The following is a 56,709-nucleotide window of genomic DNA, read 5'->3' as shown; positions in this document are numbered from 1 at the left end:
TTGATCAAATGAGTTTCCGCGCCGGGCAGGGTATGTTCATTTCAGCCGAACGCGGTTCGCGCTAAAGTCCACGCAAGAAGTAATAAAACGGTAGCGGCAAGTATCAATTAATAATTGACGACGTTGTAACGAATTTATAGTTGTCGAAATTGATTGGCTGGTTGAAGAAAAAAGTAACGATTGAGCGTAGGTTTGGCAAGTAAAAAATAAAATTTCGTAGATTTGTTTTTGTTGTTGTTTTGACGTCTTACATGCGCGGGCTCGTGGTCTGTTAGTGCTGTAGTATTTTTCTGCTTTGCAGGAAGTTTGCTGGATTTATAGGGCGTGATGGTATTACGTGAAAGTCGGAAGAGCCTTGGTTTACTGGATTAACAAGAAGATCATATTTATTTTGTCTTCTGATAATTATATTTTCATCAATTGCGGGTCCCCTTGAGCCAGCCCACCGACTGCGCAAGCCCTGAAGACGGGCGAATCCAGCCGCTTCAGAATGGTCTGAGTATGGTGTAGGACGATTCGTGAAATATATATATATGGAAAAAATATTTTTTGAATGTGTATTTTTTCAACAACATCATTGGCTTTCCGAGGCCGGGTTGTGTTTTGCAATATTTTATGATTGATGCTGCATGGCATGTCTGTCAGATCGGCTTATTCTGAGGGCAATAACTTCATGTAGGACAATGCCTCATCACTGGCCCGATGCAGAGATACCTTGATGTGCGAGAAGAGTCTTGGGTGAACTCAAGCACTGTCATTATTCAGATGGGATAAATCAGGCAGGTCGGCGGACAGTAATCGCCCACAGGACGCCTGACGCATTGTGTCAGAGCGGTTAGATTCAAAGTCGTGCCAGGAAAGGACGTAATGATTGGTTTCAGCACTTTCAAGGATTGTGGATTGATGTTTTCGACAGGCGCACCGGACCTTCATCGCGCCGAGAAAATGGATGGCAGGCCTGGAAGTGAAGGCGGATAAGGCAGGTTTTGTAGGATCTTTCTGTTGCTTGAGTGGGAAAGGTCTCTGCCTGCTATTCCGCGGGGAGGAGCGCCATGCAAAGCACTAAACGACTAAGCTATTGTGCGGGCTCTGAAAAATTCGAACAGCTAAAGAATGGACTGCACATGAATAAAGTGTTGATCGTGGATGATCACCCTGTCATTCGGCTCGCCGTACGCATGCTGATGGAGCGGCACGGTTACGAGGTCATTGCGGAAACGGATAACGGGGTCGATGCGCTCCAGCTGGCCCGTGAGCATTTGCCCGATATCGTCATCCTGGACATCGGTATTCCCAAGCTGGACGGTCTGGAGGTCATTGCACGGCTCACGGCGATGACCCTGCCTTTCAAGGTGTTGATCCTGACATCCCAGGCACCGGGCCATTTTTCGATGCGCTGCATGCAGGCTGGCGCAGCGGGCTATGTCTGCAAGCAGCAGGACCTGACCGAGCTGTTGAGTGCTATCAAGGCAGTGTTATCGGGGTACAGCTACTTTCCCAATCAGGCGCTGCATACCGTACGTTCGAGCCTTGGCAACGCCAGTGAGGCGGAGATGGTTGATCGGCTCTCGGGTCGGGAAATGATGGTGTTGCAGCAATTGGCTCGAGGGAAGACCAATAAGGAAATTGCCGATGGCATGTTTCTCAGCAATAAAACCGTCAGCACCTACAAGACACGCCTGTTGCTGAAGCTTAATGCTCATTCGCTGGTTGATCTGATCGAACTCGCACAACGCAACGGGCTGGTGTAAAGGCCGCTGCAAGTGCCTCTGGCGCTCACTTTGATCCAAACATTGCAGGTTGCTTCAATTGAATTCATGCCGACAGGCTAAAGCCTCTCAAGCAATGGAGAGGCTTTGAAAGGGAGGCTTGTTACAGGTCGAAGTCGTAGTCTGCCAGCTGCTTCTGTAGGCGACGTTCTTCCAGCAGATTGTCGATGGTGCGGCGCTTGCTGAGATTGGTCTTCGCGGTTTCTACGGGTACTTGCGCGGCTTCGTCGGAGTCTCCGGAAACGAAGTCGTCATCTACGTCCAACTGCTCTTTGTCAGTGCTCATTAACGTTGACTCCAGCTTGGGCTGTCTTTGGCGCACCTTATAGCGACAAACCTCGACTGGGTAAAAAAGATTTTTTCAATCGATCAAGCCCGCAAAACCCTATCGCTCAATCGTCTGAGGTTTTTGCCTTGTATTCGCACAAGTCCTCGATCCTGCAACTGCCACATCTCGGCTTGCGTGCCACGCAAACATAGCGGCCGTGAAGGATGAGCCAGTGATGCGCATCTAGCAGGTAATCCTTCGGAACGAACTTCATCAACTTGTTTTCAACTTCGACGACGTTCTTGCCGGGGGCGATACCCGTGCGGTTGCTGACCCGGAAAATGTGCGTATCCACGGCCATGGCCAGCTGCCGAAACGCGGTATTGAGCACGACATTCGCCGTTTTACGACCCACGCCGGGCAGGGCTTCCAGGGCTTCGCGGGTCTGCGGGACTTCTCCGCCATGAAGCTCGACCAGCATGCGACAGGTTTCGATCACGTTCCTGGCCTTGCTGTTGTACAGGCCGATGGTCTTGATGTATTCCGAAAGCCCCTCGACACCCAGCGCGTAAATGGCCTGCGGTGTATTGGCTATCGGGTACAGGCGCGCGGTGGCCTTGTTGACGCTGACGTCGGTGGCCTGTGCCGAGAGGATGACCGCGATCAGCAGCTCGAAAGGGGTGCTATAGGCCAATTCGGTTTTAGGATCGGGATTGTCTTCGTGAAGACGGCGAAAGATTTCCAAACGTTTGGCTGCATTCATGAAGTGCGCTTTCCCTGGGAAACGGTCAAATCGAGTGTGGCGTCGGGCCTGATGGCCGGGGTGGGGAGTTCAATTGGCTTCAAGGGCGTTCAGAGCCTGTTCGGCTTGGCTGACCTGGTCGCCCAGCGCTGCAACCTGATCTTTCGGCAGTTGCGCCGCCTGCGCCTTTTTCAGCGCAGCTCTGCGCATGGCCAGTTCTATCCTTGCCCGGTTCAGTACCGCTTTGTCTGGCTTTGCTCGGCTCTGGGTCGTGGCCGATGTTTGCTGAACGGGTGGAGGGCTCGCAGCTGCAGCGTCCTGAAGCGCTGACAAGGCGTGTTCCGCCTCGTCGAGTTCGCGCTGCAACTCCGCCAGCCGCGCTGCCTGCGCTGCGATGGGCGGATGGCCAAAGGCCTTGAGGGACTTGATCAACTGCGCGCGGCTCATTGTGGCCTTGATACGCGCCTGTTTGAGCGCAGCATCGCTGTCGGCCGATGTCTGCGCGCGAACCCTGTCCAGTGCCGCCTGCAGTGCATCAAAGCGGGTTGGCAGCGGGCTTGCCGGTTTGCACTGACGGGCATGGCGTTCAGCCTGGCGTTGCAGGTCTTCAGCCCGCAGGCGTGCATTGCGGGCCTCGAAACGTTGACGTGCGCGATTGCGCTTGGCGCCGCGGGCCACCCGTTGCGTCTCATCGAATGCCAGCCCCCCCACAATCGGCACCACGGCGGGCGACGACAGGGGCAGCATATCGATACAGTCGACCGGGCAGGGCGCAACGCAAAGGTCGCAACCGGTGCACTCGTCAACAATCACGGTATGCATCAGTTTTGCGGCACCGACGATGGCATCGACGGGGCAGGCCTGAATGCATTTGGTGCAGCCGATGCATTCCGCTTCGCGAATGAATGCGACCTGAGCCAGGGCGCTGCCGCGTTCGGTGTCCAGGGCAATGACAGGCACATTCAGGAGGTGCGACAGCGCGGCAATGGTTTCAGCGCCGCCAGGAGGGCATTTGTTGATTGCTTCGCCGCTGGCGATCCCCTCGGCGTAAGGTTCGCAGCCGGGGTGGCCGCATTTGCCGCATTGGGTTTGCGGCAACAGGGAATCAATACGCTGAATCAGGTTCATGCTTTGACCAGGGGCCGAGGACCCCGGGGATCGTCGGCCACGCTCATGGTTACTTGATACGCTGGCCCGGCTTGGCGCCGCTGTCAGGGCTGAGCAGGTAGATTTCTTCGCCACCAGGGCCTGCGGCCATCACCATGCCCTCGGAAATGCCGAAGCGCATTTTCCGCGGTTTCAGGTTGGCGATCATCATGGTCAGACGGCCTTCCAGTTCAGCAGGGTTCGGGTACGCGCTCTTGATGCCGGAGAACACGTTGCGCTTCTCGTCGCCGATATCCAGGGTCAGGCGCAATAGCTTGTCAGCGCCTTCAACGTGTTCGGCCTTCTCGATCAAGGCGACGCGCAGGTCGATGGCGGCAAAGGCGTCGAAGTCGATCTCCGGCGACAACGGATCGTTGATCAGCTCGCCATTACCCTGAGCTGCGCCGGTATCGGTGGCGCTGGCTGCCAGGTCTTCCTTCGAAGCATTGGTCATGGCTTCCACCTTGGCCGGATCGATGCGGGTCATCAGCGCCTGGAAGGGGTTCAGCTGATGATTGCCGAGCAGGGTCAGGTGATCGTCCCAGGTCAGAGGAGCGACATTGAGGAACTGCTCGGCATCGGCCGCCAGATTCGGCAATACCGGCTTGAGGAAAATCACCAACTGGCGGAACAGGTTGATGCCCAGCGCGCAGATCGCCTGAACTTCGTCCTGCTTGCCTTCCTGCTTGGCCAGCGACCACGGAGCCTTGTCGGCGATCCAGGCGTTGGCGCGGTCGGCCAGCGCCATGATTTCGCGCATGGCACGAGCGAAGTCGCGGGCCTCGTAGGCTTCGGCAATGCTCGGCGCCGCAGCGAGGAAAGCTTCGGTCAGCTCTGGCGCGGCATTGCCAGCGATCAGCACACCTGCATTGCCTTTATGAATGAAGCCAGCGCAACGGCTGGCGATATTGACCACCTTGCCGATCAGGTCGGAGTTGACCTTCTGCACGAAGTCTTCGAGGTTCAGGTCCAGGTCGTCCACGCCTCGGCCCAGCTTGGCCGCATAGTAATAGCGCAGGTATTCCGGCGACAGATGCTCAAGATAGGTACGCGCCTTGATGAAGGTGCCGCGAGACTTGGACATCTTCTGGCCGTTGACGGTCAGGTAGCCGTGAACATTGATGCCACTTGGCTTGCGGAAACCCGAGCCCTCGAGCATCGCTGGCCAGAACAGCGCGTGGAAATTGACGATGTCCTTGCCAATGAAGTGATACAGCTCGGCGGTCGAATCCTTGTTCCAGAACGCTTCGAATTCCAGGCCCGGCGTGCGATCGCACAGGTTCTTGAAGCTGGCCATGTAGCCGATTGGTGCATCCAGCCAGACGTAAAAGTATTTGCCAGGCTCACCCGGAATCTCGAAACCGAAATACGGTGCGTCACGGGAGATATCCCACTGCTGCAGGCCGGAGTCCAGCCATTCGGAGAGCTTGTTCGCCACGGCATCCTGCAGGGTGCCGCTGCGGGTCCAGCTTTTCAGCATGGCGTCGAAGGCCGGCAGGTCGAAGAAGAAATGCTTGGAGTCCTTGAGCACCGGTGTAGCGCCGGAAATCGCCGATTTCGGATCTTTCAGATCGGTCGGTGCGTAGGTGGCGCCGCATTTCTCGCAATTGTCGCCGTACTGGTCCTCGGTGCCGCATTTCGGGCAGGTGCCCTTGATGAAGCGGTCGGCCAGGAACATTTTCTTTTCCGGGTCGAAATACTGGGTCACCGAACGCGTGGCGATGTGCCCCGCGTCGCGCAGACGGGTATAGATCAGGCTCGACAGCTCGCGGTTTTCTTCGGAGTGGGTCGAGTGGAAGTTGTCGAAGTTCACCAGGAAGTCGGCGAAGTCCCCGCTGTGTTCGGCCTGAACGTTGGCGATCAGTTGCTCAGGGGAAATGCCTTCCTTTTCCGCGCGCAGCATGATTGCCGAGCCGTGGGCGTCGTCTGCGCACACATAGATGCACTGATTGCCGCGGTGCTTCTGGAAGCGCACCCACATGTCGGTCTGGATGTACTCGAGCATGTGGCCAAGGTGAATGGAACCATTGGCATAGGGCAGGGCGCTGGTGACGAGAATCTTGCGTGGCTCGGACATGGGGCTCGGCTACTTGAAGTGAAACGGAGATCGGCCACTATAAAGGTCTGAGCGTTTTTTTTCATCCCGCAGATTGTGGCGCAAGATTCCCGTAGCAGTCCGCCGCCTCATGCTGAAAGCGCTCACCGCTGCAAAACCGGCCCCCTCTGATCGACAGACGCGGTAGGATAGCCGCCTGTTTTACTCAGTCTTTTTCGGGAGTGACCCATGAGCGCTGTGAATCGCGCAACGGTGGAAGCCGTCCTTCGCCAGTACACCGATCCTTATTTGAACCACGACCCCGTCAGCGCCGGTTGTGTGCGTGCGATCGATATCGAGGGCGATCGCGTCCAAGTGCAGTTGGCGCTGGGTTACGCCGCCGACCTGTTCAAGAACGGTTGGGCGCAGATGCTGCAAATGGCTATCGAAGGCCTGGACGGCGTTTCCTCGGCCAAGGTCCAGATCACTACGCTGATCACTGCACACAAGGCTCAGGGGCAGATTCCGGGGCTGGCCAACGTCAAAAATATCGTCGCCGTGGCGTCGGGCAAGGGCGGCGTGGGCAAATCCACCACGGCTGCCAACCTTGCGTTGGCGCTTTCTCGCGAGGGCGCGCGCGTCGGTATCCTCGACGCCGACATTTATGGCCCAAGCCAGGGTGTGATGTTCGGCATCCCTGAGGGCACGCGGCCCAAAGTCAAGGATCAGAAATGGTTCGTGCCCATCGAGGCTCACGGCATCGAAGTGATGTCGATGGCATTTCTGACCGACGACAACACGCCGATGGTCTGGCGTGGCCCGATGGTCTCTGGCGCTTTGTTGCAACTGATTACCCAGACCGCCTGGAATGACCTCGATTATCTGGTCATCGACATGCCCCCGGGCACAGGTGATATTCAACTGACCCTGGCGCAGAAGGTCCCGGTCGCAGGCGCCGTCATCGTCACCACTCCGCAGGATCTGGCGTTGCTGGATGCGAAAAAGGGCGTTGAAATGTTCCGCAAGGTCAACATTCCGGTGCTGGGCGTGGTGGAAAACATGGCCGTGCACATTTGCTCGAATTGTGGCCATGCCGAGCATCTGTTCGGGGAAGGTGGGGGCGAAAAGCTGGCGTCGCAGTACGACGTGGAACTGCTGGCTTCGCTGCCATTGTCGATGTTGATTCGTGAGCAGGCCGATGGTGGCAAACCTACCGCGATCGCCGAGCCCGAGAGTCAGATTGCGATGGTCTATCAGGAACTTGCCCGACACGTGGGCGCGCGGATCGTGTTGCAGGAAGCGGCTTCGCCTGCGATGCCGAACATTTCCATTAGCGACGATTGATCGATGACGGCCGGGCCAGTAGCAACTGGCCGGCTGATCTGCCGTAGGGTTCATGAAGTCCCAACAATCTGCAGGCATAAAAAAACCCCGCTTTTGAGGGCGGGGTCTTTCAAGCGATTCAGTACAAGTTAGATAACTTGAACTTCTTCAGCTTGCATGCCTTTCTGACCGCGGGTAGCGATGAAAGAAACCTGTTGGCCTTCTTTCAGGCTTTTGAAGCCGTCGGATTGGATAGCTTTGAAGTGTACGAACAGGTCGTCACCGGATTGTGGAGTGATGAAGCCGAAGCCTTTTTCATCGTTGAACCACTTAACGGTACCGGTTTGGCGATTAGACATGGTGTATCTCCTTGGACAAAGTTAACTGCGACTCAGGAAGAACCCTGGCCGAGACTGAGTGCAAAGAGCAGGAAAAATTCTTGGAGATGGTTGGATCGAAATTCAACATCGTGTAGAGATTCTCAGTGACACAAGCAACACAGTGGACCCACCTTAACCGTTTTTTTGGGATGTGCCAATGGGCTTGTCCTGTTTATTTCGACAGACGGGGAAAAGCGTGTGATGCAGACTGCGCGCAGTCTTTGAACCCGGAGCGTTGGCCCGGTAAGATGCCGGACATCTTTTTCACCTCGCTATTCAGGACACCGCCATGAGCATCAAATCGGACAAGTGGATTCGCCGCATGGCGCAAGAGCACGGCATGATCGAGCCCTTCGTGGAGCGCCAGATGCGGGGCGAGGGCGCCGACCGTTTGATCTCTTTCGGCGTCTCCAGCTATGGCTACGACGTACGCTGCGCCGATGAATTCAAGGTGTTCACCAACATCAATTCGGCGACCGTCGATCCGAAGAATTTCGATGAAAAAAGCTTCGTCGACGTGAAAAGCGACGTTTGTATCATCCCGCCGAACTCCTTCGCCCTGGCCCGCACCGTCGAGTATTTCCGCATTCCACGTAACGTCCTGACCATCTGCCTGGGCAAGAGCACCTACGCGCGCTGCGGGATTATCGTCAACGTGACCCCGCTGGAGCCGGAATGGGAAGGCCACGTGACGCTGGAATTCTCCAACACCACCACGCTGCCGGCGAAGATCTATGCCAACGAAGGTGTCGCACAGATGCTGTTCCTCGAATCCGACGAAGAATGCGAGGTGTCGTACAAGGACCGTGGTGGCAAGTACCAGGGTCAGCGCGGCGTCACCCTGCCACGTACCTGATTGCACCGTTGGTCATTTCGAAACTGAATTACTCTCGAAAACCGCACTCTATTGACTGAACTGTTCCCGTCCGCACCATGCGGATGGGGCCAACGCTCAGGAGTGCCCTATGAAGAGACAAATGAATACCAGCATCAAGGAAGCCGACCCCGGACAGAATCAGGTCGGGTTGCTGGCGTGGTCGCTGTTAGCGCATCCCCATTTGAACAACATGGTTGCGGGTGGCATTCCTGGCCAGCCCAACCCTGATACTCCCAACGAATTCCCTCAGCCTGAAGAGCCCGGCTCGCCCACAGAGCCCGATCAGCCGCCTCCCGCGCCTGTCGCCTGACCTCAATCACCTGCCGGTGCTTCGGCGCCGGCAGGTTTGTCCTTCACCCCGTATCGAGCCTGTCGCTACCCGGCTTCCCATACCGCACCCTCGCCAACTACAAACACTCTGCTGTCCTCTTGTCTGTCGATATTCATCCCGCCGGTAAACGCGCCGAACGCGGGTAACAAGCTGACGTTCGATTGCACGTAAAAACACGGTAGGCGCAGGCGTTGTCGTCCTCTTCCGAAAAGCCTGTAGGCAGGGTGCACATGTCCCGCCAGAACATAATGAGTCGAGTGCGGATCCGGCTCATGTTGCAGTGAAAAAGGACCGAGCAGCAGCGGCTCCGGCACGACCTCGATGCGCAACTCAGCAGGCGGGTCTCCGGCGCGTCTGTCATGGTTGCCACGGATCAGGGTGATAGCCAGCGAAGCGTGCCGCTCACGCCAAGCCTGTATCGCCGACAGGGTGCCCGCAGCATGGGATTCCGGGGCATGCAGAAAGTCGCCAAGAAAAATCAGGTGTTTGCAGTCGTAACCTGCCAGCAGGTTGTCCAGCCGCTGAATATTGTCATCGGTCGTGCCGTGGGGCACGGGCTGGCCCAGCCGACGATAGGCTGCCGCCTTGCCGAAGTGCGCGTCGGCAATCAGCAAGGCGCGTTCGGCGGGGTAATACACGGCTTTTTCGGCCAGCAGCCACAGTTCGGCGCCTGCCAGTTGAATCGATAAATACGGTCTCACACGGTTACCTCAGGGCCAGCGGCTTTCTCCAGGTCGCGCACCATGCGGGCGATGCGATCAGAGAGCTTTTCGGTGCTCAGGCTTTCGCGCATGCGCTCGACCAACAGGGGAAACGCCATAGGCGTTGGCCGTTTGATCATATGCATATCCAGCGTGCGTCCGTTGATGCGTCGCAGTGTCTGCTCCAGTCGGCCGACATCCAGTTCCTGACGCATGACTTCTTCCTGAGCCTGACTAAGCAACAGATTGCCAGCGTCGTACTGTTTGAACACCTCGAAAAACAACCCACTGGAAGCTTGCAGCTGGCGATTGCTCTTGGGGGCGCCGGGGTAGCCGGAAAACACCAGCCCGGCGATGCGCGCGATCTCCCTGAAGCGGCGCAGGGCCAGTTCGCCAGCATTGAGGCTGGCGATGATGTCGGCCAAAAGATGCTCCTCGCTGAACAGACTTGCATTCAGGCGTTGCGACCAATCCACCTCGGTCGCACTGAGCAATTCGAAGCCGTAGTCGTTGACCGCGATGGAGAAAGTCAGCGGCGTGTCCCGGCTCAGGCGCCAGGCCAGCAGACTCGCCAGCCCCAGATGAACGTGGCGCCCAGCGAACGGGTAAAGAAACAGATGCCAGCCTTCGCGGGACTTCAGCACCTCGGCCAGCAGGGTGTCCTTGCGTGGCAGTGCCGACCATTTCCGCTGCACCTCAAGCAATGGGCTGACGGTGTGCATCTCCGGGCTGTCGTAAATGTTGTGCGCGGCGGCATCGAATTTTTCGACCACCGCGTCAGCCAGTTCATTGGAGAGCGGCATACGCCCGCCATTCCAGCGCGGGACCGCGGCTTTCTTGGTTGTAGCCCTTTTCACGTAGGCGGTCATGTTCTCCACGCGCACCAGCTCCAGCAGCCGACCGCTGAACAAGAAACCGTCTCCCGGTTTCAACCGGGCGATGAAGCCTTCCTCAACGCTACCCAGCGAGCCGCCGCCACCGCCCTTGCTCCAATACTTCACATTGATACTGGCATCGCTGACGATGGTGCCGACGCTCATGCGATGCCTGCGCGCCAGGCGCGCATCCGGTACACGCCAGATGCCGTGCTCATCGGGTTCGACGCGGCGGTAGTCGGGGTATGCAGTGAGCGACAGGCCGCCATGCCGAACGAAGGCCAGCGCCCATTGCCATTCCTCATCGGTCAGATCGCGATAGGCCCACGCGGTACGAACCTCGGCGAGCAACTCGTCAGGCAAAAAGCCTCCGCCGAGCGCCATGCTCACCAGATGCTGTACGAGAACGTCCAGCGGCTTGTGCGGCGATTCTCTGGGTTCGATGAGCCGCGCGTTGACCGCGTCGCGGGCAGCCGCAGCTTCCACAAGCTCCAGGCTGTGAGTCGGCACCAGCGTCACGCGGGAGGGGCGGCCGGGAGCGTGGCCTGAACGCCCGGCTCTTTGCATCAGCCGCGCCACGCCTTTGGCCGAGCCAATCTGCAGCACACGTTCTACGGGCAGAAAATCCACACCCAAATCGAGACTGGATGTGCAGACCACGGCCTTGAGATGTCCTTCCTTTAGCGCGCGCTCGACCCAATCCCGCACTTCGCGAGACAACGAGCCGTGATGCAGCGCGATCAATCCCGCCCAGTCGGGACGGGCGTCCAGCAGGGCCTGATACCAGATTTCCGACTGCGCGCGGGTGTTGGTGAATAGCAGGCAACTGGTGCTGCTATCCACCTCAGCCAGCACCTGCGGCAACATGCGCAGACCCATGTGCCCAGCCCACGGAAAACGCTCGATGCCTTGTGGGATCAAGGTGTCGACGATCAGCTCTTTGACGACCTTGCCTTGCACAGCCGTGCCGCCGTCGCCCAGCAGCACCTGTTGGGCGTGCTCTTGATTGCCGAGCGTTGCCGACAGGCCCCAGACGATCAGCTGCGGATTCCACTGCCGCAGACGCGCCAGCGCCAGTTGCAGTTGCACGCCACGCTTGTTGCCGATCAGCTCGTGCCATTCATCGACCACGATCATCTTCAATGTCGAGAAGGTCGCCTGAGCATCGGCGCGGGTCAGCAGCAGCGTCAGGCTTTCCGGCGTGGTGATCAGCGCCGTAGGCAGGCGACGGCCCTGCCTGGCGCGCTCGCTGCCGCTGGTGTCGCCGGTTCGCAAACCGACGCTCCACGGAATCTGCAGGTCCGAAAGTGGTGCTTGCAGGGCACGTGCGGTGTCGGCGGCCAGCGCACGCATGGGAGTGATCCACAGCACGCTCAATGGTGGCGGTGGGGTCTTGCGTTTGCGCGGTTTATCGTCGGTCGGCGCAGGGCTGGGCCTGGCGAAGCGATTGAGGGCTGCAAACCACACCGAATAGGTCTTGCCCGCGCCGGTGCTGGCGTGCAGGAGTCCGGATTCGCCACGTGCCACTGCCGCCCAAACGTTTTTTTGAAATGGAAACGGCTTCCAGCCACGGGCGGTGAACCAGCGCTGGGCAAAATTGACGGTTTTAGGCATGCGCTGGCTCTGATGGGGGTTAAGTCAGAGACCGTTGCAGGAGGGGATTAGTTTGGTGGCTTTTGCCGTCAGTAGAACGTGTAGGAGCGAGCTTGCGCGCGATTGCGGTATTTTCTTATCTGATCCACCGCAATCGCGGGCAAGCGCGCTCCTACGGTTGAAGCATTACTTCAAATTCCCGCTAAGGAACTGCTTCAACCGCTCGCTCTTTGGGCTGCCCAGGACATCGTCCGGATGGCCGATTTCTTCGATCTGGCCCTGATGCAGGAACACCACTTGATTGGCGACCTTACGGGCGAAGCCCATCTCGTGGGTCACCAAAATCATGGTGCGGCCTTCTTCAGCAAGGCCCTGAATCACCTTCAACACCTCGCCCACCAGCTCGGGGTCGAGTGCCGAAGTCGGTTCGTCGAACAGCATGATTTCCGGTTCCATCGCCAGCGCCCGGGCGATCGCCACGCGCTGTTGCTGGCCGCCGGACAGAAACGCCGGGTATTGATCGGCAACCCGCGCCGGCAGGCCGACCTTTTCCAGGTATTTGCGCGCACGGTCCTCGGCTTCGGCCTTCGATACGCCCAGCACTCGCCGCGGCGCCATGGTGATGTTTTCCAGCACCGTCATGTGGCTCCACAGGTTGAAATGCTGGAACACCATGGCCAGACGGGTGCGGATACGCTGCAGTTCGGCGGGGTCGGCGACCTTCATGCCGGTGGCGTCGCTGACCATACGGATCTGCTGGCCGTCCAGGCTCATGGCGCCGTCGTTGGGTTGTTCGAGAAAGTTGATGCAGCGCAGGAAGGTACTCTTGCCCGAGCCGCTGGCGCCGATCAGGCAGATCACGTCACCGACGTTGGCCTTGAGCGACACGCCTTTGAGCACCTCGTGGTCACCGTAGCTTTTGTGCAGGCCATCGATGGTCAGTTTGTACATGACTGGCAGTCCTTAAGGAGAAAGTAAGTAGCCGCTGCGAAAGGCTTCGGTGCCGGCGACATGGGCGATGACCATGCCGGCGGTCGCCATGCGTCGCAAGGAGCGGGCGTACATAAGGCCGGCGCTGACCGTGTGGACCGGGGTCACCGTGTCGCTGATCGGGTCGATGACCTCAGCGATCAGTTGCCCCGCCTCGACGTATTCGCCCGGCAGTGTGCAGAACACCAGCAGGCCGCCGACAGGCGTGGCAACCGGTTCGACCGCCGCCAGTGGCGTCGCCGGATAAATCAATTCAGGTGGCGCGGCCGGTTCTCCGGCAATCGCCCCGTACTGCATCAGGTAGCTGATGATCGCCTGACAGTCGCGACTGCCGAGGGCGTGACACACATCACCCTGACCGCGCAATTCCACGGTTACGGAAAAGCTGCCCAGGGGAATCGGGAAGCGCTTTTCGAAGCGCTGCTGCAACTGCCACCAGACCAGCGTGAAGCATTCGTCGAACGACTGACCACCGGAGTCGGTGGCCAGCAGACTGGCTTGCGTACCCAGATAACGAGACAGCGGCTCGACCTGCGACCAGGCTTCGGGCGTGGTGTACAGATGCTCCACCGCTTCGAAATCGCAATGCAGGTCCAGCACCATGTCGGCGTCGCAGGCCAGGCGTTGCAAGGCCAGACGTTGTGATTCCAGTTGGGTGGCGCCGGTACGTGCCAGTAAGGCCGCGCGCAGATGTCTGCGGATCAGGCCAACGTTGTGTTTCGGGTCGTCGCTCAGCAGCGGCTCGACTTCGTCGCCCACCTGCACGCTGAGATCGACGAACCAACGGTTGAAGTTCTGGCCGCTTTCCAGCTCGTAGCGGCCCAGCGGGATGTCCATCAGCACCTGTTCCAGGCCAATCGGGTTGGCCACGGGCACCACGACGACTTCGCCCAGCAGCTGACCGGCTTTCTCAAGTTCGGCCAGGCGCTGTTTCAGGTACCAGCAGACCAGCATCCCCGGCAGTTCATCTGCGTGCAGGGACGACTGAATGTAGATTTTGCAGGCGCCGTTTTCCGGGCCGTAGTGAAAGCTGTGAATCTGCCGCGCGGTGCCTGGCACTGGCGACAGCAGGTTATGGGTCTGGTGGCGCATGTTCAGGTCCTAGTGAGACGGGCCGAGAAAGGCCAGCCAGCGGCGTTCGGCCAGTCGGAACAGACCGACCAGGATGAAGGTGACCGTGAGGTAGATCAGCGCCGCAATGCCGAACGACTGAAACGTCAGGAAGGTCGCCGAGTTCGCATCGCGGGCGACCTTGAGGATGTCCGGCACGGTGGCGGTGAAGGCCACGGTGGTCGAGTGCAGCATCAGGATCACCTCGTTGCTGTAGTACGGCAGTGAACGACGCAGCGCCGACGGCATGATCACGTAGGTATACAGACGCCAGCCGGTCAGACCGTAGGCCTTGGCCGCTTCGACTTCGCCATGGTTCATGCTGCGAATCGCACCGGCGAAAATCTCGGTGGTATAGGCGCAGGTATTGAGGGCGAACGCCAGGATGGTGCAGTTCATCGCGTCTCGGAAGAACGCGCCGAGCATCGGCTGTTCGCGCACCGCGGCAATGCTATAGATGCCGGTGTAGCAGATCAGCAACTGGATATAGAGCGGCGTACCCCGGAACAGGTAGGTGTAGAACTGCACGGGCCAGCGCACCAGCGGGTTACGCGACACCCGGGCGATGGACAGCGGGATTGAAACAATGAAACCGATGGCGATGGAGGCGCTGAGCAGCCACAGCGTCATGGCCAGTCCAGTGATGTTCTGGCCGTCCGTATAAAGGAACGCGCGCCAGTACTCTTGAAGCAATTCGATCATCGTTGAGCCTCCCGGCTGCCTGCGGCGTAACGCCGTTCAGCCCAGCGCAGGGCAATGTTGGAGACGCTGGTGATGACCAGATAGATCAACGCCGCGAGCACCAGGAAATAGAACAGCTGATACGTGCTTTTGCCGGCATCCTGAGAGGCCTTGACCAGATCGGCCAGGCCAATGATCGACACCAGCGCAGTGGCCTTGAGCACCACTTGCCAGTTGTTGCCGATGCCGGGAAGGGCAAAGCGCATCATCTGTGGAAACACCACGTAGCGGAAACGCTGGGAGCGACTCAAACCGTAAGCGGTGGCGGCTTCGACCTGCCCACGAGGCACCGAAAGGATCGCGCCACGGAAGGTTTCGGTGAAGTACGCGCCATAGATGAAGCCCAGCGTGATGACACCGGCGGCGAAAGGATCGATTTCGATGTAATCCCAATCCATCGCTTCGGTAAGGCTCGTGAGCCAGGTCTGCAGGCTATAGAAAATGAGCAGCATCAGCACCAGGTCCGGGATGCCACGGATCAGCGTGGTGTAGACCTGCGCCGGAACGCGAAGGATCGCGGTCTTGGAAAGTTTGGCACTGGCGCCCAGCAGGCCCAGCACGATGGCCAGCAGCAGCGACATTACCGATAATTTGACGGTCATCCAGGTGCCTTGCATCAGCAACGGGCCGAAGCCCTTGAGGCTGAACGCGGACAGTCCCAGGTTTTGCAGAAGAGTTTCGAACATGTGGAACCTATACAGTCAATAAAAACGCCCATCGACTTCAGCGAGGGGATTGGATGATCGCTGAGATCGACGGGCGTTTGTTTTCTTACTTACCGCTGTACAGATTCAGATCACCGAAGTGCTTTTTCTGGATCTCGGCATACTTGCCGTCATCGTGTAACGCTTTGATACCTTTATCCAAAAGCGCTTTCAGGTCTTTGTTACCTTTCGAGATGCCGACAGCGGTCTTGGCTGGCAGCAGTGGGTCGTCGATTGGCTTGCTGACTTCGTAATCAGCACCTTGTGGCGATTTCAGGAAGCCCAGTTCGGCTTGCAGCATATCTTGTACGGAAGCGTCCAGACGACCCGATACCAGGTCAGCGTAAACCTGGTCCTGGTTGGCGTAGGCCTGGGTTTTCACGCCAGCCTTGTCCAGGATGGCCTTGGCGTAGGCTTCCTGGATGGTGCCTTGCTCGTAACCGACGGTCTTGCCTTTCAAGCTGGCCGGGTCAGCAGTGAAGCCGGCGCCTTTCTTGAAGACCAGCGCGGTTGGGCCGGAGAACAGTTCGTTGGAGAAGTCGATGACTTTCTCGCGAGCCGGAGTCACGGTCATCGAGGAGATCACGCCGTCGAACTTATTGGCTTTCAGGCCGGGAATCATGCCGTCGAAATCGCTCTCGACCCATTTGCACTTGACCTTCAATTCAGCACAGATCGCGTTGCCCAGATCGATGTCGAAGCCAACCAGGCTGCCGTCAGCGGCTTTCGATTCGAAGGGAGCGTACGAAGGATCGACGCCGAAACGCAGCTCCTTGTACTCCTTGGCCATTGCGTTGCCAGCGGCCAGACAGATGGCGAGTGCGGAAAGGGTCAGCCATGCTTTTTTCATCGTTCAGTCCTTAAAACCAAATTGAGCGTTGGGAACACGCGAAGGCTTGCTACCGGCAGGTGCCAGACCGCAAAAAGATAGCAATTTCCGAACCAAAGAGACGAACGTGCGTTTTAAATGTACGGAGTTGTCGCAATGATGACTTTGAGCCATCTGTTGTCTTTTTTTCAGGTGCCGGAGGCAGGGGCAGAGTAGCTGGAACGAGTTAAAAGTGCGCGGAAAAATTGCAGGAGCGCGCTTGTCGGCGATCGATCTTCCACGGCATAGGAACATTCGAAACACTTTTGCAGACGCTCAGCGGGAGAATCGCGGGCAAGCGCGCTCCTGCACAGGGCATTCGGCGCGAATCAATGTTTCGTGCTTGCACTGAAATGGTGCCTAAGACAACAGGTCCTGCAGCGTCGCCAGGCTATCGGCCTCGGCTACGGGCTTGTCCTGCCGCCATCTGAGCATTCTCGGAAACCTGACCGCGATCCCACTCTTGTGGCGTTTGGACAGGGCAATGCCCTCGAACCCCAACTCGAAAACCAGCGTGGGGGTGACGCTTCTGACCGGGCCGAATTTCTCGACCGTGGTCTTGCGAATGATTGCATCGACTTTGCGCATTTCTTCATCGGTCAGCCCCGAATAGGCCTTGGCGAACGGCACCAACGTGCGTTCGCTGGACTGCGGTGGGCCGTCCCACACGGCAAAGGTGTAATCGCTGTACAGGCTGGCTCGACGACCGTGGCCGCGCTGGGCATAGATCAGCACCGCATCGACGCTGAACGGATCGATCTTCCACTTCCACCACACGCCCATGTCCTTGGTGCGGCCGACGCCATACAGCGAATCGCGGGCCTTGAGCATCATCCCCTCGACCCCCAGGCTGCGGGACGCCTCGCGCTGTTGGCCAAGGTCCAGCCAGTCCTTGCCGCTCAGCACTGGGGAGGGCATCAGCACCGGACTCCGGGCGGCGGCGATTACCTGTTCCAGTTGCGTGCGCCGCTGGTGTTGCGGGCGGCTGCGCCAGTCATGGCCTTGCCACTCAAGCAGGTCATAGGCGAGGACCACTACGGGGACTTCCTCGAGTATCTTCTTGCCTAGCGTCTTGCGGCCGATGCGTTGTTGCAGCAGGGCGAAAGGCTGAACGGAGGGCGTCGATTCGCTGGGCGTGCCCGACGCGGGTGGGCTGAGTTCGAAAGCACTGTTCCCCGCGGCTCCGGCTGTGGGCGCCTTCCAGACCACGATCTCGCCATCGATCACGGTGCCATCTGGCAGGCATTGCGCCAGACTGTGAAGCTCCGGAAATCGATCAGTGACCAGTTCCTCGCCTCGCGACCAAATCCACAGCCGCCCGTCACGCTTGACCACTTGCGCACGAATTCCGTCCCACTTCCATTCCACCTGCCAATTGTCGGCGGGGCCGAGCAGCGTTTCGAACTGATCCACCGGTTGCTGAAGGGAGTGAGCGAGGAAGAACGGGTACGGCTGGCCGCCGCGCTGGGCGTGTTCGTCTTCTGACTCTGCGGCGATCAGCTTCAGATAGCCTTCGGCGCTTGGACGATGGGACAAATCGGTATAGCCCACCAGGCGCTGAGCCACGCGCTTGCTGTCGATGTCGGCCAGTCCGGCGAGGGCTCGGGTGACCAGCAGCTTCGATACCCCGACGCGAAAACTGCCGGTGATCAGCTTCAGACAGACCATCAGGCTCTGGCGATCCAACTGCGCCCAGAAGGTCGGAAGCCGTTCCAGCAACTCCTCAGGCGGCAGGCCGCGCAAGGGCAGCAGCTTGTTTTCCATCCAGCTGGCCAGGCCTTCATCGGAACTGTGCTCGGCCTCGGGCAACAGTAGCGACAGGGTTTCTGCAAGATCGCCCACCGCTTGATAACTCTCTTCGAACAACCACTCCGGCAGCCCGGACAGCAGCATGGCCTGTTCGCGCAACAGGCGTGTCGGAACCAGCTGTCGTGGACGACCGCCCGACAGGAAGTACACCGCCCAGGCGGCGTCTTGCGGTGCCGCATGGGCGAAATAGTGCTGCATCGCTGCGAGCTTGGCGTTGCTCGAGGTGGTGGCGTCCAGTAGCCCGTAAAGCTCGGCGAAGGCCTTCATGTTGCTGCCTCTTGCTCGGCGGCTTCGGGTTTCGCGGGTGCGTCGTCCTCTTCATCGCCGTATTCGGTAGTGAAACCCTGAGCATCGAGGCCCAGTTCACGCAGATAGCGCACCAACACCGCTACAGAGCCGTGGGTGACCATTACCCGCTCGGCCCCCGTGTTTTCAATGGCCCACAACAGGCCGGGCCAGTCGGCATGATCGGAGAGGGCAAAACCGCGATCCACGCCGCGCCGCCGACGTGTGCCGCGCAGCATCATCCAGCCACTGGCGAAGGCATCGCTGAAATCGCCAAAGCGACGCATCCACGTGCTTCCGCCGGCCGAGGGCGGGGCGACGATCAGGGCCTGGCGCAGGGCCGGGTCGGTTTTCTTGAAGTCGCCCGCGTATTGGGTTTCCGGGATGCGCACGCCGGCTTCGCGGTAGACGCGGTTCAGCGGCTCGACCGCGCCGTGGACCAGAATCGGGCCGATGTCGGGGTCGATGCCGTGCAGGATGCGCTGGGCCTTGCCGAATGAGTAGGCGAACAGCACGCTGGCCTTGCCGACCGCGGCGTTGGCTCGCCACCAGTCGTTGATGCCGGTGAAGATTTTAGATTGTGGCTGCCAACGGTAGATCGGCAGCCCGAAGGTGGATTCGGTGATGAGGGTGTGGCAGCGCACGGGTTCGAACGGCTCGCAGGTGCCGTCGGGTTCGACTTTGTAGTCACCTGAAGCGACCCAGACCTCGCCCTGATATTCGAGGCGGACCTGGGCGGAACCGAGCACATGGCCGGCGGGATGCAGGCTGAGTTTTACGCCGTGGTGGGTGAGGGATTCGCCGTATTGCAGGGTCTGCAGATTGATGTCCTGGCCCAGGCGCGAGCGCAGGATGCCTTCGCCGGGGGCGGCGGCCAGGTAGTGTTGGTTGCCGGTGCGGGCATGGTCGCCATGGCCATGGGTGATGACCGAACGTTCGACCGGGCGCCACGGATCGATATAGAAATCTCCCGGTGGGCAGTACAGGCCTTCGGGGCGGGCGATGACAAGATCCATGGGCATGACCGGGTTTGGGGGCTTGTCAGGTAGAGCGGCGGAAATCGGGGGAAGTTCGGTTTGTTTGTTGGGGATTTAGAGGGCGCTGATGTCGGGTGTATATCCGTTATCTCGGGTGACGCTTCTTGAATCTGCCGTTAGGCAGAGCTACAAGCGCCAGCAAAAATAAGGGCATGCACGCTATTTCAGCGCCCAGGAGAATCCAGCCCTATTTCCCAGGCGTCAACGTCAACCGCTGCTTCCCATACACCTTCTCGAAGTTCTCCGGCTGCATCGGCACCGACATATACAGCCCCTTCACCCACGGATCGATCCCATCGGCGAAATGAGGACTCGCCGGATTGCCCGACTGTCCCGCCGCATTCTGCGCCATCATCGGCTCCTGCTGAGCGAAGTCGACGATCATGCGCATCGCCGGAATCACCGCCGCGTCGAAATCCTGCCCCCATCGGAAGCCCGATGCATTGAGCGTCGTATGATCGCCGCCCGCTGCCATCGGCCCCTTGACCACGCTGGCCTTGCTGCCAGTGATTGCTGCCGTTAACTGAGCGCTCTGCGACGTCCACTTGTACTGGTGCAATTTGCCCCACTGCCAGGCTTTGTGATCGCTACCCAGCTGGTTCTCCCCGGCACTGATGGCGGCGGCGAGGCTGCGCGCCAGAATGGTGGGTTTGTCTTCTTTTTGCGGCGTCTTGAGGTCATCCCAATACGGACTGTCTTCGCGCCCGAGCAGGTGATCGGCCTGAGGCGAGTAGGAAAGGTCTGCGCTTTGTACCAGCGCTTTCCATGCAGCGCTGCTTTCCGGACCAAGCTCGTCAAGGAAGATCTGTCGTGAACTCTCTTGCAGGAACAGCTCATAAATCGCTGCGTCAGCCGACACCGGCGACAATCGACCGTCGAACGCCATCAAGCGACTGAGCGCTTCGCGTGCCTTGTCCCGATCCGCAGGGGCCAAACCGTCGATAGCCTGTTTCAGGGGCTTGGCCATGCCCGGCGCTTCGAACATCTTCTTCAGCTTGGCGGTGAACGTCGTGGTCTGGTCGTACTGCATGGCGATCGTGCTACGCGTGTCCTGCTTGCCACTGTTCGCCAACTCGGCGATGCGCTCGGCGCGTTCCGGGTAATCCCAGGAGTTGGATAACTGCATGCCGTAGCCCTTGGGCACGGTGCGCTGGTTGGCCGTGCCGATCCAGCCCTGTTGCGGGTCCTGGTCGTACGGGTGCAGCATCGCGTCGGCGTAGCCATCCCAGTCGAAACGACCATCCCAGCCCGGCGATGGAATCAGCCCCAAGCCATCGCGACGGTTCGGATAACGCCCGGTGACCTGCCAACCGGTGTTCGATGCGTCGGCGAAGACCATGTTCAACGTAATCGCCCGAATTTCCCGCGTCGTGTCGAAAGCCCGCTCGACGTTTTGCGCGCGCGTCAGGTCGAACAGCGCATCGAGGGACTTGTCGTCCTTGGCGTTCGGCGTCTGCAAGGCGATGCCCAGGCCGCTGGCCAATTGCGCGGCGCTGGCGTTAAGCAGCGGTCCATGGCGGGTTTCGTAGGCAGGCTCGCGCACCGGGCTCTGGCCTTTGACGAAATAGGTTTCTTCGTGAGCGCCAGCGGCGACCCATTTGCCATCGGCCATGACCATCAAGCGGTTGTTCTCGCGCTTGAGTTTTTCCAGGAACAAGTCCTGGTTATCGCCCATCGCCGGGCCCATGCCCCACGCCAGCTTGCCGTTGAAGCCGGAAAGCACCAACGGCAGACCGGCGACGGTGGCGCCCGCGGCCTGATACTTCGGCGCGCGGATCTGCACGAAATTCCACATCGACGGCAGCGTTGCCGGCAATTGACTGTCCGTGGCCAACAGGCTCTTGCCCGCGCGGGCGCGTTGCGGGGCGATGACCCAATTGTTTGACGCCGAGACCCCCAGCAGATTGAGGTCGGACAGTTGCAGCGCCGCCTTGTCCAGGTCGCTCAAGCCCGGCATCTGGCTACCCAGATTCAGGCCTTTGAGCTTGTCCGCTTCAGCAAACGGCAGTTCTTCATCGGGATAAGTCGGCAGCAGCCAGGCGAGCTTGTCAGCACCGACTTTCTGCGCCAGTACCAGCGATGAGATCTCCTCTTGCAGGTTCACCGACAGGCTGAAGTTCAGCAGGCTGAAGATCAGCGCCGAGTCTTCGGGTTTCCAGTATTCAGGCTTGTAGCCGGCATCCGCGAGGTCGGACGGGAGCTTGTCCCGATAGCGGAACAGGTAGGCGTTGACGCCGCGTGCATAAACTTCGAAGAAGCGTTTCAGACGTGGCGACGAGGCGTTGTACAGATCGCCCGCCGTTCGCTTGAGGTTGGCGGCGCGCATCATGCGGTCCAGATCCAGCGCTCCGGAACCGGCGATTTCCGACAGACGGCCCTGAGCCAGGAGGCGCATCTGTACCATTTGCGAGAGGCGATCGCTGGCATGGACGTAGCCGAGAGTAAAGAGCGCGTCGTGGAAGGTGTTGCTTTCGATCAGCGGCATGCCCAGGTTATTGCGGCGCACGGATACGTTCTGCGCCAGGCCCTTGATGGCGTAGACGCCACTGGTGGGCGGCAGGTTGTCACGGTCTTCGCCGCCCAGTTGGCAGCCTGCAAGGGTCAACAGCCCCAACATGGCAGCGGCCGTGCTGAGTCGCGTCTTCAGGGATGAGAGGGCTGGCGAGGCCATGTTGTAGCTCCTGCGGGGGGTAGGCGTTGGAAACGCGCTACGTTAGAGAGCAGGCAGTCGCTAAGCAAGCGGAGACGGGGAGTTTATTTCAGGAATGTTCGAGATATTGAATGTTTGAAAAAAATCTGGAGCCCCGGCAGTACGATTTGCGCAAATCGACCCTGTAGCAGCACGACTTGCCGGCGGTAGCGATCTCAAAAACGCCACCGCTGGCATGTCGTACCGCTACAGGGATTGTCGCGACTTCAATTGCCCATCAAGCGCCGTGGCACTTCTTGAATTTCTTCTCGCTGCCACATGGGCATGGATCGTTGCGGCCCACGTCCTTGAGCGCGTTGCGGACCGGCTCCTGAGGCTCGTGGTTGCAATGCGGGCCGTGAACATGGCCGTGGTCATGATGATGGTCGTGGTGGTCGTGATCGTGGTCGCAATCAGGGCCGTGCACGTGGGCTTGCTGGTTCATGGGGTTACTCCGGAATCAAATCGGCGGGAATTATGTCGCCATTGCGGTCAATACGCACGCTGTGCCCGAATATAAATCCGGTTTTGAGCTTGCCTTCCAGCCGGTAATGAATAGGCTGATTGGGTTTACCGAGCATCCGCGTGACGTCCTTGAGATGCTCCCAGAGGTTGGTGCGGATCGGCACCGTGAAATTCCGATGGCTGTTGGCCTTGACCACGAACCAGTCGCTGTAGTCGCCGTCTGCGATCAGGATATCGTCGAGCAACACCTTGTAACGTAGACCCCGCACCAGCACGCTGGAGTCGTTCGGGTTGTCCACACGGAAGCGCAGCTTCAAGTCCTGCTTGAGCAGCTTGGCCTTGACCACATCGACCTTGAGCAGCTTGACGTCCGGGCCCTCGGCACTGCCCGTGAGCAATGACGAACAGCCGGATAACGCCAGCGCCATGAAAAGGCCGACGGTTCTGATTACGCTTGCCTGAAACACCATTGGTTCACTCCCTATCGGGCCTGAGTCTAGCAAGCGCCCGACGCAGGGCAACTCGCTGTTCCACAGAGCCTGCGCCATACTCACGCCATGTGTCGAAGGAGTATTGACCCATGAAGCTGTACGAAATTGTTTTTTCTGGCCAATTGATACCGGGTGCGCAACTCGACCGGGTCAAGGCCAACCTGGCAAAACTGTTTCAGGCCGACGCCCAACGCATCGCGCTGCTGTTCTCCGGCCGGCGATTGGTCTTGAAGAACAATCTGGATCATGCGGGTGCCGAGAAATATCGCTCGACCCTTGAGCGGGCAGGGGTACACGTCGAAGTCGTGGCGATGCCGGGGCAAATCGACGCAGAGCCGGAACCGCAGCAGGTCGAAATCGAGGAAGTCGAGCTGGCGCCACCGCCAGATGAGCCGAGCTGGACACGCAGGGTGTCGTCGCCGTCGAACTCGCCTCGGGAGGATAAGAGCAAGCCTGAGCCAAGGCCCAGGCTTGAGCCGCGGGATGTCTACATGGCTGCCTTCGTCGACGTCGAGGCGCCGGACTTCACGCTGTCTGAACTGGGCAAGAATGTGCAGGATCCGAAAGCGGCGCCGGTCGCACCTCGCCTGGATCTTTCAGGCCTGAGCCTGGCGCCTGAAGGTAGCGATATGGGCCAGATCAAATCGGTCGAGCCTGTGCTGATCCCGGATATCTCCCACCTTAAATTGGCCTGACGAAGTCCATCATCTGTAGCAATCAGGCTCGCCGATGGCAGTGAATCGAGAGACGCCACCGGCAAACCGGACTGCTACAGGTTCAGACCATATAGGCCGCGCAGCATTTCTTGAATTTCTGTTCGCTGCCACACGGGCAGGCATCGTTGCGTCCGGCCTTGAGCTGCACGGTCGGATCTATGAAATACCAACGACCGTTGTTCTGAACGAACGCCGAACGCTCCCGATGACTATGTTCGCCTGTCCCATCGTGCCAGCGCGCGGTAAATGTGACGAAGGCGTGTTCCGGTTTGCCGCCCAGCAACTGCGCGCCCTCTACTTCAAGGCCGAGCCAGGTGCTTTGCGCGCTCCATTGGCTGATCGACGCGCGATCCAGGCTGTTCTTCTGCACCGGCAACGTCGTGTCCAGCAGATAGTCCACCAGGCCCAGGACGTAGGCGCTGTAGCGCGAGCGCATCAACGCCTCGGCGCATGGCGCAGCCAGTCCTGCGTGATAACGGCCGCAGCAGCCGTCCAGAAGATTACCGCTGCCACAGGGACAGATTGCACTGCTCATGATGCGTGTCTCACCACCAATACTTGCCAAAATTCTCCGGATTCGCCCAGAACTTCGCGTTCAGCCAATCGGGTACCTGTTTGTATTCGCGCAGGTCGTAAGTGAAGAGGGTCAGCACCTGTTCGTCCCTGGCGAAGCGTTCACTGGCTTGCAGTGCCAGCGAATAAAAATCCGTGGCCTGCCAGCCACAGGCCTTCATATCGGCCAGTACAGCAATCCGGCTGGCGTTGAGGTTGCGAATCCCGCCGAGCAATTCCAAGCCTGCGCGTTTGGGGATGTGCTCCAGGCAATCGACGACCAGCGCCAGATCGAAACGCTGAGCGGCGATTTCAGCGGGCAGTAAGCCAGGCGCCGCTTGCGCGAGTTCCGTGTCCGGATGGGCGTCCTGAAAGGCTTGCAGGGCCGGGAAGCTGTCCGCGCCGATCAGCAACAGACGCTTGGGCGCATAGCGGTCGAGCAGGGCGGCCAGCGCCTGTTGTGGCGTGCGGGTGGAAAAACTGTCGGTCATCGAAATCCCTCATTGAGCCAGCAAGGTTAGCCTGCTGAATCTTCACGGCATAGAGGTTGTTACCCTTTCAGCACGAACCGCGTTGCTGGGCAAGTCTCGCCAGGCGAGGCGCAGCACGAAGGGAATGGTGTTCCCTTTCCAAGTCCTGCAACGGCGCACGGCGAGATTTGCGCGCAACCCGGAGGGTGGGTGCGTTTTCCCGCGACGCTGCGTTTCTCGACACTCATTTGGAATAACCAAACTTCGTGTTCCGTGCCTTGCTTCGCGGGAAACGGGCTCCGCCGCGGTAGTGCTGACAGGGAAACAGCTCTGGGGCTTGAACTTTTCAATTGATCGCCATGACAAAGCGTACGGAGTGAAGGCAAAAGGCTATTTCTAAAAGAACCCGCTCGAAAAGCCATAAAACCGCCGATATCAGGGTGGCAAATGGCCCCAACGGCGTCTTTACTCCATTCCAGTCGGTTTTAGCCGATACCAAAGGAGAAGAACTGTATGAGCATGATTCGGACAGCGTTACCTCTGATTTTGGTTACCAGTGTATTGACGGGCTGTGCCGGCTTGCAAAAGACCGACTGGCCTCTCTGTGCTGCCGGCGGCGTTCTTAGCGGTGCGGCGATTGGTGCATTCCAGTCGGCTTCCGTCGCGGCCGGCCTGGGTGGTGCGGTAGGTGTGATGGCGGGCGCCTATTGCTGGGCGCATGGTGATGGCGATGATGATGGCGATGGCGTGCTCAACAGCGTCGACAAGTGCCCGAATACACCAAAAGGTACACCGGTCGATGCGACTGGCTGCCCAATCGTGACGCCTGCTCCTGAGCCGGTTGCCGCTCCGGTCGTGCTTCCCAAGGAAGAAGTGATCACCATCCGTGATGTGCACTTCGAGTTCAACAAGGCGACGCTGACTCCGGGCGATAAGCAACAGCTGGATCTGGTGGCGACCAAGCTGAAAACCGAGGCGCCTAATGTGCAGCTGCACGTGAGTGGCCACACGGACAGCGTGGGCAGTGATGCCTATAACCAGAAACTGTCGGAAAAACGTGCGCATTCGGTGACTGATTACCTGATCAGCTCGGGTATTGCTCGCAGCGCGTTTGTGTCGGTGGAAGGTGATGGCGAGAGCCGTCCCGTGGCAGATAACAAGACTGCTGAAGGGCGTGCATTGAACCGTCGTGTCGAGATCAAGATCAACCGTTGATTGAGCTTTGTGTCGTCAGGAAGACCCCGGCCTTTGTGTCGGGGTTTTCTTTTTTTTGTGGGGATTTTTCGGGTGTTGGGATGGGGTGTATATCCGTTATGCGGTGGTGCGGGTCAGGGTTCTGCTTAACGGCAGAAGTTTCGCCTTCGGCGAGTTACTTGGAAAAGCACCCCAAGGGACCAAGGGGGCTTGCTGCTAGTTTGGCCCGACTTCGTCGGGTTCCCTTACTCCGGCGACGCTCCGTGGGCCCTCCGCCATCCATGACCGGGGGCGGCTGTCGCGGCATCCATGCCGCTCGGCCCACGGACCGCCGCCTGCGTTTGGCCTGCATCCAAGTCGCGATTGGCGGTGTCTGGACTGGCGTGGGATAAGGTCCAGAACAGGATCAAACGCAAATTTCGGGTCTTGACGCAATCCCCAGTGGGAGACGTCGGAGGCTACGACGGCAGCGAAAGCGGTGTGTCCCCACGACCCATCAATACCTGACCCACCGAATTGGCCAGCGACACCACTGCTCATGGTCCTGCTGCGTGCCGAATTTCATACCCCGGCCTGCATCCACATCAAACCTGCGGTATTTGAAATGATCCTCTGGCATAGTCGCTACCGTCGCCGTACTGTGCGCAAAGCATTTTTTGCAGCACCGAAATAACAAAACAGCAGGGGCGTGTCATGAAGGTGGTTTGGGGGTTGGGGAAAGTCTTGACGTTGGGATTCTGGGCGGTGGTACTGGTCAACCAGACTGTCGTTTTGCCGATTCCCTTCGGTATGTTGATCAAACTGGCCGGTAGCCTTTTGCTGCTGACCCACGTGATGGAATTGTTTCTCTTCAGCGGCAGCCTGCGGGGGCGTTCGCATCCCTGGTTCGACCGTGTGCAGATTCTGATTTTCGGTATTTTCCATCTGCAATCCTTCGGTCGCCGCCAGGCGGAGGTTCACCATGCGTAACGCGTTACTGATGACGGCGGGCCTGCTGTCGGCCTTGGGCAGCTCTCTGGTTATGGCCCAGAGCATCTCGGTGGAGACTCACTCGCTGATGCGTCTGCCGAGCAACGCCAGCGTTGTGCAGCTGGACCGTCTGGAAGTGGCCGATTACGGCACGCTGCTGATCCCTGCCGGACTGACCGAAGTGCGAGTCGGGCAACTGGTGATGGGCCATGAGTCGCGCATCGCTATCGTGCCGAGCGCCGAGCCGTTTAACTTGCAAGTCAAGCAGGGCGATCTGGGCAGTGGGGCGCAGATCACCGCGCGTGGCGCGCCGGGGACTTTCGAGAAAGCGCCGTTGCCGGGCCGTAGTCTCAACTTGCGGATTGAAGGGTTGAATGCAGACGAGCTGTCGATTGATGCTCGTGGTGGCGCAGGATCGCCGGGGTATGTCGGCCTGGACGGCGGCAACGGTCAGGAGCCGGGCTGTACCTGGGGTGCGGCGAGTCGTGGTTTCGATGGCGATAACGGCGGCAATGGCCATGACGGCGCCCCCGGTGGGTTGGTACGCCTGGAATTGCCTCAGTCTTTTCCGGATGAGCGCGTGAACGTCAACGTGCAGGGCGGTGCCGGCGGTATTGGCGGGGAAGGCGGGCGTGGCGGTAAGGGCGGGGCGTCCAAGGGTTGTGTCGTCTATCGCACCGATGGGGCCAAATCCGGCAAGAACGGCGAGAAAGGCCAGTCCGGCGCCGTCGGGCCTGCGGGTTCTGTGAGTGTACGCAAGCTGTAACGTCGCATCGCTCATTTGCAGCCGCACGGCCTGGCGATCATGGCGATTTCACCAATGGCGCATCACCTGTGGGTGCGAGCTTGCTCGCGAATGGGCCGGTACATCCGCGACAACTCGTGCGGCTTGAACATTGCCTTCGTGAGCAAGCTCACTCCCACGGGGTGCTCGGTAACCTCTAAAATCCCGGCCGGGCCGCCGCGATCGCAACCACCGCAATCCCTACCAGCAGATTGATACCCACCAAAAGCCGAATCCCGCCGAGCGCTGCCGCACCGTCGGCCCATTGCTCGGCGTCCACCGCCTTGCGCAACTGCGGCAGATTCAGTGTCGAAATCCTCAGAAACAACGCCACCATCACCACATAGAGCCCGATCATCACCTGTACATAACGCGGCGCGGTCTGAAAACCGCTGAAGTTGATGTTGATCATGCCTATCCCGGTCACCGGCAACATGATCACCGCGCACCATACCCAGACAAAGAATCTTGGAAAAACCTGCACCCACAGCTTCAGTCGCGCCGGGCCTTCCAGGGCGGCGATGACCGCTGGTCGCAGAATCATCCACGCGAAAAACATCCCTCCCACCCACAAAACAGCGAATAGCACGTGCAAGACGTAGACAAAGGCTACAGGTGACATCGAGAACTCCGATCTGCGCAGAAAGAATTAGCGCGGTATGATAGCCGCCCGCTGCAACCACTGATAATTTATCCAGCGGTTTTTTCACTTGTAACCGTGCGACGCCGAGCCAACGACCCAGCCCATGATCAGTACCGAACTCAAATCCCAGATTCAGGGCGCGTATTCGCGTTTCCTCGAAGCCAAGAGCCTCAAGCCTCGCTACGGCCAGCGTTTGATGATTGCCGAGGTGGCCAAGGTGCTGGGCGATATAGACACCGACGAGGAAGGCCGTCGTTCGGGCGACCCGGCGGTGGTCGCGGTAGAGGCGGGGACCGGTACCGGCAAGACCGTGGCCTACGCAATCGCGGCGATTCCCACGGCAAAGGCTGCTGGCAAGCGTCTGGTGATCGCAACGGCAACCGTCGCGCTGCAGGAGCAGATCGTCCATAAGGACCTGCCCGACCTGATGCGCAACAGCGGCCTGAGCTTTACCTTCTCGCTGGCCAAGGGGCGCGGCCGTTACATGTGCCTGTCCAAGCTCGACATGCTGCTGCAGGAAGGCAATGCACAGAGCGCTACCGCTCAGCTTTTCGAGGAGGAAGGCTTCAAGATCGAGGTCGATGAAGCCAGCCAGAAGCTGTTCACCACCATGATCGAAAAGCTCGCCGGCAATAAATGGGACGGCGACCGCGACAGTTGGCCTCAGGAGCTGGCCGATCAGGACTGGGCGCGACTGACCACTGATCACAGCCAATGCACCAACAGACATTGTCCGAATTTTCAGCAGTGCGCCTTCTATAGAGCGCGCGAAGGCATGGGAAAGGTCGATGTCATCGTCACCAACCACGACATGGTCCTTGCCGACCTGGCGCTGGGCGGCGGGGCCGTGTTGCCTGATCCACGGGACACGCTTTATGTGTTCGACGAAGGTCATCACCTGCCCGATAAAGCCATCGGCCACTTCGCGCATTTCAGTCGTCTGCGTTCAACCGCCGACTGGCTGGAGCAGACCGCCAAGAACCTCACCAAATTGCTGGCTCAGCATCCACTGCCTGGCGATCTGGGCAAGCTGATCGAGCAGGTGCCGGAGCTGGCCCGCGAGATCAAGACCCATCAGCAGTTCATGTTCACGGCATGTGAGCAACTGGCCGATTTCAAGGCCGGTGAGGACATGGAGGGCCGTGAGCGCCCGCGTCATCGCTTCGTCGGCGGCGTGGTGCCTGAGCACATGCGTGAGATGGGCATCGAGCTGAAAAAGGGGTTTGCCCGACTCGACGACCTGTTCACGCGTCTCACCGAATTGCTCAAGGAAGGCATGGATGGCGAAGTCAACATTGGCATCGCCAGCCATCAGGCCGAAGAGTGGTATCCGCTGTTCGGCAGCCTGCTGGCCCGGGCTCATGGCAACTGGGAACTCTGGACCGCGTTCACCGTTGAAGACCCGGAAAACAGCCCGCCCATGGCGCGCTGGCTGACGCTGGCCGAAAGCGGTTCGTTGTTCGATATCGAGGTCAACGCCAGCCCGATCCTCGCGGCCGAGATGCTGCGCCGGAATCTATGGAATGTGGCCTACGGCGCGCTGGTCACCTCCGCGACCCTGACCGCGCTGGGCAAGTTCGACCGCTTCCGCATGCGCGCCGGGCTGCCCAAGGACGCGGTTACCGCCGTTGTGCCAAGCCCGTTCCATCACGCCGACGCCGGCGTGCTGCGGGTGCCTGACCTCAAGGCCGACCCGCGCAACGCTGCCGAACACACGGCGGCGATCATTCGCGAACTGCCGGATCTGGTAGAGGGTTCCAAGGGTACGCTGGTGTTGTTCTCTTCACGCAAACAGATGCAGGAGGTGTTTGACGGCCTGGAGCGTGACTGGCGCAAGCGCGTGTTCATTCAGGGCAACCTCTCCAAACAGGAAACCCTCAACAAGCACAAGGCACGGGTCGATGGCGGCGACGAGAGCGTCCTGTTCGGCCTGGCCAGCTTCGCCGAAGGTGTCGACCTGCCGGGCGCTTACTGCGAGCACGTGGTCATCGCCAAGATTCCGTTCGCCGTGCCGGATGACCCGGTCGAAGCCGCGCTGGCCGAATGGATCGAGGCCCGAGGCGGCAATCCGTTCATGGAAATCGCCGTACCCGATGCTTCATTGCGCCTGATTCAAGCCTGCGGTCGGCTGCTGCGGACCGAGAAGGACCGGGGCATCATCACCCTGCTGGATCGGCGGGTGGTTACCCAGCGCTACGGCAAGGCCATCCTCAACGCACTGCCGCCATTTCGCCGGGAAATTTCCTGAGTGATGTTCGGGATGAAACGCACTTGATCGGGTCTTAACTGTCGCCGACTGGTCTTGATCCTGATGAGTCAGTCATGGCCTCTTCGTGAGCAAGCTCACTCCCACAGATCGGGTTCCGTCGGATGCAAACCGAAGGCGCCACGCACTGTGGGAGTGAGCTTGCTCACGAAAGCGATATCTGCCTCTCACCGTTCTGGGACTGGGCTGGGATTAAGGCCCGCCGATCATCAAGGAGTACCCGATCACATGGTTCGTCGTTGGTTGTCTGCCGTCCTGGCCATTGCTTGCGCAGGATCCGTATGTGCCGCGCCCATCGGCCAGCAGACGCTGTTCAATTTCGTCCGGCCCGCCGATGTGGTGCAGGTCACGACCCAGGATGCGAGCCTGCCCCAGGCCAACGCCGAGCAAACGGCCGAGGGTGAAGTGCTGCGTCGTGTCACTTTCAATCCCGGCGCCAGACCCAACCTGCGCCTGACCCCGCAAAACGGTGTTTGGGACTGGAGTGGTGACAGCGCAATGACCTTGCGCCTGCAAAGCGCGATGGACTGGGCGCTGACACTTTATGTGCAAATCCAGAGCAGCGACGGCAAAACCCTCAACAGTCGCATCGATCTGCCGGCCGGTCCTGCTCAAACCCTGATCGTGCCGCTCAAGCCCAGTTCTGCGCTGAGCGAAGGCATGCGCGCCGGGCCGCCAATGCCGTGGACTTATGAGGGCCAACGCGTATTGCTGGCCGACACCGACGGCGAGCTGAATGCGGGTCAGGTGACGTCGGTGACCGTGTCCATGTCGCAACCCAATGTCGCGCAAAGCGTGCTGATCGAGAAGTTCGGGGTACAGGAAGACGACACGATTCAAAAGGCTGCCTACAGTAATCTGCTCGACGGCTACGGTCAGTACACCCGCGGCAAGTGGCCGGAAAAGATTTCCAGCGACGATCAACTCAAGAGCCTGGCCAGCAAGGAGCAACAACAGCTCAAGGCCTGGCTGAAGGATCGTCCGCCACACGACAAATATGGCGGCCTACTGGAAGGGCCGGCTTTCGAGGCCAAGGGCTTTTTCCGCACAGAAAAGCGTGATGGACGCTGGTACCTGGTGACCCCGGAAGGCCATCCGTTCTATTCGCTGGGGGTCAATGCCATCACCGCGAATGACAGCCAGACCTATGTCGAAGGCCGCGAATCGATGTTCGCCAGCCTGCCGGGTGACGACGATCCGCTGGCTGCGTTCTACGGCACGGGTGATGACAACCGCCAGACGGGTGCCAACAAGGACCGGCAGTTCGATCAAGGCCGCTGGTTCGATTTCTACGGCGCCAACCTGCAGCGCACCTATGGCGTACCCAAGTGCGTCGAGGTTCTCAGACCTGCATCTGCGATCGATGAGGATGAAGAGACGGATGCGTCGGTGAATGACGCCAGTGACGATCGGAAAAATCCCGTACCCTCGCCCGAAAAGCCTGTCTCGCAACCCGCAGTGGAATGCAAACCGGTGAATCTGGACGGCGAACGCTGGGTCGGCCACACCCTGCAGCGCCTTAAGGCCTGGGGCTTCAACACCATCGGCAACTGGAGCGAACCCGCTCTGGAAAACAAGGATCGCGTGCCTTACACCCTGCCGCTGTCCATCGTCGGCGATTACGTCAGCATCAGCACCGGCCATGATTGGTGGGGCGGGATGCCCGATCCGTTCGATCCGCGCTTTGCCATGGCGACCGAGCGTGCCGTGGCCATCGCCGCCCGAGATCATCGTGACGATCCCTACCTGATTGGCTATTTCGCCGACAACGAACTGGCGTGGGCAGCCCCCGGTGATCGCCCGGAAGATCGCTATGCGCTGGCCTATGGCACGCTGAAACTGACCACGGATGTCCCGGCCAAGCGTGCCTTTCTCAAGCAACTGCGTGACAAGTACCGCAATCAGGAAGGCCTTTCGAAGGCCTGGGGCATTGATTTGCCCGCTTGGGAACTGATGGAGGATCCGGGCTTCGAGCCGCCATTGCCGAGCCCGGAACACCCGGAGATCGAAAGTGACCTCAAGGACTTCCAGCGCCTGTTCGCCGAGACCTATTTCAAGACCATTTCCGACGCGCTGAAATGGCACGCGCCCAACCATCTGCTGCTCGGCGGTCGCTTTGGTGTCAGCTCGCCAGAAGCCATCGGGGCCTGCGCCAAATACTGCGACGTCCTGAGCTTCAACCTCTACACGCCAAAGCCGCAGGATGGCGTGGACTTCGCCAAACTGCGCGAGCTCGACAAACCGGTACTGGTCAGTGAATTCCATTTCGGCTCGCGTGATCGGGGGCCATTCTGGGGTGGGGCGATGGAAGTGCCACGAGAAGAAGATCGCGGTCCGGCTTACGCCAACTTCCTGAAAAACGCCTTGTCCGAACCCTCCATCGTCGGCGTGCACTGGTTCCAGTACCTGGACCAGCCCGCAACAGGGCGCGTGCTCGACGGCGAAAACGGGCATCTGGGACTGGTGGGAATTACCGATGTGCCATACCAGGGATTCGTCGAGGCCGTACGCAAGGCCAATGGGCAGGCGGGGGATGTGGTTGGCAAGGTTGCCGCGAAAGCTCCCTGATCGACACATCTCCTTGTAGGAGCGCGCTTGCCCGCGGCCAGCACAGGGTCGTCAGGCAAACCGCAGTCGCGGGTAAGCGCGCTCCTACAACATGTATGGCTGCGGGGACGGTTCCCAAATCCTCCAATCGCTGGAACAATGCACGACATTTCGTGCAGGCGGACCGGGGAGCCATACCGTGCAGATTCAAGGTCATTTCGAACTTCAATTCGAAGCGGTGCGCGAGGCTTTCGCGGCACTGTTCGACGATCCGCAGGAGCGCGGAGCGGCGTTATGCGTGCAGGTCGGCGGGCAGACCGTGCTGGATCTATGGGCAGGCACGGCGGACAAGGACGGCGCCGAGATCTGGCACAGCGACACGATCGCCAATCTGTTTTCCTGTACCAAGACCTTCACGGCTGTCACTGCCCTGCAAATGGTCGGCGAGGGCAAGCTGAACCTGGACGAACCCGTCTCGCGCCTGTGGCCCGAGTTTGCAGCCGCTGGCAAACAGTCCATCACCTTGCGCCATTTGCTGTGCCATCAGGCCGGTCTGCCGGCCATCCGCGAGATGCTTCCCGCCGAGGCGCTTTACGACTGGCAGGCCATGACCAACGCCCTGGCTGCCGAGGAACCTTGGTGGACACCGGGCCAGGGCCACGGATATGCCGCAATCACCTATGGCTGGCTAGTCGGTGAAGTCATTCGCCGCGCTGACGGGCGTGGACCGGGCGAGTCCATTGCTGCGCGCATTTCGCGTCCGCTGGGTCTGGATTTCCATGTCGGCCTGCCCGACGAAGAATTTCACCGTGTCGCTCATATTGCCCGCGGCAAGGGCAATGTCGGCGATGAAGCCGCCCAGCGACTGTTGCAGGCGACGATGCGCGAGCCGACCTCCATGACTGCGCGTGCCTTCACCAATCCGCCGTCGATCATGACCAGCACCAACAAACCGGAGTGGCGGCGCATGCAACAACCTGCCGCCAACGGTCATGGCAATGCCCGCAGCCTTGCTGGGTTCTACGCCGCGCTGCTCGATGGCAGCCTGCTCGACGCCGAGCTGATCAACGAGCTGACTCGCGAGCACAGCCTCGGCCAGGACAAAACCTTGCTCACCCAGACCCGGTTCGGCCTGGGCTGCATGCTTGACCAGCCGACGGTGCCCAACGCGACCTTTGGATTGGGCGCAAAAGCGTTCGGCCATCCGGGCGCGGGCGGTTCGGTTGGCTTCGCCGACCCGGAACGGGATGTGGCCTTCGGTTTCGTTACCAACACGTTGGGCCCTTATGTGCTGATGGATCCTCGAGCACAGGGTCTGGTTCGGGCGCTTGGTGAGTGTTTGCAATAACTATCGCTGATAAGTGCTTGTTCTACCGACTGTCAGTTAAATCGCCCATATCGGAACCGTAGGGCGGTTTCCTTTTCCAAATCGGCGTTTATGCGTGTTATATGGGCGCTGCTTCGTTCATTTTCTGATCAATTATTTGTGTGAGTCACCTATGTCTGCCAATAAAAGTCTCGCATTTGCTTTGTGCCTCGCCGTCACCGGTTGCGCACAGACACCTCAGGATCAATCGGCAAGCAACGATCATTGGTGGTCGTTCGGAGCCGGCAAAAGCACCGACGCCGCACCGGCTGCTGCGCCGGTAAAACCTGCCAGCCCGGCCGCCGCGGAAGTCGCCAAGACAGACGCCGAGAGCGGTACGCACTGGTACTGGCCATTCGGTTCCGACCACGGCACTACCGACAAGAAACCTGAGCTGTCCGCCACCCAGCCTACTGCCAAGCCCGCGGTTGCCAAGGCTGACGAGGGCGACAAGTGGTGGTGGCCGTTCGGTAACAGCGAAGCCAAAAAAGACGCAGCGCCCGCCGTGCCCAAGGTTGACCCAAAAGTTACCCAGGCTTGGCTTGACCAGTACGAGCCAAAGGTGCGTGAAGCGATAAAGGACAGCAAGTTCCAGTTCGAACGCCGCGAAGATGTGCTGGTCGTGACCGCGCCTGTGGACAGCACCTTTAACCCGGATCGTCCGGAAATGCTGCTGCCGATCAACCTTGGCCCAATCACTCGCATGGCCAAGGTCGTGGAAGGCGATCAGAAAACTGCGATTCTGGTACTGGGTCACAGCGACGTGGCCAGCGATACCAACCTCAAGATCAGCCAGCAACGCGCACAGTCGGTGGCGGCGATCTTCCGTCTGAGTGGTCTGGAGCGCAATCGGCTGAATCTGCGCGGCATGGGTGCAGTAATGCCTCGCGCGGCGGATGACAGCGCCGCGGGTCGGGCGCTGAACCGTCGTGTGGAAATTATCATGACGCCGCAAGACACCATGGTCGCGCTGATGGCCAAGTACAACCTGCCACCGTCTCCAACGCTGGTCGCGGTGCAGCAACAAGCCAAGGCAGCTGTCGCACCGGCCCCGGCTGCTGCCGCCGCCCAAGCCAAATCTGCCGCTCCTGCGAAGAAAACTGCCGCAGCCAAAACGCCTGCTGCGAAAAAAGCTCCGGCCAAAAAAGCCGCACCTGCCAAGGCCAAGGCCACTCCAGCCAAGGCAGCCACCAAGAAACCGGCTGCCGATGCGCAAGCGAGCGCCAACTGAGGGTAATATCGGTATCCCGCTCACGGACACCGATTAAGGAAGGCAGTGATGAGCCAGCGTCTGGCTGATATGCGTCGCAACTACGCTCGCGAAGGTTTGACCGAATCGCAAGCGCCGGAAGAACCTTTTACGTTGTTCCATCAGTGGTTCGACGAGGCGGTGAAAACCGAACAGGCGCCGGTCGAGGCCAATGCCATGACCTTGGCGACCGTCGATGTAGATGGTCGCCCTCACTGCCGGGTCCTGTTGCTCAAGGGCCTCGATGCACAAGGCTTTACCTTCTTCAGCAATTATCAGAGTGCCAAGGGTCAGCAACTGGAGGCTCGGCCATTTGCAGCCATGACCTTCTTCTGGCCGACTCTGGAGCGCCAGGTGCGCATCGAAGGCAAGGTCGTCAAAGCCTCCCACGAAGAATCCGATGCCTACTTCCAGGTTCGTCCGCTGGGCAGCCGCCTGGGTGCGTGGGCCTCGCCGCAAAGTCGGGTTATCGCCGATCGCGCCGAACTCGAAGGCTTGCTCAAGGCCACCGAAGAGCGTTTCAGCGACACGCAACCTGACTGCCCGGATCACTGGGGCGGCTATCGCTTGGTGCCGGACCGTATCGAGTTCTGGCAAGGTCGCCCGAGCCGTCTTCATGACCGCCTGAACTACCGCCTGACTGATGGGCAGTGGACTCGCGAACGTCTCGCGCCGTAACAACTCGGCGGCCCGCACGACGTTTTCTTTGAATCTATCCGGCCAGCCGTCGTCCATACTTGTAGACAAGGCGCCTTTCTGTATAGCGCCTGAATGAACGTAAATTATCGGTACAGGTCCGTGACACCGCTTGGTGCCGCAGAGTCTAATGATTACCTGTTCCTCTGGAGGCAAATGTTATGCGTAAGTCTGTTCTGTTGGTTGCGTCGTTCACCGCCATGGCGTTGACACTGGGCGGTTGTACTTCGAGCCTGACCGGCGACTCGTATTCCCGTGAAGAAGCTCGCCAAGTGCAGACCGTGCGGCTGGGCACCATCGAATCGCTACGTCCAGTGAAAATCGAAGGTACCAAGACCCCCATCGGTGCCGGTGCTGGTGCGATTGTCGGCGGTGTAGGCGGTAGTGCCATTGGTGGCGGCCGCGGCAGCATCGTGACTGCGGTCATTGGTGCGGTAGCCGGTGGTCTGCTCGGTTCGATGACTGAAGAAGGCCTGACACGTACTCAGGGCGTCGAAATCACCGTGCGTGAAGATGACGGCAGCATGCGTGCCTATGTGCAGCAGGTGCAGGAAAACGAAATCTTCCGCGTTGGTGATCGTGTACGCATCATGACCGTCAATGGCACCAGCCGCGTTACACGCTGATCGGCATTGAAGATGCACCGAGCGGATTGAATGTAATACCCGCGTACACAAAAACGCCCCGATCAGTCGGGGCGTTTTTGCTTGTGAACTCAGGGATTTCGCCTACGAATCAATGTTTTCGGATTACCGGTTTTCGGCTGGCTAGCGCAGTTACGGCATAGCCGATCAAGGCGGCAAGGATGGAGCCTGTGAGGATGCCCATGCGGTCCATCCCAGCGAACTCACTTTCTCCAGGCACGAACGCCAGCGAGCCTACGAACAGACTCATGGTGAAGCCAATCCCGCACAGAATCGACACGCCCATCACCTGACCCCAATTCGCGCCTATCGGCAGCGCGGCCAGGCCGGTCTTGATTGCCAGCCAGGTCAGGCCAAACACGCCCAGTGTCTTGCCCAACAGCAGACCCATCGCGATGCCCAGCGGTACGTGGTGGGTAAAGCTGTCCAGGGTGACCCCGCTCAGGGATACCCCGGCGTTGGCAAAGGCAAAAAGGGGCAGGATGCCGTAGGCGACCCAGGGATGCAGGCCATGTTCCAGCTGCTGCAGAGGGGAGGGTAGGTCCCTGGCGGTCTTGAGTGGGATGCAGAACGCCAGAACGACGCCCGCCAGCGTGGCGTGCACGCCGCTCTTGAGGACGCACACCCACAGCACCACGCCCACAACCAGATATGGCGCAAGCTTCACAATGCCCAGCCGATTCATCGCGATCAGCGTGGCAATCGAGGCGGCCGCCAGTGCCAGTGACAGGTTGGACAGTTCGCCCGAGTAGAACAGGGCGATAACGATGATCGCCCCCAGATCATCGATGATGGCCAGGGTCATCAGAAATAGTTTGAGCGACACCGGCACGCGTTTGCCGAGCAGGGCCAGCACGCCAAGGGCGAAGGCGATGTCGGTCGCCATAGGGATCGCCCAACCGCTCATGGCGGCAGGATTGTCGTTATTCAAGGCCCAGAAAAACAGCGCAGGAACCACCATGCCGCCGATGGCTGCGGCACCGGGTAGGACGATTTGCGAGGGACGCGCCAGATGGCCCTGAATCACCTCACGTTTGACCTCCAGTCCGATGAGCAGGAAGAACAGTGCCATCAGCCCATCGTTGATCCACAACAGCAGCGGCTTGGCAATTTTCAGCGCACCGATCTGCGCCACTACGGGGACTTCGAGCAGGCCGTTGTAGAGCCACGAAAGGGGCGAGTTATTGACGAGCAGAGCCAGGCCGGCCGCAGCGATCAACAACAGACCGCCAGCCGCCTCCAGCTGAAAAAAACGTTTGAATGTGTAGCGTACGAACAAGGTCACGCTCCGTGGACATGCGCAAGGGGAGCGACACCGTACTCTGTGTTCTTATTTCTGAAAACAGAAGTTATATTCGATTTTGTTATTAAAAATCGACGTCAAACGTGTATACAGAAAGTCTGTAATTTTCATTACAAAATGCTGCAGGACATGTTCAACGCGGTGTGTAGGAAGTTTCAGAAGACCCTGTAGCAGAACGGCCTGCCGAAGGCAGCGAATTCAAAGCCGCTACCGTCGGCAAACGGAACGTCGCCCGGCCGGGCTAATAAAGGTCGAGCATTACTCGACAATCCCCAACATGCTTCGGGCCAGTGCCTCGGCAATCCGAATCCCGTCGACACCTGCTGACAGGATCCCGCCTGCGTACCCTGCGCCTTCGCCGGCCGGGAACAGGCCTTTGACGTTCAGGCTTTGCATGTCGGCGCCACGGGTGATACGCAGCGGCGATGAAGTGCGGGTCTCGATGCCGGTGAGCACCGCGTCGTGCTGCGAGAAGCCTTTGATCTGCTTGTCGAACGCGGGCAGCGCTTCACGAATCGCCTCGATCGCGAACGCGGGCAGGGCGTCGGCAAGGTCGGTAAGTTTCACTCCAGGCTTGTAGGATGGTTCCACTTCACCCAATTGTGTCGAGGCTTTGCCTGCGATGAAATCGCCGACCAATTGCGCAGGTGCCTCATAGTTTTCGCCGCCCATGACGTAGGCATGAGACTCCAGTCGCTCCTGCAATTCGATACCGGCAAGCGGGCTGCCCGGATAATCCTCGTCCGGCGTGATGCCGACCACGATCCCCGAGTTGGCGTTGCGCTCGTTACGCGAGTACTGACTCATGCCGTTGGTGACCACGCGGTTCGGCTCGGATGTCGCCGCAACCACGGTGCCGCCGGGGCACATGCAGAAGCTGTACACCGAGCGACCATTTTTTGCGTGGTGCACCAGTTTGTAGTCGGCGGCACCGAGTTTCGGATGACCTGCGTATTTGCCCAGCCGCGCGCGGTCGATCAGGCCTTGCGGGTGCTCGATGCGGAAACCTACCGAGAACGGCTTGGCCTCCATGTAAACGCCGCGGCCGTGAAGCATACGAAACGTGTCGCGGGCGCTGTGGCCCAGGGCCAGGATCACATGTCTGGAGTCGATCCGCTCGCCGCTGTCGAGCACCACCCCGTGCAACTGACCGTCCTCGATCAGCACGTCGGTGACGCGCTGCTGGAAGCGCACTTCACCGCCCAATGCTTCGATCTGCTGGCGCATGTTTTCGACCACGCCGGTCAGGCGGAACGTACCGATGTGCGGCTTGCTGACGTAAAGGATTTCCTCCGGCGCGCCAGCCTTGACGAACTCATGCAGCACCTTGCGACCGTGAAATTTCGGGTCTTTGATCTGGCTGTAGAGCTTTCCGTCGGAGAAGGTGCCTGCGCCGCCCTCGCCGAATTGCACGTTGGATTCGGGGTTGAGCACGCTCTTGCGCCACAGGCCCCAAGTGTCTTTGGTACGCTGACGCACTTCCTTGCCGCGTTCGAGGATGATCGGCTTGAAGCCCATCTGCGCCAGCAGCAGGCCGGCGAAGATGCCGCACGGGCCGAAACCGACCACCAGCGGACGTTCGGTCAGATCGTGAGGGGCCTGCCCGACGACTTTATAACTGACATCCGGCGCCGGGCCGACGTGATTGTCGTGGCTCAGGCGTTTGAGCAGAGCGGCTTCGTCGCGCACTTGAAAGTCGATGGTGTAGATGAATTGCAGTTCGCTGGATTTCTTGCGCGCGTCATAGCTGCGCTTGAACAGGGTGAAGTCCAGGAGCTCGGCACTGTCGATGCCCAGGCGTTGCGCGAGCGCGGGGCGCAGCTGTTCGTCCGCGTGGTCCAGCGGCAGTTTGAGTTCGGTGATTCGTAACATTGAAAGGTCCGGTTTCGGGCCGCAGGATCGGCCCGGCAGCGCTACAAGAACCGGCGATTATAAGCCAGATCACTCAGGAAACGGTGACCGAACCGGGTCAGTGGTGCTTTTGCAGGAGCGCGCTTGCCCGCGACGGCGGTGTGTCAGTCGTCTCTCCAGCGCTGACACACCGCGATCGCGGGCAAGCGCGCTCCTACAGAGGACAGGCTTCAATCATTGCGCATCGCGCCGAAATACGCACAGCCGCGCTGAACCTGACCGTTGACGCGCAATTCGGCGGTCAGATGCTGCACCGAGCCGTTGGCAGGGTCGACACAACGCTGCGGCGCGACATACAACTCTACATGCTGGTCGTTGGCGTCGGTGATCAGGTTGAAGCGTCCTTCGGGCATTTGCTCTTCCATGTATGGCACGGCGAACGGCTCCAGACCTTCACGTTCCAGCACCAGACCCTTGCCGCTGGCGTTGAGATTCCATTTCGGGCCATTGCCGCTGGCGTGAATGGTCAGGCGCTTGAAGTTGGGATCTTCACACGCATCGCTCGGACGCTCGACGCGATACAGCTGAAAGACATCAGCCTGGCCATCGCTGCCCTGGGCCTTGCTTGCGACGAAATTGCCGCGCACGTCGGCAAACGCCTTGCCGCTTTTATCCACTACCGAAGCTGCTTCCTGCAGGATGCCAGTGTTGCCTTTGTCGATCACGGCATAGCGGCGCTGTTCGTTGCACGGCTGGAAGAACAACTTGCCGCCGTCGCCGCTGAGGGTGCCCTGCATGCGGATCATGCCCGCAGTGGAAACCTTGCTGTCGGCCGATTGCGAGGGCAGCAACTGGCAGCCGGCGAAGAGGGGCAGCAAGGCGAATATCAGGACGGAACGAGCAGCGAACATGTGGCGGTCTCCAGACAAGTGCCGCCACGTTACTCAGGCTGCTCGTTCATCACAAGAGGTGATTAACCGACGTGATAGGTCTGTCCGGTCTGCAGCCCCTCGACGCTTTTAGCGTACGCCAGCGCCACATCGGCTCCCGAAACCGGCTTGAAGCCGCGGAAATACGGCGCGTAACTGCCCATGGCTTCGATCAGCACGTTGGGGCTGACCGAGTTGACGCGCATGCCCCGTGGCATCTCGATCGCCGCTGCACAGACGAATGCATCGATGGCGCCGTTGACCAGGCTGGCCGACGCCCCGGTGCGGATCGGGTCATGGCTGGTGATGCCGGTGGTGAAGGTGAACGAGGCGCCATCGTTGGCGAATTCGCGGCCGATCAGTAGCAGGTTTACCTGGCCCATGAGTTTGTCGCGCAGGCCCAGCGTAAAGGAGTCTTCGGTCATCTCGGCCAGCGGCGCAAATGTGACGTTACCAGCGGCGCAGATCAACGCATCGAAAGGCCCTATCCGTTCGAACAGTTTGCGGATCGAGGTGCTGTCACTAATATCGACATGCTCGTCACCACTGTTGCGGCCGATGCGAACGATGTCATGGCGTGGCGCCAATTCCTTCTCGATCGCCGAGCCGATGGTGCCGCCGGCGCCAATCAATAAAATCTTCACGATGCAGTCCTTCCGTTAATGGATCAGGCGCTCAGTGTGAGCCGCGTTTTCCCCCAGATAAATGCGCCAAAGCGCAATCCCGGTTTCTCGATAAGGAAACAATCATGAGCGAAATGGATGATCTGGCGGCGTTTGCCATGCTGGTTGAAGCCAACAGCTTCACCCTGGCCGCGCAATGGCTGGACACCAGCACCAGCCAGCTGTCCAAGCGCATCAGCAAGCTGGAAAAGAGTTTCGGTGTCACGCTGTTGCACCGCACCACCCGCAGCCTGACCCTGACCTCGGCGGGTGCGATTCTGTTGCCCGAGGCGCGGGCCTTGCTGGCGCAGCGGGACCGGGTGCGCGATGCCATGGCCTATCTGAGCGAAAGCCTGGTGGGTACCGTGCGGCTGACGGTGCCGGTGTCACTGGGCGAGACATTCTTCGAAGGGCTGCTGACCGAGTTCGCCACGCAGTACCCGGATGTGCAGGTCGAGTTGGACCTGAACAACCAGTTTCGCGACATGCGCCGCGACGGGTTCGATCTGGGCATCCGTTCCAGCGTCGGCGTCAATGAGCGGTTGGTGGCCAAGCCGCTGTTGTCCTTGCAGGAACTGACCTGCGCCAGCCCGCAATACCTCGCCCAACACGGCAAGCCGCAAACGCCCGAAGCCCTGCGGGTGCATCGCTGTCTGTTGAACAGTCATTACGCTGGGCGGGAAACCTGGGTATATCACCAGAATCATGAGTTGAGTCGGGTAAATGTGCGTGGCACGTTCGCCAGCAATCACTATGGCCTGTTGAAAAAGGCGGCATTGGTGGGAGCCGGGATCGCGCGCCTGCCGTCGTATATGGTGCACAACGAGCTCAATGAGGGACGGCTGGAATGGCTGTTGCGCGATTATCAGACGCCGGTGTCGTCGCTGTTTCTGGTGCATCCGTTCGAAGGGCATCTGCCACGACGGATTCAGGTGATGGCCGATTACCTGACCGAGTGGTTCGAGCGCAGTACGGCGGCATTGGAGAAGCTTTGACGCGGGTAGTGAGGTCAGATAAGGCCTGGCAGACCCACCGCATTCGCTGCTGTCGTAACCTCCGGCGTCTCGCACGGCGACGTGGCGAACCTGGGTTTTTTGATCGACGCAATAACGTAGGAGCGCGCTTGCCCGCGATTGTGGTGCATCAGCAACAAGAATGTTGTCTGGTGCAACGCAATCGCAGGCAAGCGCGCTCCTGCAGGTGAGGGCCGATATCACCCCCCCAGATACGCATCCCGCACTTTCGGATCGACCAACAACTCTGCCCCTGAACCCTGCATCACCACCCGGCCGTTCTCCAGAACGTAGGCGCGGTCGGCGATTTTCAGGGCCTGGTTGGCGTTCTGTTCGACCAGGAACACGGTCACGCCATCACGGCGCAGCTGTTCGACGATCTCGAAAATCTGCTGAATGATGATCGGCGCCAGGCCCAGCGAGGGCTCATCGAGCAGCAACAGCTTGGGCTTGCTCATCAGTGCGCGGCCGATGGCAAGCATCTGCTGTTCGCCGCCGGACATCGTGCCGCCGCGCTGGTTGAAGCGTTCCTTGAGGCGCGGGAACAACTCCAGCACCTTGTCCATCTGCTGCTGATAATCGCCCTTGTCGGTAAAGAAACCGCCCATGGCCAGGTTCTCTTCCACGGTCAGGCGGGCAAACACGCGACGGCCTTCCGGCACCACCGCGATGCTCTTGCGCATGATCACCGAAGATTCCAGCCCCACCAGTTCCTCGCCCATGTAGCGAATGCTGCCGCTGTGGGCGCGCGGCGAGCCGCAGAGGGTCATCAGCAGGGTGGATTTGCCCGCACCGTTGGCGCCGATCAGGGTGACGATTTCGCCCTGTTGCACATCGATGCTGACGCTGTGCAGCGCCTGGATCTTGCCGTAGAAGGTGGAAACGTTGTCGAACTGCAGCATTTACGCTTCCCCCAGGTAGGCTTTGATCACTTCAGGATTGTCACGGATCTGCTCAGGCGTGCCGTCGGCCAGAGGCGTTCCCTGATTGATCACCACAATGTGATCGGAAATGCTCATGACCAGCTTCATGTCGTGCTCGATCAGCAACACCGTGGCGTTGTGTTCGTTGCGCAGCACGCCGATCAGCGCCTTGAGGTCGTCGGTTTCCCTGGGGTTGAGACCGGCTGCAGGCTCATCGAGCATCAGAATGCGCGGACGCGTCATCATGCAGCGGGCGATTTCCAGACGGCGTTGTTGACCATAGGCCAGGGTGCCAGCAGGGCGGTTGGCGAAAGCTTTCAGGTCGACCGCTTCGAGCCAGTGTTCGGCGTGTTCCATGGCCTCGCGTTCGCTCTTGCGATACGACGGAGTCTTGAACAGGCCCGACAGGAAGTTGGTGTTGAGGTGACGGTGCTGGGCCACCAGCAGGTTTTCCACCGCCGTCATTTCCTTGAACAGGCGCACGTTCTGAAAGGTCCGCACCACGCCTTTGCGGGCAATCTCGTGACCGGCCAGACCCTGAATCGGCTCACCATCGAGCAGAATGGTGCCCGCCGTCGGCTTGTAGAAACCGGTCAGGCAGTTGAAGACGGTGGTCTTGCCGGCGCCGTTGGGGCCGATCATCGACACGACCTGCTTTTCATTGACTGTCAGGCCCACGCCATTGACCGCCAACAGGCCGCCAAAGCGCATGCTCAAGCCCGAGGCTTGCAGAAGTGGACGGCTCATCAGCGTTCCCCCTTGAGTTTCATGACGGGACGCTGCATTGGCAGGAAGCCCTGAGGACGCCAGATCATCATCAGCACCATCAAGGCGCCGAAGCCCAGCATGCGGTATTCGCTGAATTCGCGAAGCAGTTCAGGCAGCAGGATCATCACGATCGCCGCGAGAATCACACCCAGCTGAGACCCCATGCCGCCCAGTACCACGATGGCCAGGATGATCGCCGACTCAAGGAAGGTGAACGACTCCGGAGTGATCAGGCCCTGGCGCGCGGCGAAAAAGCTACCGGCGAAACCGGCGAACGCAGCGCCGAGGGTGAACGCCGAAAGCTTGATGATCGTCGGGTTCAGACCCAATGCGCGGCAGGCGATTTCGTCTTCGCGCAGGGCTTCCCACGCGCGACCGATCGGCATGCGCAGCAGGCGGTTGATCACGAACAGCGCCAACAGCGCCAGCAGCAGGGCCACCAGATAAAGGAAGATCACCTTGTTGATGGAGTTGTATTCCAGGCCGAAATACTCGTGGAAGGTCTGCATGCCTTCAGCGGCCTTGCGTTCGAAGGTCAGGCCGAACAGCGTCGGTTTTTCGATGTTGCTGATGCCGTTCGGACCGCCTGTGATGTCGGTCAGGTTACGCAGGAACAGGCGAATGATTTCCCCGAAACCCAGGGTCACGATCGCCAGGTAGTCACCGCGCAGGCGCAATACCGGGAAGCCCAGCAGGAAGCCGAAGGTGGCCGATGCGAGGCCCGCCAGTGGCAGGCAGATCCAGAAACCGAAACCGAAGTAGTGCTGCAGCAGGGCGTAGGTGTAGGCGCCGACGGCGTAGAAGCCGACGTAACCCAGGTCCAGCAGACCCGCCAGCCCGACCACGATGTTCAGGCCCAGGCCCAGCATTACGTAGATCAGGATCAGGGTCGCGATGTCCACCGCGCCGCGGGAGCCGAAGAACGGCCACACCAGCGCCGCAATGACCAGCGCACCAAGGAACCAACGCTGGGTCGATGGCAGGGTCAGGAAGTTGCTGGCCTTGTCCGACACCAGTTGTTTTTGCGGGCGCGAACGCCACATGGCGCTGATCTGTTCATTGAACAGCACGCGCAGGAACATCAGCAGCGCGGCGGCGAAAATCACCAGGACGGTGGTGCTGCTGGCGCCGACGACCGCCAGATTGATGCCGACGATATCCAGTTTCAGCCCGAGGATCGGGTAAGCGACGGCCAGCACCAGCACTGCGCTGAAGAGGGCCGATTTGAGATTCCTGGTCATACTTTTTCAACCTCCGGACGGCCGAGCAGGCCGGTTGGCCGGAACAACAACACCAATACGAGAAGACCGAACGCCACCACATCCTTGTACTGGTCGCCGAAGATATCGGCGCCGAACGCTTCAGCGACACCCAGCACCAGACCGCCGAGCATCGCGCCCGGGATACTGCCGATACCGCCCAGCACCGCAGCGGTGAAGGCCTTGATGCCGACCAGGAAACCGGCGTTGGGGTTGATCACGCCGTACTGCATGCTCAGCAGTACCGCAGCGACCGCCGCCAGCGCGGCACCGATGACAAAGGTCAGGGCGATGATGTTGTTGGTGTTGATACCCAGCAGGTTGGCCATCTTGATATCTTCGGCACAGGCACGGCAGGCCCGACCCAGACGGGAGCGGGAGATGAACCAGGTCAGGCCGAGCATCGCCAGCACAGTGACGATGAAGATCAGGATCTGCATGTACGAGATCACGACTTCATGGGTGCTGCCCGGGCCGAACACGAAGTTGCCGGGGATCAGGTTAGGGATCGATTTGTCTTTGGAGTCCTGCGACAAGAGCACGGTGTTCTGCAGGAATATCGACATACCGATCGCGGAAATCAGAGGGATCAGGCGGTTACTGCCGCGCAGCGGACGGTAGGCAACCCGTTCGATGGCGTAACCGTAGGCGCTGGTCACCACGATGCTGGCGATGAACGCTGCGGTAATCAGCAGGGGCAAGTTGTCCAGACCCAACATGGTCAGCCCGGCCAGGGCGATGAACGCCACGTACGAACCGATCATGTACACCTCGCCGTGGGCGAAGTTGATCATGCCGATGATGCCGTAGACCATCGTGTAGCCAATGGCTATCAGGGCATAAGTGCTGCCAATGGTCATGCCATTAACCAGCTGTTGGAAAAAATGATAGATGTCTATCTCGGGCATTGCCGCGCTCCTAAAAACCTTCTCGGTGTTTCACTGGTGAAGTCTTTTCCCGCTCGCGCGTCGTGATCTACGTCCGCGTTCGGCACGAGCCCAGCGATGCACTGGTGCGGTTTCAAGATGTTCAGGGATCGGGATTCTTGTGAAATCCATCAGCCCAGCTAAAACAAAGCCCACTGCGGTTGCAGTGGGCTCCGGGTAAGCATGAAGGCCGTGATTACTTCACAGGGGCTTCAGTCTTGCTGCCATCTTTGTGCCAGGTGTAAACGACGAATTTGAAGTCTTTCAGGTCACCCTTGGCGTCGAAAGACAGATCGCCGGTAGGGGTCTTGAAGGTACCGGCATGGATGGCGGCTGCCACTTTGGCGGTGTCTTCGGACTTGGCAGTGGTGATGGCGTCGGCGATCACTTCAACGGCAGCGTAGGCCGGGAACACGAAAGGACCGCTCGGGTCTTCTTTCTTCGCCTGGAACGCGGCAACCAGTTCCTTGTTCGCTGGATCCTGATCGAAGGATTTCGGCAGGGTCACCAGCAGGCCTTCGGAAGCGTCCTGGGCGATCTGCGAGATGGACGCGTTACCCACGCCTTCCGGACCCATGAAGCCGGCTTTAAGGCCTTTTTCCTGTGCCTGGCGCAGGATCAGGCCCAGTTCAGGGTGGTAGCCGCCGTAGTAGACGAAGTCGACGTTGGCTTGCTTGAGCTTGGCGATCAGCGAGGAGAAGTCCTTGTCGCCGGCGTTGATGCCTTCGAACAGGGCGACTTTCACGCCATCTTTTTCCAGGGTCTGCTTGACGGCAGTGGCGATGCCTTCACCGTACTGCTGCTTGTCGTGGATGACCGCAACGATCTTCGGCTTGACCTGCTTGGCGATGTATTCGCCAGCGGCCGGGCCCTGGGCACTGTCCAGACCGATGGTGCGGAAGACCAGCTTGTAGCCACGGGCAGTGATTTCCGGGCTGGTCGCAGCCGGGGTCACCATGATGATGCCTTCGTCTTCGTAGATGTCGGACGCAGGCTGAGTGGAGCTGGAGCACAGGTGGCCGACCACGAATTTCACGCCGTCGTTGACCACTTTGTTGGCGATTGCGACCGCTTGTTTAGGGTCACAAGCATCGTCGTATTCGACGGCTTCGAGTTTCTTGCCATCCACGCCGCCTTTGGCATTGATTTGCTCGATGGCCATTTTGGCACCGCTGAACTGCATGTCGCCGTACTGGGCGACGGCACCGGTTTTAGGGCCGGCGATGCCGATCTTGATGGTGTCAGCCGCGAACGAATGGCTGGCAACCCCCGCCAGAACCAGTGCGGCAAACAACTTGGAAATCTGATTAATACCCTTAGTCATGATGCTCCACTCTTGCGTTTGTAGTTTTTATAATCCTGACGGCCAGAAGCTGCAGGACCGGATTGATTTTTTCCAGGCCATACCCCCAGCAACTGTACCGGAACAGTTTAGAGCGCCGGTTGAGCGCTTGAAAAGCTAGCAGCAGGGGGCAAAACCTATTGATGTCGCTTAATCGAAAGAAAGATACACAATCAAGCCGGTCGACTCCCCAACGGGGTTGTTCAACCTATCGGCCTGAGCGAAGTTCTCTGCAATCAATCACTTGAATCCGGGTTTGAGCGCGGGAAGGCCGACGGTATCATTGCGCCGATTTTCCAAACGGTGAAACCCATGAAGCAAGAACCTAGCACCCTCTATGCCAAACTGCTTGGCGAAACGGCATCGATCACCTGGATGGAGCTGCAGCCATTTTTTGCCAAAGGTGCCCTGTTGTGGGTCGAGCCTTCGCAGGATTTGATCGCCGTTGCAGAGGCTTTTGCTGACAATGCTCAGGCGAAAGTGGCTCGATGGCTGCAAAGCGCTGAAGTCGGCAAGGTCTCTGAATCAAAGGCTTTGGACCTGCTCGAGCGTGATCCACCGCTGTGGGCGGTGGTCGTGGCGCCATGGGTGCTGATCCAGGAACGGGCATGACGCAATCTGGCGTTCCATTTTGGTGCGCCAATGATGGCGAAGTGGGTAGGTCGGTAACTGCGATCAGGTGCTGGGTAGCGAAAGATCACAGTGATTTAACGTTCGGCGCCTAAAGGAGCGCGGTGTTTGTAAGCGCTAGCGATGCGGACGGGAGCGGAAACGATCAGGACGGGGATGGCCGGTTTCTCGGCGTCCCCCTGGCCTGATCGGTTCGCCCATGCTCATTTCCACGGCGTCCAGCAGGTGAGTCGACGGCCACAGTTCGGAGGGTTTGCGTTGGTTGAGTTGCTGCACCAGCGGTCTTAGCGCTTCCAGTGGTGCGGGTTTGCTGAACAGATACCCTTGCACGTAATTGCAACCGTACTCGCTGAGGAACTCCAGCTGCGCCGGGGTTTCCACGCCCTCCGTCACCACCTTCAAGTGCAACGTGTGAGCCATGACGATGATGGCTTGAACGATCTCCATATCCTGCGTGGAGGTGGGGATGTCGATGATGAATGAGCGGTCGATCTTGACCGTGTCCAGTGGCAGGCGTTTGAGATAGGCCAGCGATGAATAGCCGGTGCCGAAGTCGTCGATGGACAGCGCCACCCCCAGTTTCCGGATCTCGTTGAGCAGCAGCACGGTATTGCTGATGTTGCCCATCAGGGCGTTTTCCGTGACTTCCAGTTCCAGCCTCTGCGGCGGCACGCCGGCTTCCTTGAGGGCAGCATCGATTTCCTGCGCCAGCTCCTCGCGAGCCAGATTCAGCGCAGAACAGTTCACGGCAATTACCAGCTTCTCGAAACCGTTGTCGCACAACTGCGCGAGATCCATGCAGGCCTGGCGCAAGACCCAGTTGTCCAGCTCAGCGATCAAGCCGTTGGTCTCGGCGATGGCGATGAAGCGGTCAGGTGTCAGCAAGCCGTGGAGCGGATGCTGCCAACGCACCAAGGCTTCGAGCTTGGCGACGTGTCCGGTCTGCAGATCGACGATGGGTTGATAAAACAGCTGCAAGCCCTGTCCTTCAGTCAGCGCGTTGCGCAGTTGCTCCTCCAGATGCAGCGCCAGGCTCGCCTTGTTTTTCAGCGCTTCATTGAAAAAGTACAGGGTGTTGCGGCCATTGCCTTTGGATTGATAAAGCGCCAGGTCAGCGTTCTTCAGCAACTCGTCGCAGGTGTCGCCATCGGCAGGGTAGATGCTGACGCCGATGCTGGTGGTCATGACCATGCGGCGACCGGCGAGGGCGATCGGGTCCTTCATCTTGGTCATCACCCGTTGGGCCATCTGGCGGGCTTCTTCGATGTCCTGCAGGGCGATCAGAATGCAGAATTCGTCGCCACCGAAGCGCGCCACCACATCATTGGCCCGGGTGGCGCCGCGAATGCGCCCGGCGATGACCTTCAACAATTCATCGCCAGCGTCGTGGCCGAGACTGTCGTTGATGCGCTTGAAGTGGTCCACATCGAGAAACATTACCGCGAGCATGCCATTCGCCAGATTCTGCTCCATCAGGCGTTCGGCGAAGATCTGATTGAAGCCACGACGGTTGATCAGGTTCGTCAGCGCGTCGTAATGCGCCACTTGCTGCAACGATGCTCGCGCCTGATCGAGCTGGCTCAGCAAGGCGTTGACGCGGCGCAGGTCATGTTCTTTGGCTTGCAGCTTCTTGTCGGCCAGCGCAGCGCTGACGCTGCCGGCAATGATCAGCATCACGATCAGGGCAATGGTCAGGCTAAGTTGCAGACTGTTCTCGGTAGCAGGCATCTGCATTTGCGTGCCGTCCGGGACTACCAGATGCAACGCCCACATACCCATGAAATGCGTGCTGACGATGCCGGCGCCCAGCACCAGGCTGGCGCCGTATTTGAGCAGTTGATGGAACATCCCGCTTCCCCGGCGCAGGCGAATGGCCAGGATCAGCGCCGCGAGACTGCTGGCGATAGCGACCAGGATCGAACCGGCAAAGCGTACCGGCTCGTAATACTGCGTAGCGCTCGAATGCATGGCCGACATGCCGAGATAGTGCATCGCCGTGATACCCAGCCCCATGCACACCGATGCGGCCAGGTAATGGCCGGGCCGCAGTTGCGGATAGCTGAGGGCTTCCATCGCCACCATCCCCGACACCAGCGCGATGGCCAGTGAGGCGATGGTCACAGGGAGATCGTAGTGGGTATCCAGCGGCGCCCGGAAGGACAGCATGCTGATGAAGTGCATGGCCCATATGCCCACGGCGAGGCACAGGGCGCCCAGCGCGCGCCAGCGAAGTCTGGCGTTGACGTTATCGACGTGGCCGATCCGCTCGGCCATGTCCAGTGTGGCGAAGCTCGCCGCACAGGCCACCAGGTAAGCCAGCAGAATCAGCGGCGGGTTGTGGCTACATTGCAGCAGTATCCGTCCGTTTGCCGGCATGGAAGGTAAAAAATGCAAACCCAGCCAATCCATAGCACGCTCCATGTGTCCACTGCTGGAGATACATCAGTCTGGGTAACTGATGGCACTTTGAAATGATTATAGGACTCGTCAATTTTTAAACAGCTGTTTGGGGACGGACGTACCGACTATTTCGCGATAAGGCTATTGCTAAAAGTTCTAAGCGGCTATTACTGACTCAGCAGGAGGGACTTCGGCACCCGTCACCCGCTCAATCGGCAGCAGGCCGAATGCCGCGCGGGCTGCGTCGCAATCCGGATTGTGCTGACCATCAGCCCAGGAGGCGTCGAATTCACGGCACGTGCTGGAGCGTTGTTCATAAATCGAGCAGCTGACGGCGGTGCCCACTTCGCCTACCAGCGCGGTGCAGCGGGGGGATTTGCAGTCGGTGCCAAGCATCGCTACCCGACTGGGACTGATGCTGCTGACCAGTTCATCGGGCACCGTTCCCCCTGCCGATGCGCAGTCTCCCCAATAAAAAGACACGCGAAAGTGTGAACAGCAGGCACCACAACTCAGGCACGGACTGACGTCGGACATGGATATAAACCGGAGAATGGATCGGGGGAGGGGGGAGCGATCCGGCGATATTCTAGGCTTCCCGGTGGGCTTGGGAAGCGGGCGCGGAAAATATATTTCTGCCTGTGAATGACCTGCAACGGCGCAGAGGACCGAGACTGCAGGACCAGCGAGGGGGCCGGAAGCTGGTCATCTTTCGACGAGGTATATCTACCTCGTGAATGACCCGGGAAAGCTTCGACAAGCCTGAAAAGATTTCACATCTTCAACTTGGTGCAACCTACGCCTGCAACCCGTTCACAGTGTCGATGCGCAGCGCTGCTTTCTGCTGCCGTCGCAAGACGCGGCGATGGCTACCGGGATGGCTGTCGGTGTGGCCGGCTTGATCAGGCTGATGCGTCGAGAATGCGAGAGGAAACCAGGCAAGCCCTTGTGGGAACGCGCTTGCCCGCGATGGTGGTGCATCAGTCACAAATACGTTGACTGTCACTCCGTTATCGCCGGCAAGCGCGCTCCTGCAGGATGCCGCTGGTCAGCCTGCGACCAGCACCCGAATCGCCTCCAGCCGCAACGCTGCCTTGTCCAGCATCGCCAATCCTTGCTCGCGCAGTTCGCGCAGGGCGGTGAGCTCGCTGTCGCGTACCGTCGGGTTGACCGCTTGCAGGGCGGTCAGGCGGGCCAGTTCTTCGTCGGTGTCCGCCGCCAGGCGACGCTGCGCCTCGGCCACGCGCTCGGCGTGTTTCGGCGCGATCTTGCTTTCAGCTGCGTTGATCTGCGGATTCAACACATCGCGCTGAGCCTGAATGAACTTGTTGGCGCTGGCACGAGGCACGCTTTCCAACTGGTCATTCAGGGTCGTGAACGACACGCGGCCCGACAGATCGTTGCCGTTGGCATCCAGCAGGCAGCGCAGCGCAGCTGGCGGCAGGTAGCGACCCAGTTGCAGCGAACGCGGGGCCACTACCTCACTGACGTAGAGCAGTTCAAGGAGCACGGTGCCAGGTTTAAGCGCCTTGTTCTTGATCAGCGCCACAGCGGTATTGCCCATGGAACCGGACAGCACCAGATCCATGCCGCCTTGCACCATCGGGTGTTCCCAGGTGATGAACTGCATGTCCTCGCGAGACAGCGCCTGATTGCGGTCGTAGGTGATGGTTACGCCTTCGTCGTCGCCCAACGGGAAGCTGGCGTCGAGCATCTTCTCGCTCGGTTTGAGGATCAGGGCGTTCTCCGAATGATCTTCACTGTCGATACCGAACGCGTCGAACAGGGTTTCCATGTAGATCGGCAGGGTGAATTGATCGTCCTGCTCCAGGATCGCTTCGACCAGCGCATCACCTTCGCCAGCGCCGCCGGAGTTGAGTTCCAGCAGGCGGTCGCGACCGGTGTGCAGCTCGCTTTCCAGACGCTCGCGCTCGGCACGGGCTTCGGCGATCAGGACTTTCCAGTCGTCATCGTCGCCACCTTCGAGCAACGGCAACAGACGCGGGCCGAATTGATGTTGCAGGGCGTTACCGGTCGGGCAGGTATTAAGGAAGGCATTCAACGCTTCCTGATACCACTGGAACAGGCGCTCTTGCGGGCTGGTTTCAAGATACGGCACGTGCAGCTCGATGACGTGCTTCTGGCCGATGCGGTCCAGGCGACCGATACGCTGTTCCAGCAGGTCCGGGTGCGCAGGCAGGTCGAACAGCACCAGATGATGGGAGAACTGGAAGTTGCGGCCCTCACTGCCGATTTCCGAGCAGATCAGCACCTGAGCACCGAACTCTTCGTCGGCGAAATACGCCGCGGCGCGGTCACGTTCCAGAATATTCATGCCTTCATGGAACACGGTTGCCGGAATGCCGGAACGCACGCGCAGGGCGTCTTCCAGGTCCATCGCGGTTTCGGCGTGGGCGCAGATTACCAGCACCTTGACGCGCTTGAGCATCTTGAGCGTATCGATAAGCCAGTCGACGCGCGGATCGAAGCGCCACCAGCGTTCTTCTTCGCTGGTCTCACCTTGGGCCTGGAAGCTGACTTCCGGGTACAGATCAGCGTGATCGCCAATCGGCAGCTCCAGATATTCAGCCGGGCAGGGCAGCGGATACGGATGCAGCTTGCGCTCCGGGAAGCCTTGTACGGCGGCGCGGGTGTTGCGAAACAGCACGCGACCGGTGCCATGACGATCCAGCAGCTCACGGATCAGCCGCGCGCTGGCTTCGGTGTCGCCATCGGCCACAGCGGCCAGAAGGGATTCGCCTTCGGCACCGAGGAAACCTTGAATGGTCTTGTGCGCCTGAGGCGACAGCCGACCTTGATCGAGCAGTTCCTGGACGGCTTCGGCGACCGGGCGATAGTTCTCGCTTTCGGCGCGAAAGGCATGCAGGTCGTGGAAGCGGTTCGGATCAAGCAGGCGCAGACGGGCGAAGTGGCTGTCCTGACCCAGCTGTTCCGGGGTCGCGGTGAGTAGCAGCACGCCAGCAATGACTTCGGCCAGTTGCTCGACCAGCGAGTATTCAGGGCTGGCTTTGTCTTCATGCCAGACCAGATGGTGCGCTTCGTCGACCACCAGCAGGTCCCAGCCCGCCGCAAATAATGCGTCCTGGGCCTTTTCGTCTTCGACCAGCCACTCCAACGAAACCAGCGCCAACTGCGTGTCTTCGAACGGGTTGCTGGCATCGCTCTCGATGAATCGCTCGGCATCGAACAGCGCGACCTGCAGGTTGAAGCGGCGGCGCATTTCGACCAGCCACTGGTGCTGGAGGTTTTCCGGAACCAGGATCAGCACGCGGCTGGCGCGGCCGGACAGCAGCTGGCGATGGATCACCAGGCCGGCTTCGATGGTCTTGCCCAGACCCACTTCATCGGCCAGCAGAACGCGTGGGGCGATACGGTCGGCGACTTCGCGGGCGATGTGCAATTGGTGGGCGATAGGCTGGGCGCGAACACCGCCCAGACCCCATAGCGAGGATTGCAGCTGGCGGCTGGTGTGTTCGAGCGTGTGGTAACGCAGGGAGAACCAGGGCAGCGGGTCGATCTGGCCGGCGAACAGACGGTCGCTGGCCAGACGGAACTGAATGAAGTTAGAAAGTTGGGTTTCCGGCAGGGTCACCTGCTGGTTCTGCGCGTTCAGGCCGTGATAGACCAGCAGACCATCGACGTCCTCGACTTCGCGAACGGTCATTTTCCAGTTCTCGAAATGGGTGATGGTGTCACCCGGCGAGAAACGCACACGCGTGAGCGGCGCATTGCGCAATGCATACTGGCGGGTGTCGCCAGTGGCCGGATAGAGCACGGTCAACAAGCGGCCGTCCTGTGCCAGAACGGTGCCTAAACCCAGCTCGGCTTCGCTGTCGCTAATCCAGCGTTGCCCCGGTTGATACTGCTGCGCCATGCTGCCTGACTCCCGCCTTGAAAAAGCCGACTATGGTAACGGAACAAGCCGCCCGCGCCAAAGCTACATTGTAAAAACGGCCGTATTTATTGGGCCGGTGGGCTGGGGCCGGCACTAGTTGCGAAAAACATAGTCGAAACTTCTTCGTTACACGGCTCAAGTCGACGAACCGGCAGCCGACAGCTTGATAACAGGAGACCATTACCATGCTGCCACCGCTGATTCCCTTGAGCGCGGCCCCTATCACTGCGCAGCAGGACCCGGTCAAACCCACGCCCGACATTCCCCCCGTCGCGCCCGTGCAGCCGAGTTCCAGCGAAAGCACGATCGATATGGGCGAACGCGATCCCGAGCAGGCTCAGTTGCTGCTGCGCGAAGAACGACGCCGACAGCAAAGACGCCACCGTGACCGCCGCACCGCCGACCGTCACCCCGATCTGGACGAAGACGCCGAGGCAGGTACTCAAGAAACCTTGCAGCAAAATGCTCACACCGGGCCAGACATCCCTGGCGATTTCCTCAATGCTGACAACACCGTGCCGGTAGTGCCAATCATCGACGACGAACCGCGTCAGGGGTTATGGGTGGATTTGAAAGTTTGAGGTGCTGGTCAGCAGTCCCGTGATTGCGCATTATTGTTGCCATTGAGCATTCGAGAGCAGCACGCCATGAGCGATGACGGAAAACTGGTGGACCTGAGCGTCGAGCGCGCCAAGCGTGTTCACGATCTTAACGACAAGCGGCTCAACGAAATGCGTCAGGCCTTCGAACAGGCGATGCCGCTGGGCAAGGCTAAAAAGAAAAGCAAGAACAAACCGAAGAAACGCTAGACCTCCTTTCTCTATTAACGCCCGGTCAGTGCGCTGCCCCTCACAGTGCGCGGCATTGACCTGCGTCAACACTCCCCGATCCCTCTCTGGTTAATCTGCACCCATTGAACAGGGTCACAGCAGGAGGGGCGCTCATGGTTCTCGATCATGCGGTGATCGCCGGTGTCATGACGGTGATGCTGATTCTAAGTTTTTTTGCTGGGCTGGCATTGTTCATCTGTAGAGACTCGCACAAGCGCGGCAAGGATTGAGTCTCGAATAAAAAGAGCACGCAAGGCATTTTGGGCGACTTCGGTTGCCCATTTTTTTGGCCGTTTGTTAGGGGAGGTCGGAAATTGGCGGCATATCCGTTATGGGCGGTGCCGCTCCATTGTTCTGCCCAAGCCTGCACCCAAGTCGCGATTTGCGTTGTCTGAGCTATCGCGTCGGTAGAGCAATCCAAAAGATTGAGTAGACGAGGTTCGAAGAGCGACCTGATCGTTGTGGGAAACGTCGGAGGATACGACGGCATCGAACGCGGTGGTGTGATTCCAGATGGGCTGGCTGACACTCCATCTTCGCTGCCGTCGTAACGGGACTGTCAGATTTTTTGTGTGCGGGCCGGTAACGGCCTGCCGTCAGGCAGGCCGTGCTTTTACCAGGTCGGCCTGATA

General features: G+C 59.6%; 51 protein-coding genes. 19 read left to right on the top strand and 32 right to left on the bottom strand.

Features of this window, described 5'->3' with window-relative positions; all coding sequences use genetic code 11:
* Positions 1–1,124 precede the first annotated feature (1,124 nt).
* Positions 1,125–1,751, top strand: a complete 627-nt coding sequence (locus CE491_RS20010) for a response regulator transcription factor (RefSeq protein WP_074753141.1) — start codon at positions 1,125–1,127, stop codon at positions 1,749–1,751.
* Positions 1,752–1,872: 121 nt separating this feature from the next.
* On the opposite strand, the gene CE491_RS20005 is transcribed toward CE491_RS20010, so the two are convergent.
* From CE491_RS20005 to metG, 4 genes are all read right to left on the bottom strand, one after another.
* Entirely contained in the window at positions 1,873–2,055 is a 183-nt protein-coding gene (locus tag CE491_RS20005) for a PA3496 family putative envelope integrity protein (RefSeq protein WP_110950071.1), read from the bottom strand.
* Positions 2,056–2,161: 106 nt separating this feature from the next.
* Positions 2,162–2,800: an endonuclease III gene (gene nth / locus CE491_RS20000; protein ID WP_110950070.1), complete on the bottom strand. Its 639-nt coding sequence runs from the start codon at positions 2,798–2,800 to the stop codon at positions 2,162–2,164.
* Positions 2,801–2,869: 69 nt separating this feature from the next.
* Positions 2,870–3,907 carry an electron transport complex subunit RsxB gene (gene rsxB, locus CE491_RS19995; RefSeq protein WP_110950069.1) on the bottom strand — a complete coding sequence of 346 codons (1,038 nt, stop codon included), beginning with the start codon at positions 3,905–3,907 and terminating at the stop codon, positions 2,870–2,872.
* A 49-nt stretch (positions 3,908–3,956) separates the two neighbouring features.
* Entirely contained in the window at positions 3,957–6,002 is a 2,046-nt protein-coding gene (metG, locus tag CE491_RS19990) for a methionine--tRNA ligase (RefSeq protein WP_110950068.1), read from the bottom strand.
* Between the two features lie 207 nt (positions 6,003–6,209).
* Between metG and apbC the strand changes: the two genes are divergently transcribed.
* Positions 6,210–7,304, top strand: a complete 1,095-nt coding sequence (apbC, locus tag CE491_RS19985; RefSeq protein ID WP_110950067.1) for an iron-sulfur cluster carrier protein ApbC — start codon at positions 6,210–6,212, stop codon at positions 7,302–7,304.
* A gap of 128 nt (positions 7,305–7,432) precedes the next feature.
* Here apbC and CE491_RS19980 read toward each other — a convergent pair whose 3' ends face one another.
* Positions 7,433–7,642 carry a cold-shock protein gene (locus tag CE491_RS19980; protein ID WP_002554837.1) on the bottom strand — a complete coding sequence of 70 codons (210 nt, stop codon included), beginning with the start codon at positions 7,640–7,642 and terminating at the stop codon, positions 7,433–7,435.
* Positions 7,643–7,952: 310 nt separating this feature from the next.
* Between CE491_RS19980 and dcd the strand changes: the two genes are divergently transcribed.
* Positions 7,953–8,519, top strand: a complete 567-nt coding sequence (gene dcd / locus CE491_RS19975; RefSeq protein WP_003184751.1) for a dCTP deaminase — start codon at positions 7,953–7,955, stop codon at positions 8,517–8,519.
* Positions 8,520–8,628: 109 nt separating this feature from the next.
* Positions 8,629–8,850, top strand: coding sequence for a hypothetical protein (locus CE491_RS19970; protein WP_110950066.1), 222 nt, complete (start codon positions 8,629–8,631; stop codon positions 8,848–8,850).
* Positions 8,851–8,915: 65 nt separating this feature from the next.
* Here the strand turns inward: CE491_RS19970 and pdeM are convergent, their stop codons facing one another.
* The 12 genes from pdeM to CE491_RS19910 form a co-directional block, all read right to left on the bottom strand.
* Positions 8,916–9,572, bottom strand: coding sequence for a ligase-associated DNA damage response endonuclease PdeM (gene pdeM, locus CE491_RS19965; RefSeq protein WP_110950065.1), 657 nt, complete (start codon positions 9,570–9,572; stop codon positions 8,916–8,918).
* On the bottom strand, positions 9,569–12,061 hold the full coding sequence (locus CE491_RS19960) for a ligase-associated DNA damage response DEXH box helicase (protein WP_110950064.1): 2,493 nt from the start codon (positions 12,059–12,061) through the stop codon (positions 9,569–9,571). Before CE491_RS19960 ends, pdeM begins: the two co-directional genes overlap by 4 nt.
* Positions 12,062–12,226: 165 nt before the next feature.
* Entirely contained in the window at positions 12,227–12,991 is a 765-nt protein-coding gene (locus CE491_RS19955) for an ABC transporter ATP-binding protein (RefSeq protein WP_110950063.1), read from the bottom strand.
* A gap of 12 nt (positions 12,992–13,003) precedes the next feature.
* On the bottom strand, positions 13,004–14,122 hold the full coding sequence (locus tag CE491_RS19950; RefSeq protein ID WP_110950062.1) for a succinylglutamate desuccinylase/aspartoacylase family protein: 1,119 nt from the start codon (positions 14,120–14,122) through the stop codon (positions 13,004–13,006).
* Between the two features lie 9 nt (positions 14,123–14,131).
* Positions 14,132–14,842, bottom strand: coding sequence for an ABC transporter permease (locus CE491_RS19945; RefSeq protein WP_110950061.1), 711 nt, complete (start codon positions 14,840–14,842; stop codon positions 14,132–14,134).
* On the bottom strand, positions 14,839–15,567 hold the full coding sequence (locus tag CE491_RS19940; protein WP_110950060.1) for an ABC transporter permease: 729 nt from the start codon (positions 15,565–15,567) through the stop codon (positions 14,839–14,841). Before CE491_RS19940 ends, CE491_RS19945 begins: the two co-directional genes overlap by 4 nt.
* Positions 15,568–15,652: 85 nt before the next feature.
* On the bottom strand, positions 15,653–16,435 hold the full coding sequence (locus CE491_RS19935) for a transporter substrate-binding domain-containing protein (protein ID WP_110950059.1): 783 nt from the start codon (positions 16,433–16,435) through the stop codon (positions 15,653–15,655).
* A gap of 378 nt (positions 16,436–16,813) precedes the next feature.
* Complete coding sequence (locus tag CE491_RS19930; protein WP_110950058.1) at positions 16,814–18,529, bottom strand: ATP-dependent DNA ligase; 1,716 nt, start codon at positions 18,527–18,529, stop codon at positions 16,814–16,816.
* Positions 18,526–19,563, bottom strand: a complete 1,038-nt coding sequence (locus CE491_RS19925) for a ligase-associated DNA damage response exonuclease (protein ID WP_110950057.1) — start codon at positions 19,561–19,563, stop codon at positions 18,526–18,528. The genes CE491_RS19930 and CE491_RS19925 overlap by 4 nt, the downstream gene beginning before the upstream one ends.
* Positions 19,564–19,771: 208 nt before the next feature.
* On the bottom strand, positions 19,772–22,255 hold the full coding sequence (locus tag CE491_RS19920) for a penicillin acylase family protein (RefSeq protein WP_110950056.1): 2,484 nt from the start codon (positions 22,253–22,255) through the stop codon (positions 19,772–19,774).
* A 256-nt stretch (positions 22,256–22,511) separates the two neighbouring features.
* Positions 22,512–22,718 (bottom strand): SEC-C metal-binding domain-containing protein, encoded by a 207-nt coding sequence (locus CE491_RS19915; protein WP_110950055.1) that lies wholly within the window; start codon positions 22,716–22,718, stop codon positions 22,512–22,514.
* A 4-nt stretch (positions 22,719–22,722) separates the two neighbouring features.
* On the bottom strand, positions 22,723–23,208 hold the full coding sequence (locus tag CE491_RS19910; protein WP_110950054.1) for an LEA type 2 family protein: 486 nt from the start codon (positions 23,206–23,208) through the stop codon (positions 22,723–22,725).
* Positions 23,209–23,318: 110 nt separating this feature from the next.
* Here CE491_RS19910 and CE491_RS19905 point away from each other — a divergent pair, with 110 nt between their 5' ends.
* Positions 23,319–23,924, top strand: coding sequence for a hypothetical protein (locus tag CE491_RS19905; RefSeq protein ID WP_110950053.1), 606 nt, complete (start codon positions 23,319–23,321; stop codon positions 23,922–23,924).
* 82 nt (positions 23,925–24,006) lie between these two features.
* Here the strand turns inward: CE491_RS19905 and CE491_RS19900 are convergent, their stop codons facing one another.
* Positions 24,007–24,480: a YchJ family protein gene (locus CE491_RS19900; RefSeq protein WP_110950052.1), complete on the bottom strand. Its 474-nt coding sequence runs from the start codon at positions 24,478–24,480 to the stop codon at positions 24,007–24,009.
* Positions 24,481–24,490: 10 nt separating this feature from the next.
* Positions 24,491–24,988 (bottom strand): DUF6231 family protein, encoded by a 498-nt coding sequence (locus CE491_RS19895; protein WP_110950051.1) that lies wholly within the window; start codon positions 24,986–24,988, stop codon positions 24,491–24,493.
* Positions 24,989–25,480: 492 nt separating this feature from the next.
* Between CE491_RS19895 and CE491_RS19890 the strand changes: the two genes are divergently transcribed.
* The 3 genes from CE491_RS19890 to CE491_RS19880 all read left to right on the top strand — a co-directional run bounded on the left by CE491_RS19890 (position 25,481) and on the right by CE491_RS19880 (position 27,896).
* Positions 25,481–26,182, top strand: a complete 702-nt coding sequence (locus tag CE491_RS19890; RefSeq protein WP_110950050.1) for an OmpA family protein — start codon at positions 25,481–25,483, stop codon at positions 26,180–26,182.
* Positions 26,183–26,854: 672 nt separating this feature from the next.
* Positions 26,855–27,130 (top strand): DUF1145 domain-containing protein, encoded by a 276-nt coding sequence (locus CE491_RS19885; RefSeq protein ID WP_110950049.1) that lies wholly within the window; start codon positions 26,855–26,857, stop codon positions 27,128–27,130.
* Positions 27,123–27,896 carry a hypothetical protein gene (locus tag CE491_RS19880; protein ID WP_110950048.1) on the top strand — a complete coding sequence of 258 codons (774 nt, stop codon included), beginning with the start codon at positions 27,123–27,125 and terminating at the stop codon, positions 27,894–27,896. The genes CE491_RS19885 and CE491_RS19880 overlap by 8 nt, the downstream gene beginning before the upstream one ends.
* 175 nt (positions 27,897–28,071) lie before the next feature.
* On the opposite strand, the gene CE491_RS19875 is transcribed toward CE491_RS19880, so the two are convergent.
* Complete coding sequence (locus tag CE491_RS19875) at positions 28,072–28,536, bottom strand: CopD family protein (RefSeq protein WP_110950047.1); 465 nt, start codon at positions 28,534–28,536, stop codon at positions 28,072–28,074.
* A gap of 124 nt (positions 28,537–28,660) precedes the next feature.
* On the opposite strand from CE491_RS19875, the gene dinG reads away from it, so the two are divergent.
* The 6 genes from dinG (at position 28,661) to CE491_RS19845 (ending at position 37,307) form a co-directional block, all read left to right on the top strand.
* Positions 28,661–30,805 (top strand): ATP-dependent DNA helicase DinG, encoded by a 2,145-nt coding sequence (dinG, locus tag CE491_RS19870; RefSeq protein ID WP_110950046.1) that lies wholly within the window; start codon positions 28,661–28,663, stop codon positions 30,803–30,805.
* A 246-nt stretch (positions 30,806–31,051) separates the two neighbouring features.
* Positions 31,052–33,391, top strand: coding sequence for a beta-agarase (locus CE491_RS19865; RefSeq protein WP_110950045.1), 2,340 nt, complete (start codon positions 31,052–31,054; stop codon positions 33,389–33,391).
* A gap of 178 nt (positions 33,392–33,569) precedes the next feature.
* Positions 33,570–34,718: a serine hydrolase domain-containing protein gene (locus tag CE491_RS19860; RefSeq protein ID WP_110950044.1), complete on the top strand. Its 1,149-nt coding sequence runs from the start codon at positions 33,570–33,572 to the stop codon at positions 34,716–34,718.
* 151 nt (positions 34,719–34,869) lie between these two features.
* Complete coding sequence (locus CE491_RS19855) at positions 34,870–35,967, top strand: OmpA family protein (RefSeq protein WP_110950043.1); 1,098 nt, start codon at positions 34,870–34,872, stop codon at positions 35,965–35,967.
* A gap of 48 nt (positions 35,968–36,015) precedes the next feature.
* Positions 36,016–36,663: a pyridoxamine 5'-phosphate oxidase gene (gene pdxH / locus CE491_RS19850; RefSeq protein WP_110950042.1), complete on the top strand. Its 648-nt coding sequence runs from the start codon at positions 36,016–36,018 to the stop codon at positions 36,661–36,663.
* Between the two features lie 179 nt (positions 36,664–36,842).
* Complete coding sequence (locus CE491_RS19845; protein ID WP_110950041.1) at positions 36,843–37,307, top strand: outer membrane lipoprotein; 465 nt, start codon at positions 36,843–36,845, stop codon at positions 37,305–37,307.
* 109 nt (positions 37,308–37,416) lie between these two features.
* Here the strand turns inward: CE491_RS19845 and nhaA are convergent, their stop codons facing one another.
* The 4 genes from nhaA to CE491_RS19825 form a co-directional block, all read right to left on the bottom strand.
* Positions 37,417–38,604, bottom strand: a complete 1,188-nt coding sequence (nhaA, locus tag CE491_RS19840) for a Na+/H+ antiporter NhaA (protein WP_110950040.1) — start codon at positions 38,602–38,604, stop codon at positions 37,417–37,419.
* Positions 38,605–38,886: 282 nt separating this feature from the next.
* Entirely contained in the window at positions 38,887–40,500 is a 1,614-nt protein-coding gene (locus tag CE491_RS19835; RefSeq protein WP_110950039.1) for an NAD(P)/FAD-dependent oxidoreductase, read from the bottom strand.
* A gap of 209 nt (positions 40,501–40,709) precedes the next feature.
* A complete protein-coding gene (locus CE491_RS19830; RefSeq protein ID WP_110950038.1) occupies positions 40,710–41,390 on the bottom strand; it encodes a COG3650 family protein in 681 nt (226 codons plus the stop codon).
* A gap of 62 nt (positions 41,391–41,452) precedes the next feature.
* Positions 41,453–42,052, bottom strand: coding sequence for a short chain dehydrogenase (locus tag CE491_RS19825; protein ID WP_110950037.1), 600 nt, complete (start codon positions 42,050–42,052; stop codon positions 41,453–41,455).
* A gap of 104 nt (positions 42,053–42,156) precedes the next feature.
* Between CE491_RS19825 and CE491_RS19820 the strand changes: the two genes are divergently transcribed.
* Positions 42,157–43,065, top strand: a complete 909-nt coding sequence (locus tag CE491_RS19820) for a LysR family transcriptional regulator (RefSeq protein WP_110950036.1) — start codon at positions 42,157–42,159, stop codon at positions 43,063–43,065.
* Positions 43,066–43,283: 218 nt separating this feature from the next.
* On the opposite strand, the gene CE491_RS19815 is transcribed toward CE491_RS19820, so the two are convergent.
* The 5 genes from CE491_RS19815 to CE491_RS19795 all read right to left on the bottom strand — a co-directional run bounded on the left by CE491_RS19815 (position 43,284) and on the right by CE491_RS19795 (position 48,283).
* Positions 43,284–43,985 (bottom strand): ABC transporter ATP-binding protein, encoded by a 702-nt coding sequence (locus CE491_RS19815; protein ID WP_110950035.1) that lies wholly within the window; start codon positions 43,983–43,985, stop codon positions 43,284–43,286.
* Positions 43,986–44,753, bottom strand: coding sequence for a high-affinity branched-chain amino acid ABC transporter ATP-binding protein LivG (gene livG / locus CE491_RS19810; protein WP_110950034.1), 768 nt, complete (start codon positions 44,751–44,753; stop codon positions 43,986–43,988).
* The gene (locus CE491_RS19805; protein WP_110950033.1) at positions 44,753–46,015 is read right to left on the bottom strand and encodes a high-affinity branched-chain amino acid ABC transporter permease LivM; all 1,263 of its coding nucleotides are present in this window, start codon (positions 46,013–46,015) and stop codon (positions 44,753–44,755) included. Before CE491_RS19805 ends, livG begins: the two co-directional genes overlap by 1 nt.
* Positions 46,012–46,941 (bottom strand): high-affinity branched-chain amino acid ABC transporter permease LivH, encoded by a 930-nt coding sequence (gene livH / locus CE491_RS19800; RefSeq protein ID WP_110950032.1) that lies wholly within the window; start codon positions 46,939–46,941, stop codon positions 46,012–46,014. The genes CE491_RS19805 and livH overlap by 4 nt, the downstream gene beginning before the upstream one ends.
* Positions 46,942–47,155: 214 nt before the next feature.
* A complete protein-coding gene (locus CE491_RS19795; RefSeq protein WP_110950031.1) occupies positions 47,156–48,283 on the bottom strand; it encodes a branched-chain amino acid ABC transporter substrate-binding protein in 1,128 nt (375 codons plus the stop codon).
* Positions 48,284–48,613: 330 nt separating this feature from the next.
* On the opposite strand from CE491_RS19795, the gene CE491_RS19790 reads away from it, so the two are divergent.
* On the top strand, positions 48,614–48,913 hold the full coding sequence (locus tag CE491_RS19790) for a DUF2288 domain-containing protein (protein WP_199885184.1): 300 nt from the start codon (positions 48,614–48,616) through the stop codon (positions 48,911–48,913).
* A gap of 135 nt (positions 48,914–49,048) precedes the next feature.
* Here CE491_RS19790 and CE491_RS19785 read toward each other — a convergent pair whose 3' ends face one another.
* The 3 genes from CE491_RS19785 to rapA form a co-directional block, all read right to left on the bottom strand.
* Positions 49,049–51,340 carry a putative bifunctional diguanylate cyclase/phosphodiesterase gene (locus CE491_RS19785; protein ID WP_110950029.1) on the bottom strand — a complete coding sequence of 764 codons (2,292 nt, stop codon included), beginning with the start codon at positions 51,338–51,340 and terminating at the stop codon, positions 49,049–49,051.
* Between the two features lie 147 nt (positions 51,341–51,487).
* Positions 51,488–51,868: a YkgJ family cysteine cluster protein gene (locus CE491_RS19780; protein WP_110950028.1), complete on the bottom strand. Its 381-nt coding sequence runs from the start codon at positions 51,866–51,868 to the stop codon at positions 51,488–51,490.
* Positions 51,869–52,379: 511 nt separating this feature from the next.
* Positions 52,380–55,226: an RNA polymerase-associated protein RapA gene (gene rapA / locus CE491_RS19775; protein WP_110950027.1), complete on the bottom strand. Its 2,847-nt coding sequence runs from the start codon at positions 55,224–55,226 to the stop codon at positions 52,380–52,382.
* A 206-nt stretch (positions 55,227–55,432) separates the two neighbouring features.
* On the opposite strand from rapA, the gene CE491_RS19770 reads away from it, so the two are divergent.
* The 3 genes from CE491_RS19770 to ccoM all read left to right on the top strand — a co-directional run bounded on the left by CE491_RS19770 (position 55,433) and on the right by ccoM (position 56,307).
* Entirely contained in the window at positions 55,433–55,828 is a 396-nt protein-coding gene (locus CE491_RS19770) for an aspartate-semialdehyde dehydrogenase (RefSeq protein WP_110950026.1), read from the top strand.
* 66 nt (positions 55,829–55,894) lie between these two features.
* Positions 55,895–56,056 carry a hypothetical protein gene (locus tag CE491_RS30345; protein WP_199885183.1) on the top strand — a complete coding sequence of 54 codons (162 nt, stop codon included), beginning with the start codon at positions 55,895–55,897 and terminating at the stop codon, positions 56,054–56,056.
* Between the two features lie 134 nt (positions 56,057–56,190).
* Complete coding sequence (gene ccoM / locus CE491_RS31070; RefSeq protein WP_324881386.1) at positions 56,191–56,307, top strand: cytochrome c oxidase subunit CcoM; 117 nt, start codon at positions 56,191–56,193, stop codon at positions 56,305–56,307.
* Positions 56,308–56,709: the final 402 nt, after the last annotated feature.

Origin of the sequence: Pseudomonas bohemica, from assembly GCF_002934685.1 — a bacterium.
Lineage (GTDB): Bacteria > Pseudomonadota > Gammaproteobacteria > Pseudomonadales > Pseudomonadaceae > Aquipseudomonas > Aquipseudomonas bohemica.
This window is presented reverse-complemented; position numbering and strand designations above follow the sequence as displayed.

Excerpts from the sequence above, each read along its gene's own strand:
- CE491_RS19930 (WP_110950058.1), bottom strand. The coding sequence starts at position 18,529 with ATGAAGGCCTTCGCCGAGCTTTACGGGCTACTGGACGCCACCACCTCG.
- metG (WP_110950068.1), bottom strand. The coding sequence starts at position 6,002 with ATGTCCGAGCCACGCAAGATTCTCGTCACCAGCGCCCTGCCCTATGCC.
- CE491_RS19815 (WP_110950035.1), bottom strand. The coding sequence starts at position 43,985 with ATGCTGCAGTTCGACAACGTTTCCACCTTCTACGGCAAGATCCAGGCG.
- rapA (WP_110950027.1), bottom strand. The coding sequence starts at position 55,226 with ATGGCGCAGCAGTATCAACCGGGGCAACGCTGGATTAGCGACAGCGAA.
- dcd (WP_003184751.1), top strand. The coding sequence starts at position 7,953 with ATGAGCATCAAATCGGACAAGTGGATTCGCCGCATGGCGCAAGAGCAC.
- CE491_RS30345 (WP_199885183.1), top strand. The coding sequence starts at position 55,895 with ATGAGCGATGACGGAAAACTGGTGGACCTGAGCGTCGAGCGCGCCAAG.
- CE491_RS19770 (WP_110950026.1), top strand. The coding sequence starts at position 55,433 with ATGCTGCCACCGCTGATTCCCTTGAGCGCGGCCCCTATCACTGCGCAG.
- livH (WP_110950032.1), bottom strand. The coding sequence starts at position 46,941 with ATGCCCGAGATAGACATCTATCATTTTTTCCAACAGCTGGTTAATGGC.
- CE491_RS19785 (WP_110950029.1), bottom strand. The coding sequence starts at position 51,340 with ATGGATTGGCTGGGTTTGCATTTTTTACCTTCCATGCCGGCAAACGGA.
- CE491_RS19890 (WP_110950050.1), top strand. The coding sequence starts at position 25,481 with ATGAGCATGATTCGGACAGCGTTACCTCTGATTTTGGTTACCAGTGTA.
- CE491_RS20005 (WP_110950071.1), bottom strand. The coding sequence starts at position 2,055 with ATGAGCACTGACAAAGAGCAGTTGGACGTAGATGACGACTTCGTTTCC.
- CE491_RS19835 (WP_110950039.1), bottom strand. The coding sequence starts at position 40,500 with ATGTTACGAATCACCGAACTCAAACTGCCGCTGGACCACGCGGACGAA.
- nth (WP_110950070.1), bottom strand. The coding sequence starts at position 2,800 with ATGAATGCAGCCAAACGTTTGGAAATCTTTCGCCGTCTTCACGAAGAC.
- CE491_RS19955 (WP_110950063.1), bottom strand. The coding sequence starts at position 12,991 with ATGTACAAACTGACCATCGATGGCCTGCACAAAAGCTACGGTGACCAC.
- CE491_RS19780 (WP_110950028.1), bottom strand. The coding sequence starts at position 51,868 with ATGTCCGACGTCAGTCCGTGCCTGAGTTGTGGTGCCTGCTGTTCACAC.
- CE491_RS20010 (WP_074753141.1), top strand. The coding sequence starts at position 1,125 with ATGAATAAAGTGTTGATCGTGGATGATCACCCTGTCATTCGGCTCGCC.
- dinG (WP_110950046.1), top strand. The coding sequence starts at position 28,661 with ATGATCAGTACCGAACTCAAATCCCAGATTCAGGGCGCGTATTCGCGT.
- CE491_RS19875 (WP_110950047.1), bottom strand. The coding sequence starts at position 28,536 with ATGTCACCTGTAGCCTTTGTCTACGTCTTGCACGTGCTATTCGCTGTT.
- CE491_RS19805 (WP_110950033.1), bottom strand. The coding sequence starts at position 46,015 with ATGACCAGGAATCTCAAATCGGCCCTCTTCAGCGCAGTGCTGGTGCTG.
- CE491_RS19920 (WP_110950056.1), bottom strand. The coding sequence starts at position 22,255 with ATGGCCTCGCCAGCCCTCTCATCCCTGAAGACGCGACTCAGCACGGCC.
- livG (WP_110950034.1), bottom strand. The coding sequence starts at position 44,753 with ATGAGCCGTCCACTTCTGCAAGCCTCGGGCTTGAGCATGCGCTTTGGC.
- CE491_RS19915 (WP_110950055.1), bottom strand. The coding sequence starts at position 22,718 with ATGAACCAGCAAGCCCACGTGCACGGCCCTGATTGCGACCACGATCAC.
- CE491_RS19820 (WP_110950036.1), top strand. The coding sequence starts at position 42,157 with ATGAGCGAAATGGATGATCTGGCGGCGTTTGCCATGCTGGTTGAAGCC.
- CE491_RS19970 (WP_110950066.1), top strand. The coding sequence starts at position 8,629 with ATGAAGAGACAAATGAATACCAGCATCAAGGAAGCCGACCCCGGACAG.
- pdxH (WP_110950042.1), top strand. The coding sequence starts at position 36,016 with ATGAGCCAGCGTCTGGCTGATATGCGTCGCAACTACGCTCGCGAAGGT.
- CE491_RS19830 (WP_110950038.1), bottom strand. The coding sequence starts at position 41,390 with ATGTTCGCTGCTCGTTCCGTCCTGATATTCGCCTTGCTGCCCCTCTTC.
- CE491_RS19885 (WP_110950049.1), top strand. The coding sequence starts at position 26,855 with ATGAAGGTGGTTTGGGGGTTGGGGAAAGTCTTGACGTTGGGATTCTGG.
- CE491_RS19905 (WP_110950053.1), top strand. The coding sequence starts at position 23,319 with ATGAAGCTGTACGAAATTGTTTTTTCTGGCCAATTGATACCGGGTGCG.
- CE491_RS19895 (WP_110950051.1), bottom strand. The coding sequence starts at position 24,988 with ATGACCGACAGTTTTTCCACCCGCACGCCACAACAGGCGCTGGCCGCC.
- CE491_RS19980 (WP_002554837.1), bottom strand. The coding sequence starts at position 7,642 with ATGTCTAATCGCCAAACCGGTACCGTTAAGTGGTTCAACGATGAAAAA.
- ccoM (WP_324881386.1), top strand. The coding sequence starts at position 56,191 with ATGGTTCTCGATCATGCGGTGATCGCCGGTGTCATGACGGTGATGCTG.
- CE491_RS19845 (WP_110950041.1), top strand. The coding sequence starts at position 36,843 with ATGCGTAAGTCTGTTCTGTTGGTTGCGTCGTTCACCGCCATGGCGTTG.
- rsxB (WP_110950069.1), bottom strand. The coding sequence starts at position 3,907 with ATGAACCTGATTCAGCGTATTGATTCCCTGTTGCCGCAAACCCAATGC.
- CE491_RS19900 (WP_110950052.1), bottom strand. The coding sequence starts at position 24,480 with ATGAGCAGTGCAATCTGTCCCTGTGGCAGCGGTAATCTTCTGGACGGC.
- CE491_RS19935 (WP_110950059.1), bottom strand. The coding sequence starts at position 16,435 with ATGAAAAAAGCATGGCTGACCCTTTCCGCACTCGCCATCTGTCTGGCC.
- CE491_RS19790 (WP_199885184.1), top strand. The coding sequence starts at position 48,614 with ATGAAGCAAGAACCTAGCACCCTCTATGCCAAACTGCTTGGCGAAACG.
- CE491_RS19855 (WP_110950043.1), top strand. The coding sequence starts at position 34,870 with ATGTCTGCCAATAAAAGTCTCGCATTTGCTTTGTGCCTCGCCGTCACC.
- CE491_RS19950 (WP_110950062.1), bottom strand. The coding sequence starts at position 14,122 with ATGCGCCACCAGACCCATAACCTGCTGTCGCCAGTGCCAGGCACCGCG.
- CE491_RS19945 (WP_110950061.1), bottom strand. The coding sequence starts at position 14,842 with ATGATCGAATTGCTTCAAGAGTACTGGCGCGCGTTCCTTTATACGGAC.
- CE491_RS19940 (WP_110950060.1), bottom strand. The coding sequence starts at position 15,567 with ATGTTCGAAACTCTTCTGCAAAACCTGGGACTGTCCGCGTTCAGCCTC.
- CE491_RS19960 (WP_110950064.1), bottom strand. The coding sequence starts at position 12,061 with ATGCCTAAAACCGTCAATTTTGCCCAGCGCTGGTTCACCGCCCGTGGC.
- CE491_RS19910 (WP_110950054.1), bottom strand. The coding sequence starts at position 23,208 with ATGGTGTTTCAGGCAAGCGTAATCAGAACCGTCGGCCTTTTCATGGCG.
- CE491_RS19865 (WP_110950045.1), top strand. The coding sequence starts at position 31,052 with ATGGTTCGTCGTTGGTTGTCTGCCGTCCTGGCCATTGCTTGCGCAGGA.
- apbC (WP_110950067.1), top strand. The coding sequence starts at position 6,210 with ATGAGCGCTGTGAATCGCGCAACGGTGGAAGCCGTCCTTCGCCAGTAC.
- CE491_RS19925 (WP_110950057.1), bottom strand. The coding sequence starts at position 19,563 with ATGGATCTTGTCATCGCCCGCCCCGAAGGCCTGTACTGCCCACCGGGA.
- CE491_RS19795 (WP_110950031.1), bottom strand. The coding sequence starts at position 48,283 with ATGACTAAGGGTATTAATCAGATTTCCAAGTTGTTTGCCGCACTGGTT.
- CE491_RS19880 (WP_110950048.1), top strand. The coding sequence starts at position 27,123 with ATGCGTAACGCGTTACTGATGACGGCGGGCCTGCTGTCGGCCTTGGGC.